Source organism: Pseudomonas sp. BAV 4579 (assembly GCF_009765395.1).
GTDB lineage: Bacteria > Pseudomonadota > Gammaproteobacteria > Pseudomonadales > Pseudomonadaceae > Chryseomonas > Chryseomonas aestiva.
Map to the genome: position 1 here is coordinate 1 of NZ_WHOV01000009.1, position 56,450 is coordinate 56,450.

Genomic DNA, 56,450 nt, shown 5'->3' on the forward strand with positions numbered 1-56,450 from the left:
AGGGCGAACGCCAGTGTCGTGGAGTGGGTCGAGCCGCATGGATGCGGCGAGAGGTCCAGTGGGCCATGGACGGCCCATCTGGACCGACCCCGGAACGGCGCTGGTGTGAGCGAAACGTAGCGTAGCGGAGTAGCAGCCGCAGGCTGGCCCGAAGGGCGAGCAACGCGAGTCACCCGCAGCGCAGCGGAGGGCCGGATGGTCGGGGCAAGCGGTTTTGGTTACTTTTGCCGCGACTGGCAAAAGTGACTCGCTCGGGAGAGCGAAACAAGAAGTGCCAGCAAGACTTGGTAACCGGCTAGGGCACCAATAGCCCAACGCGCTGGGCTTCGCTGACGCTCAGTCCAACCTACGAAAAATCCCCTCAGCGCACGCTCAACCTGTACCCGACCCGCTCCAGCCACTGCGCCTCCTGCTCGAAGTCGGCCTGGGTCAGGGGGTTCTCCGCCAGCCAGCCATCCGGGAATTGCACGTCCAGACTGCGCTCGCCGGCGCTGAGGTGGACGTCCGGAATGCTCTTGTGGCGGATGTGGTGGAAGAGGATGGCGTAGCGCAGCAGCAGCGTCAGGCGCAGCAGCGGCTCGCCTTCCGCGCCCAGCTCCTGCAGGCGCTCCACGGGAATGTTGCGGCGATGGCCGCGTACCAGCAGCGCCAGGGCCTGCTGGTCGCGGCGGGAGAAACCGGGCAGGTCCGAGTGCTCGATCAGGTAGGCGCCATGCTTGTGGTACTGGTAGTGGGCGATGTCCAGGCCGACGCCGTGCAGGCGCGCCGCCCAGCGCAGCAGTTCGGCATGATTCTCGTCGGTCAGGGCCCAGGCCTCGGCGACCTGTGCCAGGGACTTCAGGGCGCGCTTTTCCACCCGTTCGGCATGGCGCTGATCGACGTGGTAGCGCTCGGCCAGGGCGTTGAGGGTACGCTCGCGGACGTCCTCGTGGCGGTGCCGGCCGATCATGTCGTAGAGCACCCCTTCGCGCAGGGCGCCTTCGGAGAGGTGCATCTCCTGCAGCTCCAGGGCTTTGAACAGGGCTTCGAGGATGGCCAGGCCGCCCGGCAGGATGGCGCGTCGATCCGGCTTCACGCCGTCGATGTTGAGCAGGTTGATGTCGCCCTGCTTGAGCAGCTTGCGCTTGAGCCACTCGATGCCATCCGGGGTGATCTCGCCATTGCCGCGGCCGGCGGCCTGGATCGCCAGGGCCACCGCGCGGATGGTGCCGGAAGCGCCAAGGGCCTGGTGCCAGCCCATCTCGCGCAGGCCCTGGTCGATGTTCATCAACTCCAGGCGGGCAGCGGTGTAGGCGCGCGCGTACTGGGCGGCGGTGATCTTGCCGTCGGCGAAGAATCGCTTGGTGAAGCTGACGCAACCCATCTGCAGGCTCTCGCGCTGCAGGGTCTCGAAGCGCTGGCCGATGATGAATTCGGTGCTGCCCCCGCCGATGTCGGTCACCAGGCGGCGTCCGGGTACATCGGGCATGGAGTGGGACACGCCCAGATAGATGAGGCGGGCCTCTTCGCGACCGGAGATGACCTCGACCGCATGGCCGAGCACGGCTTCGGCGCGCTGGATGAATTCGCCGCGGTTGCGCGCTTCGCGCAGGGCGTTGGTGCCCACCACCCGCACGGCGCCGCGCGGCATGCCGGCGATCAGCTGGGCGAAGCGGCGCAGGCAGTCCAGGCCGCGCTGGATGGCCTCTTCGCTGAGTAGACGCGACTCGTCCAGGCCGGCGGCCAGCTGGATCTTTTCGCCCAGTCGCTCAAGGATGCGGATCTCCCCGTGGGAATGGCGCGCCCGGACGATGTGAAAGCTGTTCGAGCCCAGGTCGATGGCGGCGATCAGTTCGTGGGGTTCGGCTGGCGAAGGCTGCATCTGGAGGCTCTCGGCGATAAACCGCGCCATCGTGCCAGCTAGCCGGTGACGGCTTCAAGCGCACAGCGGTTACGGTTGCGCAAAGTGGCAGAAAAAATAGGGTTTTTCCGCCTCAGGATGCCACCTGGCCGATGAACTGGGCCAGTTCCGGTGTCTGCGGGTGGGCGAACAGCTCCTGGGGAGGACCGCTTTCGTGGACCTTGCCCTGGTGCATGAACACCAGTTTGTCGCCGACCTCGCGGGCGAATCTCATCTCGTGGGTGACCATGATCAGGGTCATGCCCTCGCGGGCCAGCTGCTTGACCACCGCCAGCACCTCGTTGACCAGTTCCGGATCCAGCGCCGAGGTGATTTCGTCGCAGAGCAGCACCTTGGGTGACATGGCCAGGGCGCGGGCGATGGCTACCCGCTGCTGCTGACCACCGGAGAGGCGGTCCGGATAGCTGTCGAATTTCTCCGCCAGCCCGACCCGATCGAGCATCTGCCGTGCCAGGGTGCGGGCCTCGTCCTTGCTGGTCTTCTTGACCACCTGGGGCGCCAGCATCACGTTTTCGCCCACGGTCAGGTGCGGGAAGAGGTTGAACTGCTGGAAGACCATGCCGACCTTCTGCCGCAGCGAGCGGAGATTGACCCGGGCGGCGTCCAGGTATTCGCCATCCACCTCGATGACGCCGTCGTTGATGGATTCCAGGCCGTTCAGGGTGCGCAGCAGGGTGCTCTTGCCCGAACCGCTCTTGCCGATGATGGCCACTACCTGGCCTTCCTCGACGGTCAGGTCGATGCCCTTGAGCACATGGTGGTTGCCATAGTGTTTGTGCAGGGCGGTCACTCTAAGCAGCGGCATGCAGTCTCCTTTCCAGCCAGCGTGCGGCCAGCGACAGCGGGTAACAGAGGATGAAATAGCCCAGGGCGGCGAGGCCGTAGACGGTGAATGGCTGGAAGGTGGCATTGGCGAGCATGCCGCCGATCTTGGTCAGCTCGGTGAAGCCGATGATGGAGGTCACCGCGGTGCCCTTGACCACCTGCACCGAGAAACCCACGGTGGGCGCCACGGCGATGCGCAGGGCCTGCGGCAGGATCACGTGGCGCAACTGTTCGAAGCGGGTCAGCGCCAGGCTTTCCGAGGCTTCCCACTGACCGTGGGGAATGGCTTCGACGCAGCCCCGCCAGATCTCGGCGAGATAGGCACTGGTGAACAGGGTCAGGGCCAGGCCGGCGGCCAGCCAGGCGGGGACTTCCAGCCCCAGCAGCGACAGCCCGAAGAAGGTCAGGAACAGCTGCATCAGCAGCGGGGTGCCCTGGAACAGCTCGATGTAGCCGCGCGCCAGCAGGCGTAGCGGCCGGAGCGTCGAGTTGCGCGCCAGCAGGACCAGGGCGCTGGCCAGGCCGCCGAAGAGGAAGGCCGCCAGCGACAGCACCAGGGTCAGGCCGAGGCCGCTGGCCAGGCTGCGCAGGATGTCGGCGAGAGTGAAGTCCATCAACGCCTCCTGACGATGAAGAAGACGCCCAGCCAGTGCAGCGCCTGACGCACGCCAATGGCCATGAGCAGATAGATGAGGGTGGTCAGCAGATAGGTTTCGAAGGCGCGGAAGTTGCGCGACTGGATGAAGTTGGCGGCAAAGGTCAGCTCCTCGGTGGAAATCTGCGAGCACACCGCCGAGCCCAGCATCACGATCACCAGCTGGCTCGACAGCGCCGGCCAGACCTTGGCCAGGGCCGGACGCAGGATCACGTAGCGCAGGGTTTCGAAGCGGGTCATGGCCAGGGCCGCCGCCGCTTCCAGCTGGCCCCGCGGTATCGCCTGGATGCCGGCGCGGATGATCTCGGTGGAATAGGCGCCGAGGTTGATGACCATGGCCAGCACCGCCGCCTGGCCGGCTTCGATCCGCACGCCGATGGAGGGCAGGCCGAAGAAGATGAAGAACAGCTGGATCAGGAAGGGCGTATTGCGGATCAGCTCGACGTAGACCCCGAAGGCCTGGGCGAAGGGTTTCAGGCGCCAGGCGCGGCAGGTGGCGCCGACGATGCCGATGAGGATGCCGAAGAAGCCACCGATCACCGTCAGCTCAAGGGTGTAGAGCGCCCCCTTGAGCAGCAGGTCGCTCTGCGCGAGCACGGGCTGGAAGTCGAACTGATACGCCATGGCGCGTCGATCCTCAGAGAGCGGCCGGCAGGGGATCGCCCAGCCATTTTTCGGAGTTCTTGCTCAGGGTGCCGTCGGCGCGGGCCGCATCGATAATGGCATCGACCTTGTCCTTGAGCGCCGGCTCGTTCTTGTTGATGCCCACGTACACCGGCGAATCCTTGAGCTTGACCTTGAGCACCGGTTCCTTGGCCGGGTTGCGGGCGCCGATCACCTTCATCACCACGCTGCCGCTGGCGATCAGCCCGGACTGCCCGGCCAGGTAGGCGGCGATGGTGGAGTTGTTGTCCTCGAAGCGCTTGATCACGCTGTCCTTCGGTGCCACGTCGGTGAGCGCCAGGTCTTCGATGGAGCCGCGGGTGACCGAGATCACCTTGCCGGCCAGCTGCTCGGGTGTGCTGATGGCGGCATCCTTGGGACCGAAGACGCCGAGATAGAAGGGTGCATAGGGCTTGCTGAAATCGATGACCTTTTCCCGGTCGGGATTCTTGCCCAGGCTGGAGATGACCAGGTCCACCTTGCCGGTGGTCAGGAAGGGAATGCGGTTGGTGCTGTTGACCGGGGTGACTTCCAGCTTCACGTTCAGCTTGTCCGCCATCAGTTGCGCGGTGTCGATATCCAGGCCGCGCGGTTTGAGATCGGGTCCGATCGAACCGAAGGGCGGGAAGTCCTGTGGCACGGCGACCTTGAGCACGCCGCGCTGCTGGATATCGGCCAGTTGGTCGGCCTGGGCGGAGGTGTGCAGGGCGGTCAGGTCCAGGGCGAGCAGGGAGAGGGCGGTCCAGCGCTTGAGCATGACGAGACTCCGGAAGCAGGTTGGGATGGCTCTGCCCAGTGCATTTCATGTGCCAGCCGCCTGCCAGAGGGGCGCAAGGGCCGTCAGGCTTGAGGATTGGTCTTACTGGTCTGAACAGTTGAATCAGGACGGTCGCCTGCGCTGGCGCCTGTCGTGAGCCGCTTTGGTGCGCGGTTATAGCGGCGTGCTCCGCCTTGGGGCCGCACTTGAAGTCCCTGGAAATTGGGCATAAAAGGCAAGCTTCCGGACTGACTGGCCTGACCACGCCATGCCCCTCGCTGCCACCCGCGCCGTACCCCAATATGCCGTCGACGCCATTCGCCGACTGATCGAGACCGAAGGCTATGCCCCTGGTGCGGCCCTGCCCGCGCAGCGTGAGCTGGCCGAACGGCTGGGGGTGAGTCGTGCCTCCCTGCGCGAGGCGCTGTCCACCCTGAGCGCCCTGGGCCTGGTCAGCGTCCAGCCCGGGCGCGGCGTCTATGTGCAGGCGGCGACGGGTACGCTGGACGGACACTGGCCCTTCGCCGACGAGGTGACGGCCGCCCATGTCTTCCAGCTGAGATTCGCCCTGGAAGGCTTCGCCGCCGGGCTGGCCGCCGTCACCCTGGGGCCTGCCGACCTGGATCGCCTGGAGGTCAATCTGGCCGCCCTGCACCGGGCGCTGCGGGCCAACGAGCTGGAAGAGGCGGCCGTGCTGGACTTCGACTTCCATCGCCAGCTGCTGCTGGCCGCGGACAACCCGGCCATGCTGGCGGTGATCACCAGCAGCCCCGAACGCTTCCACGAGAGCCAGAAGCTGCCCTTCGTGCGCCCCGAGCGGGCCCTGGAAACCTGGCAGGAACACCGGCGCATCCTCAGGGCCCTGAGCCGCCGCTCGCCCGCGGCGGCGCAAAAGGCCATGCGCGAACATATCCGCAATGCGGCCCTGCGCAGTGGAACCCCCTTCACGGTTCCTGCTGTCTAAACAGCGATCCACGATCGGTGGAACGGTGATCGACCAGGGTTGCAAAGGCTGCGGAAATGCAGCTCGACTCCGCTTTCTCAGGCCTTGGCGTCCGTTTGCCGGATCGTGAACCACCTCTGCCATCAATGCCGGTCATAGCCACCATCAATGTTCGAATGCTTTCGAAGTGACGGCGGCAGGGCTATCATGGCTGTACTTCAAGTCGCACCCGAATTCGGAGAGAGTCAATGAGCGAATACATCACCAACGTCAGCGACGCCAGCTTCGAGCAGGACGTGCTGAAGGCCGACAGCCCCGTGCTGGTCGACTACTGGGCCGAATGGTGCGGTCCGTGCAAGATGATTGCGCCGGTTCTGGACGAGATCGCCAAGGACTACCAGGGCAAGCTCAAGGTCTGCAAGCTGAACATCGACGAAAACCAGGACACCCCGCCGAAGTACGGTGTGCGTGGCATCCCGACCCTGATGCTGTTCAAGAACGGCGCGGTCGAGGCCACCAAGGTCGGCGCCCTGTCCAAGTCGCAACTGGCCGCCTTCCTCGACGCCAACGTCTGAGGCAGCCAGTCGAAAGCCCCGCCATGCGGGGCTTTTTTATGCCCGGACGGCTGGACGAGTACCCATGCAGGTGCTAGATTCCAGCCACGACCCCATCAGCGGGCCGTCTTCTCATCTGCTGTAGCCGTCAGTTCTCCTCTTCAGAACGCATCCCGCGAAGCTAATCTCGCATCCGGCCGCTCAGCTCGAATCCCTCCTTCGCCTCTTCTCACGTCAACATACGTCTATGAATCTGACCGAACTCAAGCAAAAGCCCATCACGGAACTGTTGGAAATGGCGGATGCCGCGGGCTTGGAAAACATGGCCCGGTCCCGCAAGCAGGACATCATCTTTGCGCTGCTTAAAAAGCACGCCAAGGGTGGCGACGAGATTTCCGGGGATGGCGTGCTGGAGATCCTGCAGGACGGCTTCGGCTTCCTGCGTAGCGCCGACTCCTCCTACCTGGCCGGTCCCGACGACATCTATGTCTCTCCCAGCCAGATCCGCCGCTTCAACCTGCGTACCGGCGACACCATCATCGGCAAGATTCGTCCGCCGAAAGAGGGCGAGCGCTACTTCGCGCTGCTCAAGGTCGACACCATCAACTTCGACCGTCCGGAAAACGCCAAGAACAAGGTGCTGTTCGAGAACCTCACGCCCCTGTTCCCCACCAAGCGCCTGACCATGGAAGCCGGCAACGGCTCCACCGAAGACCTCACCGGTCGGGTCATCGACCTCTGCGCCCCCATCGGCAAGGGTCAGCGCGGGCTGATCGTCGCGCCGCCCAAGGCCGGCAAGACCATAATGCTGCAGAACATCGCGGCCAACATCACCCGCAACAATCCCGAGTGCTACCTCATCGTGCTGCTCATCGACGAGCGTCCCGAGGAAGTGACCGAGATGCAGCGCACCGTGCGCGGTGAAGTGGTGGCCTCCACCTTCGACGAGCCGCCGACCCGCCACGTGCAGGTCGCCGACATGGTGATCGAGAAGGCCAAGCGCCTGGTCGAGCACAAGAAGGACGTGGTCATCCTGCTGGATTCCATCACCCGTCTGGCGCGGGCCTTCAACACCGTGATCCCCAGCTCCGGCAAGGTGCTCACCGGTGGTGTCGACGCCCATGCCCTGGAGAAGCCCAAGCGCTTCTTCGGCGCCGCCCGTAACATCGAGGAAGGCGGCAGCCTGACCATCATCGCCACCGCGCTGGTGGAAACCGGCTCGAAGATGGACGAGGTGATCTACGAGGAATTCAAGGGCACCGGCAACATGGAGCTGCCCCTGGAGCGTCGGATCGCCGAGAAGCGCGTCTTCCCGGCCATCAACATCAACAAGTCCGGCACCCGCCGTGAAGAGTTGCTCACCGACGAGGAAGAGCTGTCGCGCATGTGGATCCTGCGCAAGATCCTGCATCCGATGGACGAGATCGCCGGCATCGAATTCCTCCTCGACAAGTTGCGTCAGACCAAGACCAACAGCGAGTTCTTCGATTCGATGAGGCGCAGCAAGTAAGGCGCAGTCGCATGCAAAGGCCGGGAAATCCCGGCCTTTGGCGTTTCTGGGCCAGTGCTTTCTCGATGCGCGACTCAGGCGGTAGACTGCCAGACTTTCCCCAGCGCCAAGAGGCCGCATGCAATACCGAGATCTGCGTGACTTCATCCGCAGCCTGGAGCAGCGTGGTGAACTGAAGCGCGTGACCGCCCCGGTCTCGCCGATCCTCGAGATGACCGAAATCTGCGACCGGACCCTGCGCAAGCAGGGTCCGGCGTTGCTGTTCGAGAATCCCGTGGGCTTCTCCATGCCCGTGCTGGGCAACCTGTTCGGTACGCCCCAGCGTGTGGCGCTGGGCATGGGCGCCGAGGACGTCGGCGCCTTGCGCGAGATCGGCAAGCTGCTGGCCTTTCTCAAGGAGCCCGAGCCGCCCAAGGGCCTCAAGGACGCCTGGTCGAAGCTGCCGATCTACAAGAAGGTCATCAGCATGGCGCCCAAGGTGCTCAAGGATGCGCCCTGCCAGGAGGTGATCGAAGAGGGCGAGGCGGTCGATCTGGGCAAGTTGCCGATCCAGCACTGCTGGCCGGGCGACGTGGCGCCGCTGATCACCTGGGGCCTGACGGTCACCCGCGGGCCCAACAAGGAACGCCAGAACCTCGGCATCTATCGCCAGCAGGTCATCGGCCGCAACAAGCTGATCATGCGCTGGTTGAGTCACCGGGGCGGTGCCCTGGACTTCCGCGAGTGGTGCCAGAAGCATCCTGGCCAGCCCTACCCGGTGGCCGTGGCCCTGGGCGCCGATCCGGCCACCATCCTCGGCGCGGTCACCCCGGTACCCGACACCCTGTCCGAATACGCCTTCGCCGGCCTGCTGCGCGGCAGTCGCAGCGAACTGATCAAGTGCGTGGGCAACGACCTGCAGGTGCCGGCCAGTGCCGAGATCGTGCTGGAAGGGGTCATCCATCCGGGCGAGACCGCGCCGGAAGGGCCCTATGGCGATCACACCGGCTACTACAACGAGGTCGATACCTTCCCGGTCTTTACCGTGGAGCGCATCACCCGGCGCCGCGATCCCATCTATCACAGCACCTACACCGGGCGTCCGCCGGACGAGCCGGCCATCCTCGGCGTGGCGCTCAACGAAGTCTTCGTGCCCATCCTGCAAAAGCAGTTCCCGGAGATCGTCGACTTCTACCTGCCGCCGGAAGGCTGCTCCTACCGCATGGCGGTGGTGACCATCAAGAAGCAGTACCCCGGCCACGCCAAGCGGGTGATGCTGGGCGTCTGGTCGTTCCTGCGACAGTTCATGTACACCAAGTTCGTGATCGTCACCGACGACGACATCAACGCCCGCGACTGGAACGACGTCATCTGGGCCGTGACCACGCGCATGGATCCCAAGCGCGACACCGTGATGATCGACAACACCCCCATCGACTACCTGGACTTCGCTTCGCCGATCTCCGGCCTGGGCTCGAAGATGGGCCTGGATGCCACCCACAAGTGGCCGGGTGAGACCACCCGCGAGTGGGGACGGGCGATCGTCAAGGACGAAACGGTGGTCAAACGGGTGGACGAGATGTGGTCCAGTCTCGGGATCGACTAACGGAGACGACGATGAAGGTCACCCTGCAGCCCTCGGGTGCGGTACTGCAAACCCAGCCCGGCGAAGCCATCCTGGCCGCCGCGCAGCGCCTCGGCTACAGCGGGCCGCACAGCTGCCGCAACGGCAATTGCCAGCTGTGCGCCGCGCTGCTGGTGGAGGGCCAGGTCAGCCAGCACGGCCAGACCGTCGATCATGGCGAGATCTATGTCTGCGTGGCCGTACCCCTGAGCGACTGCCTGCTGCAGTGGGATGGCGTCCTGGCGCCCGGCGAATTGCCGGTGCGCCAACTGGCCTGCCAGGTGGTGGCCCTGGATGACGTGGGTGGCGATGTCCGTCGGGTGCGCCTGCGTGCTCCCGCCGGGCGGCCGCCGCGCTATCACGCCGGTCAGTACCTGCTGATCCAGCGCGACGACGGCAAGCAGTCGGCCTTTTCCCTGGCCTCGGCGCCCCATCAGGGGCGTGAGCTGGAATTGCACGTGCTGGCGCGCGAGGCCAGCAGCCAGGCGCTGCTGGCGCAGCTGGAAAGCCAGGGCATGGCCCAGGTCGAGTTGCCCTATGGCGACGCCCACCTGGCCGAACTGCCCGAAGGTCCCCTGGTACTGATCGCCGCCGGGACCGGCATGGCCCAGATGCACAGCCTGATCGAAGACGCCCGCACCCGCGGCTTCGCCCATCCGGTGCACCTCTACTGGGGCGTGCGCACGCCGGACGACTTCTATGCCATCGAGGCCTGGGACGCCTGGGCGGAACTGCCCAATCTCACCCTGAACCGGGTGGTGAGCGATGCCTGTGGCTGGGCAGGGCGCTGTGGCCTGCTGCACGAGGTGGTGCGTGCGGATTTCGCCGACCTGAGCGGCCTGCACGTCTATGCCAGCGGCTCGCCGGCGATGGTCTATGCCACCCTGGACGCCCTGGTGGAAGCCGGCATGGACGCACACCAGATGCGCGCCGACGTCTTCGCCTACGCGCCGCGGGGGTGAGCCTATCGCGGCCGTGCCGGTGCGCCGTAGCGACCGCTCCTACGGGTAAGCTCTACCTGTAGGAGCGGCCCATGGCCGCGATTGATCGAAAAGCACAAAGCGTTTTCGACCAGGACCCAGAGTGGATGAGGCTGTGCCGTCATCCATCCTGGGCAATCGGCGCTACCGCGCCGACTTGGCCACCATGCCGGTGTGTCTCAGGGTCATCGCCAGAAAGACGATGGCCAGGACACAGGAGCCGATCAGCAGCATGAAGCCGCCATCCCAGCCGAAGTGGTCCACGGTGTAGCCGACCAGGGCGTTGGCCGCGACCGAGCCACCCAGGTAGCCGAACAGCCCGGTGAAGCCCGCGGCGGTGCCGGCGGCCTTCTTGGGTACCAGTTCCAGCGCCTGTAGGCCGATCAGCATCACCGGCCCGTAGATCAGGAAGCCGATGGATACCAGGGCCGCCAGATCGATGCCGGGATTGCCTTCCGGATTGAGCCAGTAGACCAGGGTGGCGACCAGGACGCCGAGCATGAACACCACGCCGGTGGCGCCGCGGTTGCCACGGAACAGCTTGTCCGAGAGCCAGCCGCAGAGCAGGGTGCCGGGGATGCCGGCCCATTCGTAGAAGAAGTAGGCCCAGGAGGTCTTGTCCACCGAGAAGTGCTTGGCTTCCTTGAGGTAGGTGGGGGCCCAGTCCAGCACGCCATAGCGCAGCAGATAGACGAAGACGTTGGCCAGGGCGATGTACCAGAGCAGGCGATTCTTCAGCACGTACTCGACGAAGATCTCCTTGGTGGAGAATTCGCGTTCGTGACCTTCGCTGTAGCCCTCGGGGAAGTCCTGTTTCCAGTGTTCCACCGATGGCAGGCCGCAGGACTGCGGGGTGTCGCGCATGGCGATGAAGGCGAAGACCGCCACCGCCAGGGCCACCACGGCCGGGACATAGAAGGCGGCGTGCCAGTCGTTGAACCAGGCCAGGCCAAGCAGGAACAGCGGGCCGATCAGGCCGCCGCCGACGTTGTGGGCGACGTTCCACACCGAGACCACCCCGCCACGCTCCTTCTGCGACCACCAGTGCACCATGGTGCGACCGCTGGGCGGCCAGCCCATGCCCTGGAACCAGCCGTTGAGGAACAGCAGGACGAACATGATGCTGACACTGGAGGTAGCCCAGGGTGCGAATCCGAACAGCAGCATCACCAGCGCCGACATCACCAGCCCGAAGGGCAGGAAGTAGCGCGGATTGGAGCGGTCCGAGACCAGGCCCATGAGGAACTTGGACAGGCCGTAGGCGATGGCCACCGCGGACAGCGCCACGCCCAGTTCACCCCGGCTGTAGCCTTGCTCCACCAGGTAGGGCATGGCCAGCGAGAAGTTCTTGCGGAGCAGGTAGTAGCCGGCATAGCCGATAAAGATCCCGGCGAAGATCTGCCAGCGGAGACGGCGGTAGACGGGATCGATGCGATCGGCGGGCAGCGGCGTGCGATGGGCCGCGGGGGCGAAGATTCCAAGCATGGGAGCCTCGGTATTGTTATAGGTATTAATCGAAAACGAACATTCCAGGTTCGTTTTCGAATATTACAATGATATTACAGCCTGCATAGGCTTTTCCGCCCTGTGGCAGCGGGCGCCAGGATTCCCCCTTGATCTGCGGGGGTTGCGCGCCTAGGGTGGCGCGTCTTTGCTGCCGTTTTCACGAGTCGTCATGCCTGCCTGGAAAGTCCTGTCCTCCCGCGCCCTGAACCTGGCCACCGCCCTGTTCGAACGCTATCCGCGGCTGATCGCCCTGGCCGGCTTCATTTCGGGGATCTGCAGTTTCCTGCTGGTGGACCGGCAGAAGGGCTTCGCCCCGGTGATGGCGGTGATCATGCTGGCGAGCTGGGTCTGGCTGATGCTGGAAAACGTGCTGCGGGGCTGGGTCAGTCGCCGCTTCGGCTGGGAGTTGCCGCCGCCGCTGCTGCGCTACGCTACCCAGTTGATCCACCAGGAAAGCCTGTTCTTCTGCCTGCCGTTCTTTGCCATCACCACGGCCTGGAACAGCGGCCAGGCGCTGTTCACCGGGCTGATCGGCGCGGCCGCGCTGGTGTCCATCATCGATCCGCTCTACTACAAGGCCCTGGCGCCGCGGCGCTGGGTGTTCCTCAGCTACCACACCCTGACGCTGTTCGCGGTGCTGCTCACCGCCCTGCCGATCATCCTGCACCTGACCACCACCCAGAGCTACGAACTGGCCCTGGGCGTCGCCGTGCTGCTGTCCTTTCCCAGTCTGGCGGTGGCCTTCCGGGTACGCCTGGGCTGGCGCTGGCTGGGATTGCTGGGTCTGTGCCTGGCCATCGGCGCCTTCGGCTGGCTGGGCCGCGCCTGGGTGCCGCCGGCCACCCTGTGGCTGACCGACATGGGCATGAGCACCAACTTCGACAGCCTCAAGCGCCAGCCCGGCGATGCGGTGAAGAGCCTGAGCAGTGCCCAGCTGCGCGCCCAGGGACTCTATGCCTTCACCGCCATCAATGCGCCGCGCGGTCTGAACGAGCGCATCTACCATGTCTGGCGGCATGCCGGTCAGGAGGTGGATCGGATTCCGCTGGATATCAGCGGCGGTCGCGAGGCCGGTTATCGCGCCTGGACCCACAAGCAGAACTTCCCCGGCGACGTGACTGGCCGTTGGCAGGTGCAAGTGGTGACGGACGTCGGCCAGGTGATCGGAACCCTCAGGTTCGAGGTGACCCCTTGAATCCCCGTGGCTATGCTGCAGCCATTCACCTCCAGAGGATTCGCCGTGAAAGCCGTCGCTGCCGTTTTGCTGTCCTTCTGCCTGGCCTTCAGTGCCTGGGCGAACGAAGAGAAGAAGGAAGGGGAGGCCCCCAAGACCGAATTCTACAACCTGACCCCAGCGCTGGTCGGCAACTATGGCAGCGGTCCCAAGCTCAAGTACTACAAGGCCGACATCGCCCTGATGATGACCGGCAAGGAAGCCAAGGATAGGGTGGAGTTCCACGAGCCGCTGATCCGCAATCAGCTGGTGATGCTCTTCGCCCAGCAGACCGACGAAACCCTGGCCGGCGTGGAAGCCCGCGAGAAACTGCGCCAGGAGGCGCTCAAGCAGGTGCAGAGCGTGCTCACCCAGGAAGAGGGCAGGCCCCTGGTGGAAGACCTGCTGTTCAACAACCTGATCATCCAGCCCTGAGGCCGGCGGTCAGCCGCGCGCGGCGGCGACGATCGCCGTCCACTCCGCCGGGCTGACCGGCATCACCGAGAGGCGGTTGCCCTTGCGCAGCAGGGCGAAGTCGGCGAGCGCCGGCAACTGGCGCAGGCGCGGCAGGGTCAGCACCTGCGGAAAGGCCTCGACGAAGGCGACCTGGCGCGCCGTCCAGGGGTTGTCCTCGGCGCTGGCCTTGGGCGCATGGTAGGGGCTTTCGGGATCCAGGGCGGTAGGGTCCGCGAAGGCCGCGCCGACGATGCGGCCGATGCCGGCGATGCCCGGTTCGGCGCAACTCGAATGATGAAAGAAGAACAGTTCGTCGGATGCCATGGCGCGCAGGAAGTTACGCGCCTGGCAATTGCGCACCCCGTCCCAGCGCGCCTGGCCCAGGCGTTCCAGGTCGGTTAGCGAGAACTCATCGGGCTCGGATTTCAACAGCCAGCAGGCCACGGTTCGTCTCCTGACGAATGGAGGCTCGGGAGCTTCCAGGAAAGGGTCTGGTCGATTGCAAGGGGCGACCGCTTGTCGCAGAATGCCGCCCATTCCGGATGTAGTCTGATCGTACGCGCTGAGCATAACAGGGCGACGTCCTGTCCTGCCCAAAGGTGCCAGCAAGGGGGTGGCCCAGCTCGATGAAACGCAAACCTGATCTGTTATGGGTGCTGGTCCTGATCTTTACCCTGGGCGTGGTCACCACCGGGTACACCCAGAGTTTCTGGGAACAGCACCAGAGCCAGCAGCAGTACGCCCGCTATGCCGGCGACGTTCAGCCGACGCGGGACGTCTCTCCCATCCGCTGAGCGTACCAGTCGCCATCGCTCACCACGGCCGCCATGGGTACGTCCCAGGCTGCCAGTGCCAGTCGCTCCACCTTCTGACATTCATGGGCGCAGCCGATCAGCTGCGGACTGTGCCATTGCCGCCGGCGCGCCAGGTAGGCCAGGTTGCGGTCATAGAAGCCCTTGCCCATGCCCAGGCGTCCGCCCTGGGGATCAAAGCCCACCAGCGGCATCAGGATCAGCTCCAGGGCCCAGGTCGGCCGACCCAGGCGCCGATCCGGGCGCGGCTCGGCGATGCCGAAGCGATTGCGCACCCAGGATTCGCCGCGACCGACCCGTTGAAAGATCATCGCCGTCCGCGGCCAGCGCGAGAGCACTGGCAGATAGGTGGCCTTGCCGCGGCGCTGGGCTTCTTCGAGCAGTGGACGCGGATCGATCTCGCCATCGCTGGGCAGATAGAAGGCGATATGTCGGGCACGGCGAAACAGCGGATGCTGGGCGAGTTGCCGATAGAGCTGGCGGGCGGCCTGGCGTTGCTGGACGGGGGTAAGGGCGCGACGTCGCTGGCGGAGAAGCTTGCGCAGCGCGGGCCTGCTGAGATCGGGAGGAGGCGGGATGGTCATGGAAAAAAATGAGCTCTCCGGAATGCCGCTGCCGGTGTAGCCCTTGAACCCTTGGTTCAAGGTGGGAGAAGTCGTAGACCTTTAGGCTTTCCGCCGTAGCGGACATGCACACCAGCCTTACGAGCAACCCCCGGGGTGTTGCTTATCGGCTCGGGGACATGACCGACTGGCGCACACACCAGAGAGTGACCTCCAGTATACGCCCCTGAGCCGGGATGCAAACCCCCCTGCCGATCCTCGGCTGGCGGTCAGGCAGTGGTGTCGTGTTCGGTGATCAGCGCCCGGTCGACACGATCCAGCAGGTCGCGGACCCGTTCGCGGGTGCTGCTGACTTCCAGGCTGACGTCGTCCTGGCGGTGCAGCAGTTCGTGGGTGATGTTGAGGGCGGCCATCACCGCCACGCGGTCGGCGCCGATGACCTTGCCGCTGGCGCGGATCTCGCGCATCTTGCCGTCCAGGTAGCGAGCGGTGCTCTCCAGGTTGGCGCGCTCGTCAGCCGGGCAGCTGATGCGATATTCCTTTTCCATTATCTGGACGGTCACGGTCTCGATGCTCATGAGTCCTGCTCCAAAGCTTTCAGGCGTAAAATCATCGCTTCGACCTTCGATCTGGCCAATTCGTTCTTTTCGATCAACTCGGCGCGCTCCTGGCGCCAGTTGCGCTCGCCCTGGCGCAGTTGTCGATTCTGCCGCTGCAATTCCTCAAGACGCAGGAGCAGGCGCTCCACACGGTCACCGAGGGCTTCCAGATCGGCGTCGAGGGGCGTGTCGCGAGACTCGCGCATGAGGGCTACAGCTCCAGAAGGGTGCAACGAGATTGGCCGCCGGCGGGGTCAGCGCGTAGGATAAGGCTTCATTCTAGCCAGCGCCTCCCCTCGACGCCATGTCCAGCTCAGCATCCGCCTACGCCGCCTTCGCCACCCTGCTCGCCGAGGCCGCTTTGCCGGTCTCGCCCGCCGAACTCCACGGTCACCTGCTCGGGCGGGTCTGTGGGGGCGCGGGCTTCGACGAGAACGACTGGCTGGCTGCGGCCAGCGAGCTGCTCGGTGGCGCGCCGGGCGAGCGTCTGCAGGCGGCACTGTCGGGGCTGCTGGGCATGGTGCAGCAGGAATTCGCCGGCCAGCAGGTGGCCCTGGTGCTGATGCTGCCGCCGGACGAGGTGCCGCTCGCCGAGCGCACCGCTGCCCTGGGCCAGTGGTGCCAGGGCTTTCTGGCCGGTTTCGGGCTTTCCGGGCGCACCGGCGAGGTCTCCGGCGAGGCCCGCGAGGTACTCGAAGACCTGGCGGCCATCGCGCAGATCCAGGAGCCCGCTGAAGAAGGCGAAGAGGGCGAGAACGACTTCATGGAAGTCACCGAATACCTGCGCGTCGCTCCGCTCCTGCTGTACGGGGAATACGGGCGCGGCCCCATCCCCGAACCTGCGCCCGTGGTGCACTGAGCGGCCATGCCGCGGATCCACAAGGCCGAATTCGCCCGTCGCCGCCGCGCCCTGATGGCCGAGATCGGCCACGGCGGCATCGCCCTGCTGCCCGCCGCGCCGGTGTGCCTGCGCAATCGCGACATCGAGCAGCCCTATCGCCAGGACAGCGATTTCCAGTACCTCACCGGCTTTCCCGAACCCGAGGCCCTGGCCGTGCTGATTCCCGGGCGTGCCCATGGCGAGTATCTGCTGTTCTGCCGCGAGCGGGACGCGGAGCTGGAGCGCTGGGAGGGCCGGCGCGCCGGTCAGGAGGGAGCACTGGCGGACTATGGCGCGGACGATGCCTTTCCCATCGGCGATCTGGACGACATCCTGCCCGGACTGCTGGAAGGGCGCGAGCGGGTCTACTACGCCATGGGCGCCCATCCGGAATTCGAGCGGCAACTGCTCAACTGGATCGAGCTGATCCGCGCCAAGGCCGACCAGGGCGCCTCGCCGCCGCGGGAGCTGCTGGCGCTGGATACCCTGCTGCACGACAGCCGGCTGTACAAGTCGGCCGCCGAGGTGCGCCTGCTCAAGGCCGCCGCCGAATTGACCTGTGCGGCCCACCTGCGTGCCATCCAGGCCTGCCGGCCGGGGCTGCGCGAGTATCACCTGGAGGCCGAGCTGGACTACTGCTTCCGCCAGGGGGGCGCGCGACTGGCGGCCTATGGCTCCATCGTCGCCGCCGGGGCCAATGCCTGCGTCATGCACTACCAGGCCAACGACGCGCCCCTGCGCGACGGCGACCTGGTACTGATCGATGCCGGGTGCGAGCTGGAGTGCTATGCCAGCGACGTGACCCGTACCTTTCCGGTCAATGGCCGTTTCTCGCCGGAGCAGCGGCAGCTCTACGACATCGTGCTGGCCGCCAACCAGGCCGCCATCGCCTGCGTGGCGCCCGGACGGCACTGGAACGAACCCCACGAAGCCACGGTCAGGGTGATCACCGAGGGGCTGCTGGCCCTGGGTCTGCTCCAGGGCGAACTGGACGACCTGATCGAGGAGGGCGCCTGTCGGCAGTTCTACATGCACCGCGCTGGTCACTGGCTGGGGCTGGATGTCCATGACGTCGGCGAATACCGCATCGGCGATCAGTGGCGGATGCTGGAGCCGGGCATGGCGCTGACCGTGGAGCCCGGACTGTACATCCCGGTGGAGGCCGAGGTGCCGCGCAAATGGCGCGGCCTGGGTATCCGCATCGAGGACGAGGTGCTGGTGACGCGCAGTGGTTGCGAGGTGCTGACGGCCGGCCTGCCCAAGGCGGCCGCGGAGATCGAAGGCTTGATGGCGGCCGCGCGCGACCGCCGGGAGAACGCTCATGCAACGTCCTGATATCGCCATCATCGGTGGCGGCCTGGTGGGTGCCAGTCTGGCCCTGGCCCTGCAGGCCGGCGCCAAGGCGCGCGGCTGGCGCATCCTGCTGGTGGAGCCCTTCGCCCCCGGCGACACCTATCAGCCCAGCTACGATGCCCGCTCCTCGGCGCTGTCCTACGGCTCGCGGCTGATCTACCAGCGCCTCGGCGTCTGGGACGCCCTGGCCGAACACGCCGAGGCGATCCGCGAGATCCAGGTTTCCGACCAAGGCCGCTTCGGCGTGACCCAGCTGCTCGCCCGCGAGGAGAATCTGCCGGCGCTTGGCTATGTGGTGGAGAACGCCTGGATCGGCCAGGTGCTCTGGCAGGCGCTGGATCGCGAGGTGGTCGACTGGCGCTGCCCGGCCGAGGTGCGCAGCCTCACGGCCGTCGCCGAGGGCTATCGCCTGGAGCTGGATGCTGGCGACATCCTCGAGTGCGGCCTGGCGGTGCTAGCCGACGGCGGGCGCTCGGCGCTGCGCGAATCCCTCGGTATCGAGGTGCGGCGAACCCTCTACGAGCAGACCGCGCTGATCGCCAACGTCTCGACCAATCTGGGCCATGGTGGTCGCGCCTTCGAACGCTTCACCCCCCACGGCCCCCTGGCGCTGCTGCCCCTGCCGGGTCAGCGCAGCGCCCTGGTCTGGACCCAGCCGGATGCCGAGGCGCTGCGCCTGCAGCAGGCGCCCGATGCCGTCTTTCTCGCCGAATTGCAGCAGGCGGTAGGCTATCGCCTGGGCAGCTTCATCCAGGTCGGCACCCGCCATGCCTATCCCCTGACCCTGCTGGAGGCCAGCGAACAGGTCCGCCCGCATCTGGTTGTCCTGGGCAATGCCGCCCACAGCCTGCACCCCATCGCCGGCCAAGGCTTCAACCTGTCCCTGCGCGATGTCGACAGCCTGGCCGAGTGCCTGCTGGAGAGCGCCGCGGCGCCCGGCGACTTCGCCACCCTGCAGGACTACCTGCAGCGCCAGCGCCTGGACCAGCAGCTGACCATCGGCTTTTCCGATCGCATCACCCGGCTGTTCTCCAACAGTCGGCCCTGGCTCAGTGCCGGACGCAACCTGGGCCTGGTCGGCCTGGAGCTGTGCCCGCCGGCCAAGAGTGCCTTCGCCCGCCAGGCCATGGGCCTGGGTACCCGTCCCTGACCTGCGAGGAGAAACGAGCATGCTGACCCATGCGAATCTGGTGATCGTCGGTGCCGGCATGGTCGGCAGCGCCCTGGCCCTGGCCCTGGCCGACAGCGGCCTGTCGGTGGTGCTGCTCGACCGCGGCCCGCTCACCCCTGGCGCGGTCGAAAGCGACCTGCCCTTCGAACCCCGGGTCAGCGCCCTGTCGCTGGCCAGTCAACGCATCCTGCAACGCCTCGGCGCCTGGGACGGCATCCTCGCGCGTCGCGTCAGTCCCTACCAGGCCATGCACGTCTGGGACGGCTCCGGCACCGGCGCCGTGCATTTCGATGCCGCCAGCGTGCATGCCGAGGTGCTCGGCCATATCGTCGAGAATCGCGTGGTGCAGGATGCCCTGCTCGAACGCCTGGCCGAGGCCAACGTCCTGCTCCTGCCCGAGGCGCGCCTGGAATTGCTGCGTCGCTCCGGCGACCAGTGGCTGGTGCAACTGGCCGGTGACCGCCAGATCCGCGCCCCACTGGTGGTGGCCGCCGATGGCGCCACCTCCGCCGTACGCCGCCTGGCCGGTCTGGAAACCCGCGAGTGGGACTATCTGCACCATGCCATCGTCACCAGCGTGCGCTGCGCCGAATCGCACCAGCGCACCGCCTGGCAGAGATTCACCGACGACGGCCCGCTGGCCTTCCTGCCGCTGGACCGCGGTGGCGATACCCGCTGGTGCTCCATCGTCTGGTCCTGCACGCCCAAGCAGGGCGAGCGGCTGATGGCCCTGGACGACGCGGCCTTCTGCCAGGCCCTGGGCGAGGCTTTCGAGCAGCGCCTGGGCAAGGTGGAATGCAGCGACACGCGGCTGTGCATCCCGCTACGCCAGCGCCATGCCAAGCGCTATGTGGAACCTGGCCTGGCGCTGATCGGCGATGCCGCCCATGTCATCCATCCGCTGGCCGGGCAGGGCGTCAACCTGGGCTTTCTGGATGCCGCGGTACTGGCCGAGGAATTGCGCCATGCCCAGGCACGCGGTGAATCCATCGCCGAACAGCGGGTGCTGGAACGCTACGAGCGCCGGCGCATGCCGCACAACCTGGCGATGATGGCGGCGATGGAAGGCTTCCAGCGCCTGTTCCAGGACGACCGCCTGCCGCTGCGCTGGCTGCGCAACGCCGCGCTCAAGCAGGTCGATCGCCACTTCGAAGCCAAGGCCCTGTTCGTCCGCCGCGCCCTGGGCCTGTCCGGCGATGTGCCGGAACTGGCCAAGGTCGTGGCCTGACGGTTCAGGCGTCGCCCAACGACCCGGCCAGCTCCATCACCTGCTGCCGCCAGGCGGCCTCGCGGGGCAGGGCGAGGAAGTGCGGGTTGAGGAAGGACTCGCGCATCTCGTAGGTGAGCGGCTGGCCGTCCAGGGTCACGACCTCGCCGCCGGCGCCTTCCAGCACGCCCTGGGCGGCGGCGGTATCCCACTGGGAGGTGGGGGCGAGTCGGGGATAGAAGTCGGCCAGGCCTTCGGCCAGCAGGCAGAACTTGAGCGAGCTGCCGACGCTTACCCGTTTGGGTTCGCCTACCAAGGTATGCAGTCCGTCCAGCAGGCGTTCCTGCGCCGGACTGCCGTGGCGGCGGCTAGCGACCACGGTGAAGGCGTCTTCCGGCTGGACGCGCACGCCGATCTCGATGCCGTCTTCGCCCTGGATGCGGAAGGCGCCCAGTTCGCGGCCGCCGCTGAAGCAGACGTCCCGGGTGGGGATGCCGACCACGCCGAAGATCACCTGGCCGCGTTCGACCAGGGCCACGTTGACGGTGAATTCCTCGCTGCCATCGATGAATTCCTTGGTGCCGTCCAGGGGATCGACCACCCACCAGACGTCCCAGGCGCTGCGCGCCGCGAAGGGGATGTCACAAGCTTCTTCCGACAACACCGGCACGTCCGGGGTCAGCCGGGCGAGGCCGTCCGCCAGCACCCGGTGGGCGGCGAGGTCGGCGGCGGTCACCGGCGAGTCGTCGCTCTTCTGCCGCACCGCCACGCCCTGGCGCCAGTGGGGCAGGATGGCCGCGCCGGCCTGGCGCACCAGGTCGATGACGTTGAGTACCAGCGGAGCGGTAATGGAAACGGGCGCCATCATGCCGGCAGTTCTCCGCGTTGGGTGAGCAGGTCGCGCACCAGGTAGAGGGCGGCCAGGGCGCGGCCTTCGGAAAAGCGCGGATTCTGCACCAGCTGCGACAGCTCGCGCAGGTCGACGCTGCTGACTTCGAGGGGCTCGGGTTCGTCGCCCGGCAGGCGCTCCGGATAGAGGTCGCGGGCCAGCACCACATGGATGCGCTGACTCATGTAGCCCGGGCTCAGCGATAGCGCGGTGAGGTATTCCAGCTGGTGGGCGCCGAAACCGGCCTCTTCCTTGAGTTCGCGATTGGCGGCGTCGAGGATCTCTTCGCCCGGCTCCACCAGGCCCTTGGGCAGCGACAATTCGTAGTCTTCCACGCCGCCGCAGTATTCCTCGATGAGCAGGGCGCGGGTGGCGTCCTGCAGGGCCACCACCATCACCGCACCGTGACCGGTGCCCTTGTTGGCCAGGCGCTCATAGGTGCGTTCCTCGCCGTTGGCGAAGCGCAACTGCATCTCCTCGACGGTGAACAGGCGGCTCTTGGCCACGATCTGTCGGGCGAGAACAGTGGGTTTCTGGCGCATGGACGGCTCCTGGGCTGGGCGGACGGGTATGATAACCCGCCTGTTACATGATCCGGAGTCACCATGACCCCTCTCGACTGGAGCCGTATCGATACCGTGTTGCTGGACATGGACGGCACCCTGCTCGATCTGCATTTCGACAACCATTTCTGGCTGGAGTACCTGCCGCAGCGCTATGCCGAGCGCCACGGCCAGTCCCTGGCGTTGGCCAAGGCCGAGCTGGAGCCGCTGTTTTTCAGCCACCAGGGCAGGCTGACCTGGTATTGCCTGGACTTCTGGAGCGCCGAGCTGGGTTTTTCCATGCGCGAACTCAAGGAGGAGATCGCCCACCTGATCGCCCTGCGTCCGGATGCCGATACCTTCCTGGCCGCCCTGCAGCGCGCCGGCAAGCGGGTGGCGCTGATCACCAACGCCCATCGCGATTCCCTGTCGCTGAAGCTGGAGCGCATCGAGCTGGCACCCTATTTCGACCGGCTGATCAGCTCCCACGACTATGGCTTTCCCAAGGAAGAACAGCAGTTCTGGCACGCCCTGCAGGCCGACTTCGCCTTCGATCCGGCGCGCACCCTGTTCATCGACGACAACCTGCCGATCCTGCGCAGCGCCCGCGACTACGGGGTCGCCCACCTGCTGGCGATCCACGAGCCGGACAGCCGGCGCGGACCCAAGGACAGCGAGGAGTTCGAGGCGGTGCGGGACTATCGGGAGTTGCTGCCAGCCTGAACAAAAGACCCTCACCCCAACCCTCTGCCAGGGGGAGAGGGGGCCAAGCAGGCCAGATCGCGGAGTAGACCGGTGGACATCAAGCAACTGCGCTTTCTCATCGCCCTGGACGAGACGCGGCACTTCGGCCAGGCCGCGGCGCGCTGTCACGTCACCCAGCCGACCCTGTCGATGCGCCTGCGCGGCCTGGAAGACGAGCTGGGGGTGGAGCTGGTGCGCCGCGGGCAGCGCTTCGAGGGCTTCACCGAGGCCGGTCAGCGCATCCTCGCCTGGGCGCGCACCCTGATGGCCGCCCATGACGGGCTCTATGCCGAGGCCCAGGCTTTCCAGGGGCAACTGGTGGGCACCCTGCGGGTCGGCCTGGTGCCGCTGGCCAGCTTCGATCCCATGCCGCTGCTGCAGCACCTGCGCCTGCTGCACCCCAAGCTGCACTTCCAGCTGCAGGTGCTGAGCACCGAGCGCATCCTCGAAGCCGTGGCCAGCAATCGCCTGGAGCTGGGCATCTCCTACCTGGAACACCTGGATCCGGCGCGCTTCGACAGCCTGACCCTGACCGAGACGCGCATGGGCCTGCTCTATGACGAGCGGCATTTCAGCTTCGACCAGGTCGCGCTGGATTGGCAGGCGGTGGCCGGATTGCCACTTGGCCTGCTGACCGGCGCCATGCATTTTCGCCAGTCGGTGGACCACGGCTTTCGCAGCCTGGGCCTGACGCCGCAACCGGTGCTGGAGACCGATGCGGTCTATCTGCTCCTGCAGGCGGTCAATGCCGGACTCTGCTGCGCCGTGGTGCCCCTGGCCGGCGGCTTCGATCGCCTTACTCCCCATGCCCGGCTGATTCCCATCGACACGGCCCGCACCCTGACGCCCCTGGGACTGCTCATTCGTCGGACCGAACCCCGACTGGCGGTCGCCGATGCCTGTTTCCAAGCGGTCAAGGCGCTCTACGCCGAGAGTGATAGATAGCGTTTATCAAGGCATCGGTCATAGCGATTAGACGCCCCAGGATGTGCTGGTTAATCTTTGATCTGTGTCAAACCGCCGCAGGTCGTTTTCGCCCATGTCCCAGCAATCGCCAGACCTTGTTGCCGCGCCCCCCGCCGGCTATGCCTTCGCCGAGCTGGAGCAACCTGCCGTAGGGGGCGAACAGCCGCTGGCCGAAGAGGTGGCGCTGGCCATCGCCTACAACGGCATCAGCCATGCGGTGATGATGGCGACCCCGGCCGATGTGGAAGACTACGTGGTCGGTTTCAGCCTCAGCGCCGGCATCGTCGATGCCATCGACGACATCTATGGCATCCAGGTGCGGCGTGTGGGCGAGGCGCTCAATGTCGACGTCGAGATCAGCAGCCGCACCTTCTGGGCGCTCAAGCAGCAGCGCCGCCAGCTGGCGGGGACCAGTGGTTGCGGCCTGTGCGGGGTCGAGGCCCTGGAACAGGCGCTGCCGCAGCTGGATCGACTGCGCAAGGTGCGGCTGCCCCCGGCCGCTCATCTGCATGACCTGCGCCAGCGGATCGATGCCGCCCAGGATCTCGGGCAACGCAGCGGGGCGGTGCATGCCGCGCTGTTCATCGACGCTCAGGGTGAACTGACCCTGTGCCGCGAAGACATCGGCCGCCACAACGCCCTGGACAAGCTGATCGGCGCCCTGCTGCGCCAGCGCCAGCCGGTGCGCGAGGGCTGCGTGGTGGTCACCAGTCGCTGCAGTCTCGAACTCATCCACAAGGCGGTGCGTGCCGGGCTCGCCACCCTCATCACCCTGTCGGCGCCCACCGGGCTCGCCGTGGAATGGGCGCGCCGCCATCGTCTCAATCTGATCCACCTGCCGCACCGGTCGCCACCGCGGGTCTATGCCCCGGCGCCGGTAGCCCCTTGATCCCACGGGAATCGCCATGAACAAACCTCAGCAGTCCTTCAAACCCTATCAAGGCCCCGCCGCCGGCTGGGGCGCCCTGAAGAGCGTGGTGCACTTCTGGCTCGACAGCGGCAACGCCTTCAAGAATCTGCGGACGCTGCTCAAGACCAACCAGGACCACGGCTTCGACTGCCCGGGCTGTGCCTGGGGCGAGGCGCCGGAAAACGGCCTGGTGAAGTTCTGCGAGAACGGCGCCAAGGCGGTCAACTGGGAAGCCACCAAGCGCCGTGTCGATGCGGCCTTCTTCGCTCGCCACAGCGTGACCTCGCTGCAGGAGCAGAGCGACTACTGGCTCGAATACCAGGGCCGCCTGACCGAGCCGCTGCGCTATGACGCCGCCACCGATCGCTATGTGCCCATCGCCTGGGACGCCGCCTTCGCGCTGATCGCCAAGGAGCTCAAGGCCCTGGCCAGCCCCGACGAAGCCGAGTTCTACACCTCGGGTCGCGCCAGCAACGAGGCGGCCTTCCTCTACCAGCTGTTCGTGCGCGCCTATGGCACCAACAATTTCCCCGACTGCTCGAACATGTGCCACGAGGCCAGCGGCGTCGGCCTGGGCCGCAGCATCGGCGTCGGCAAGGGCACCGTGACCTATCACGACCTGGACGAGGCCGATGCCATCTTCGTCATCGGCCAGAATCCCGGCACCAACCACCCGCGCATGATCGAGACCCTGCGCAACGCGGTGAAGCGCGGTGCCCAGGTGGTCTGCTTCAACCCGCTCAAGGAGCGTGGCCTGGAGCGCTTCCAGCATCCGCAGAATCCGCTGGAGATGCTCACCAACGACTCGCGGCCGACCAACACCGCCTATTTCCGTCCGGCTCTCGGCGGTGACATGGCGGCGCTGCGCGGCATCGCCAAGTATCTCTTGCAGTGGGAGCGCGAAGCCGCCGCCAAGGGTGGCAAGCGCGTCTTCGACCATGAATTCATCGCCGCCCATACCCTCGGCATGGACGACTACCTGGCCCAGGTCGACGTCACCTCCTGGGAGCTGATCGAGCGCCAGTCGGGGCTGTCGCTGCACGAGATCGAGCAGGCCGCGCGCATGTATGCCCGCGCCGAGAAGGTCATCATCTGCTGGGCCATGGGCATCACCCAGCACCGCCATTCGGTGGCCACGGTGCAAGAGATCGCCAACCTGCAGCTGCTCTGCGGCCACATCGGCCGACCCGGCGCCGGTCTCTGCCCGGTGCGCGGCCACAGCAACGTCCAGGGCGACCGCACCATGGGCATCGACGAGAAGGCCCCGGCCTGGCTCAGCGACGCCCTGGCCAAGCGCTTCGCCTTCGAGCCGCCGCGCAACCGTGGTCACAACACCGTGGAGGCCATCGCCGCCATGGAGCAGGGTCAGGCCAAGGTGTTCATCGCCCTGGGCGGCAACTTCGCCCAGGCCACCCCGGACACCCCGCGCACCCACAAGGCGCTGCGCAAGTGCCGGCTGACCGTGCACATCGCCACCAAGCTCAACCGCAGCCACCTGGTGACCGGTCAGCAGGCGCTGATCCTGCCGTGCCTGGGGCGCACCGAGACGGACGTGCAGAAGGGCGGCAAGCAGGCCATCACCGTGGAAGACAGCTTCAGCATGGTGCATGCCTCGGCCGGCATCCTGCGGCCGCTGTCGACGCAGATGAAGTCCGAGCCGGCCATCGTCGCCGGGCTGGCCAAGGTCGTGCTGGGCAACCACCCGGTGGACTGGGACTGGCTGATCGAGGACTACGACCGCATCCGCGACCTGATCGCCGACGTCATCCCCGGTTTCCAGGACTTCAATGCCCGGCTGGCCGCGCCCGGTGGCTTCTACCTGGGCAACAAGGCCGGGCGCCGGGAGTGGAACACCGCCACCGGCAAGGCCAATTTCGCCGCCAATGCGCTGCTGCATGACCTGCTGCCGGACGCGGTCCGCCGCCAGGGCATCAAGCCGGATCTGATCCTGCAGACGATGAGATCCCACGACCAGTACAACACCACCATCTACAGCCTCGACGACCGCTATCGCGGTGTGAAGGGCCAGCGCGACGTGGTCTTCGTCAACCAGGCCGATCTGGATCGGCTGGGCGTGGCCGCCGGCGAAAAGGTGGATCTGGTCGCCCTGTGGGACGACGGCATCGAGCGCCGGGTCCGCGGCTTCACCGCGCTGCCGTTCGACATCCCGGTCGGCCAGGCCGCCGGCTACTACCCGGAGACCAATCCGCTGGTGCCCCTGGAGAGCTACGGCGAGGGCAGCTTCACCCCGACCTCCAAGTTCGTCGCCATCAAGGTCGAGAAGGCCAGCGCCGGCAACCGCATCGCCTCGGTGGCCTGAGGCCTTCCCGGAAATGAAAAAAGCCGTCGCGAGACGGCTTTTTTCATGGTGCGCCTATCACTGCAGGGTGAAGAGGACCTTCACCTTGTCGGTGACCGCGGCCTTGTCCACGTAGCCGATGGCGTCGGCTTCGCCGGCTACCTGGGCGACCACGGCGGCGTCGCCGGCCACGCTGGGCAGCGGCTGGCCCTTGCCGGTGAACACCAGGCCTGACCAGTAGGACTTCAGCTGGGCTTCGTTCTTGTTGGCGACCTTGGCATAGAAGGTCTCCTTGGTGGCCGACCAGTCCTTCTGGTCGACGCCCTTCAGCGACTTGTCCTTGCCGAGGAAGATGTTGGCCACTTCATCCTGGCCGGGTGTCTTGGCCGCGGCCGGATTGACGATCACGGCGACTTCGGCGTGGACCAGACCGACGCTGAACAGCAGGGCGGCGCCGGTGAGCAGGCGGAGAGAACTCATGGGCGGATTCCTTAGAAGATGAAGTCGAGGCCGATGCTGACGATGTCGCCGTCGAAGTTGCGCGCCGGCGCACCGAAGCGACCGCCGCTGCGGTCGTAGACGGCATTGGCGATGCTCTCGCTGTCGGTTTTGACGAAGGTGCCGTTGTAGCCGCCGGTGGTGTCGACGCGCTTGTATTCGCTCTTGAGCACCAGGCTGGGGGTGATGTTGTAGTTCAGGCCATAGGTCCAGGAGCTCTGGCGACCGGCGCGTTCTTCGTCCAGCTGGGCGTAGGTCACGTGGGCCAGGAAGTCACCGAAGCGGCGACCGGCCATCAGGTAGAAGGCGTTGCTGCTGCCCTGGTTGTCGCCCTCGATGACGCGACGGGTCCATTCGTTGCTGGTCAGCCAGGTGCCGTTGTCGTACTGGTAGCCGAGCGAGGTGAACTTGCCCTTCTGGTCGTCCAGGGTCAGCAACGGGTAGTGCAGGTCGATGCTCGATTCGGTGTAGGCCAGGCGCACGGTGCCGTATTCGTTGGTCGCCAGGCTGACGTTGGCGGCGGCGATGCGCTTGTAGTCGATGTCATAGAGATCATCGTTGACGAAGTAGTTGCGATTGACCGCCTGGCCCCCGCTCACCTGGACGTTCAGGGTGCCGAAGGCGACCGGCAGACTCCAGAGGGCGTCGGCGCCTTCGTAGTTGGAAACCTGCACCTGGCTGTAGACCTCGTCGGGCAGGCGCAGCCAGGGGTAGGTGATGCCCACGTCCAGGGTCTCGGAATACATGAACACCGGCGTGCGCAGGCGGCCGGCGCGGAAGGTCAGGTTGTCGGTGGCGTGGAAGGCCAGATAGGCCCATTCCAGGTTGGCCTTCCACTGGTCCTGCTCGGCCTTGGCGGTGACCTGCACCGTGGCGTCCAGCTTGTCGGTCAGGCCGTACTGGAACTGGCCGCCCAGCTTGCTCAGCTGATCGCCACGCCAGTGATCGTTGGTCTGGCCGTTGATGCCGAAGCTGCGGCCGTCGTCTTCCCCGCCCAGGTGGGTGATGCCGGCGGTGCCGAAGCCGTTGAAGCGATAGTCACCCTGATCGAGGGCGAGCGCGGATCCCGCGCAGGTGAGGGCCGCGCCGAAGGCGAGCAGACGTGCAAAAGCCATGGAAATGCTCCTAGAGGTTTCTCGGTATAGGGAAAGTCGGTATAGGTCTAGCTAGATGCGGAAGCGCGAGGTCGCCTGCCGGAGATCGGTGTCGACCACCACCAGCTGCTCGCCCATGCGGGCGGTGGCGGTGGTGCTGTCCGCACTGGACTGGGTATCGGTCTGCAGGCGGCGGGTGTCGCTGCTGATCGAATCGGAAAGACTCAACTGTTCGCCGGTGAGCAGGGCGATCTGAGCGTTGTAGTCGTTGATGCGCGCCACGGCCTGGGCGATGCCTTCGAGCATCGCGGTGGCGGCCTGGGAGCTGCTGGCGCTGACCTGCGCCTGGGTATGGCTGCCCTGCATGGCCTGCAGCACGCGCTGGGCGTTGCCCTGCAGGCGTTCGATGATCTGCTGGATCTCGGCGGTGGAGCGCGCGGTCTTCTGCGCCAGATTGCGTACCTCGTCGGCCACCACGGCAAAGCCGCGGCCCTGTTCGCCGGCTCGCGCGGCCTCGATGGCGGCGTTGAGCGCCAGCAGATTGGTCTGCTCGGCGATGGACTTGATCACGTCCAGCACCAGGCCGACCCGGCGGGTTTCCTGTTCCAGCTGCTGCATGGACTCGGCCGACTGGCGCACGCTGTCGTCCAGTTCGCCCATGTTGCGCGACAGCTGGCCGATGCTGGTGCGGGCGGCGGCGGACTGCTCGGCCGCGGCGGAGGCCTGGTCGGCGGCCTCGCGCGAGCGGTCGGCCACCTCGTGCAGGTTGGTGTTCATGGTCTGGATGTCACGGCCGATGGACTCGGTGTGACCCTGCTGGGAACGGGCGTTGTTCTCCACCGTCTGGGTGAGTCTGTAGAGCTCGCCGGACACCTGGCCCAGCGGGTGGGCAGCATCGACGATGGCCTTGATGGTGCCCTGCAGCTGATCGAGAAAGACGTTGAACAGTGCGGTCATCTGGCCGATCTCGTCCCGCGAGCCGACCTGCAGGCGACGGGTGAGGTCGCCGTCGCCCTCGGCGATGGCGCGCAGCGAGGTGATCACCTCGCGCACGCTGCCGAGCACGCTGCGGATGGTCAGCACGGCGGCGCCGGCCAGGATCACCACCAGCAGCAGACTCAGCCAGATGCCGACCCGGGTGGTGTCGGCATTCTGGTCGCGGGCCTGGGCCAGGGTCTGCTGGAAGTCGGTATAGGCATGGCTGCGCAGGGTGGTGCCCAACTGCTGGGCCGCGGCGAGATCCGTGGCCATGCGGTCCAGATTGGGCCGCAGGGAATCGAAGGAACCGCTGCCCTTGATCAGCTGTTCGGACGCGCTCAGGGCGTTGTCCGCATAGCGATGGATGCCCTGGCGCCAACCGGAGATCTCGTCGTTGCGCGCCGAGGTCTGGCGGGTGAGGTCGGCCATTTCCTGCAGGCGGCTGTCGATGTCGTCGACCACCTTGCGCGCCTCGCCCAGGGTTTCCAGTTCACTGGCGGTCACAGCGCTATTGAACAGTCCGGGCAGGCGGGAAAACTGGAAGAGCACCGCGTCGGCCTTTTCCAGCAGTGGATAGCTGTGGTTTTCCAGCTGGTCGAGACGTTGATCGTTGCCAGCCAGCTGGGCGGAGGTATAGGCCACGTAGAGCAGCAGGCCCAGCAGAGCGGCAGCCGGCAGCAGCGACAGCTTGAGCGTCAGCGACAGGTTACGAAACATCTACACCTCGGGAAGCATGGGCAGTAGCAAGCAGCGAGGTGCGGCACCCTCTTTTCGAGCGAGGGCTTGCCAAGGGTCATGTCCTGACCGATCACCACGTCCTGTTGGCCTCGCAAACGTGATTAAGCGAAGCCGTCACATTTTCGACATCTGCTGGTAAAACTTAAGACGACCAAACGTTATTGCGATTATTGGCGATGGGCGTTGCGAAAGGCGGTGCAGGCGGTCATCTTCGGGATTTTTAGACTGATCAGTCCTGCCATGACCCCCATGTTCTCCCAGATCGAATCCTGGTTGAAGGCCGATGCCGAGCGTCTGCGCCTGCTGCGCGTCCTCGCCGACCTGCAACTGCCAGACGCCTGGCTGGCTGCAGGCTTCGTGCGCAACCTGGTCTGGGATCGACGGCATGGCCATGCCGAATCGACGCCGCTGGCGGACCTGGATGTCATCCATTTCGACGCGACCGACTGTCGACCCGAGCGGGACAGGGAAATCGAGATGACGCTGGCGGAGCGGGCGCCGGGTTGGCCCTGGTCGGTGAAGAATCAGGCGCGGATGCATCTGCGCAATGACGATCGCCCTTATCGCGACTGCCGGGATGCCATGGCCCATTGGCCCGAGGTGGAAACGGCCCTGGCCGCGCGCCTGACCGCCGAAGGTGAGCTCGAAGTCGTCAGTCCCTTCGCCCAGGAAGGGCTCCTGGCCCTGCATCTCACGCCCAATCCCTGGCGGCCCCGGCCGGAAGCCTTTCGCCTGCGGCTCGCGACCAAGGGCTGGCTGGAGCGCTGGCCGCGATTGCAGGTACGAATGGATCGCCTGAACGACGATCCGGGTTGAACAGCAGCGGCGCTGGGAAGGCGTTCATTGCCAGGAACTTGGCAACACGCCGGGTCTTGCCGCTGTAGTGACAGGGAAAGGCCTGTGCAGGAACTCACGAGCGGTTCGGTGACAAACACCCTGGCTCCAGGTGGAACTATCTGTTGAGATAAGAGATATCGTTCAACCGATAACAAAAAGAACATGGATCCTGGAGTCTTTGTTTCAAGTTTATGACTATTGAAGATTTTCTTCGCCCAGACGCTGATGAACTTCGCTCGGCGTGAGGAGTTTATTGCCCACTTAACTTCGCAATGGATCTTTCACCCAATAACAGGAACTCTTCCGCTCCGGGTTTGTGCCTGGTTGGAAGGTCGCCGAAGTGCAGGGGGAAGACGCCCTTGGACGTCATGCCTGGATAAGCCCCCGGTCATAGACGTCCGGGGGTTCTGTCCGTGACAAGGGCAGGCCAGGCCCTCAGCGGAACGGGAGCCGAACAGGCCTCAGACCCTGAAGCGCGACGTCAGCTCTTGCAGCTGCAGGCTCAGGTTGGCCAGCTCGGTGCTGGAACCGGCGGTTTTCTCGGTGGCGGCGGCGGTCTGGTCGGCGACTTCGTGGACCTTGACCACGCTGCGGCTGATGTTTTCACCGGCCGCGCTCTGCTGCTCGACCGCGGTGGCGATCTGCTCGTTCATGGCCTCGATCTCGCTCACCGCACTGCTGACGCTGCCCAGGACCACGCCCGCCTGGCGGGTCAGGTCGACGCTGTCGCCGGTCAGCTGGATATTGCGATCCAGGGCGGCGCTCATCTTGTCGGTGCTGCCGTGCAGCCGGGTGATGAGGCTGGCGATCTCGTCGGTGGAGGAGCGCGTACGCTGCGCCAGGCCGCGCACCTCGTCGGCGACCACGGCGAAGCCACGGCCCGCTTCACCCGCGCGAGCGGCTTCGATGGCGGCGTTGAGCGCCAGCAGGTTGGTCTGCTCGGCGACCGCCTTGATCACGTCCAGCACGCCGCCGATGCGGTCGGCGTCCTGCCTGAGCAACTCCATGGTGGTCTGGGTGCTGTCCACTTCCTGGGCCAGGGTCTGGATCTGGGTGGCGACCTGGTTGACCATCTCGTCACCCTCGCGGGTCTTGAGGGTGGCCTCGCGGGCGGTCGTCGACGCCTGTTCGGCATTGCGCGCCACCTCATTGATGGTGGCGCTCATCTGCTGCATGGCGGTGGCGATCTGCTCGGTCTCCATCTTCTGTGCCGAGGCGCCAGCGCGGGTCTGCTCGGTGATGGCGGAGAGTTCCTCGGCGGCACTGGCGACCTGGATGACGCCATCCTTCTGCTCGCGGATCAGATCGCTCAGATTGACGATCATGAGCTGCATGGCCGCCTGCAACTGGCCGATCTCGTCCTTGCGCGCTGCCTCGATCTGCACGGTCAGGTCGCCGGCAGCGAGCTGCTCCACGGTCGCCAGGGTCTGGCGCAGCGGCGTCACGATGGAGCGGGTAATGATCCAGGCCGCGACCAGGCTGAGCAGTATCGCCAGCAGCAGCCCGCCGAAGAGCATCAGCTTGGCCTCGCGGATATCGTCGAGGCGGAACTGGCTCTGTATCTGTTTCATTTCGTCGGAGGTCTTGAGCAGCACCTGGATATGCTGGTAGAGGCCCTGATTAACCTCCTGGTACGCCTTCTGGATACTGAACAGCTGTTGGACCTGGCGCTGATACTCGTCAAGGAGCCCTGGCAGCTGCTGCAATTCCGGGGTCGAAGGCAGGGTCTTGAGTACCTCGCCGACCCTGTCCAGGGACGCTTGCAAGGCTTCCTGTTGCGGGCCGGCTGACTTGAGTACATAGAGGTGCAGGTGAATCCGCAGCTGCTGCAGCGCCGCCAGCAGGGAAGGCAACTGAGCGCTGGCCTGATCGCCTGCGCGGTTCAGGGCGCCGGACGCCTCCTGCAACCGCTTGTCCAGCATATCGCCCGTGTTGCGCACGTCCTGCAGGGTGGTGGTGCGGTCCTGGGTCACCTTCAGCGTCTGCCGATAGAGGTCACGGTATTCCCTGAGGGTCTGTTCGGTGCGGGCCAGCAGCGCTTTGCTCTGCGGGCGTTTGAACAGCGGACGGGCATCCTGCAAGTGCTGTTCGAGGGCATCGATGCCGCTTTTCCAGCGACTGGCCTGGTCCGCTTCCGGCAGGATCGCAAAGTCCTTGCGCGCATTGCGCATGTCGCGGGCAAGGAGCCCGATCTGGTTGAACTGTTCGATCAGGTTGCCGCGTCGGCCCAGGGCCTGGATGCCGTTCCAGCCGGCATAGGCGATAGCCAGGGTCAGGATGATCAGGACGGTAAAGCCGGAAAACAGCTTCGTACGAACACTCATGTTGCTCATTTTCATGGGGCTATTTCCCAACGTTCGGCGGAAAGTTCCGGGGTTCGAGGAGTGCTGAGGGCGTCGGATTCTAGCCGAGGGTCTTGGGGAAAAGTTTGGTATTTACAACATTTAAATAATGGTAAGTCTAATCTTTATATAGAGGCTTAAAGAGGGATTCCGCTGTTTGCTGGTCTCCAGTATCGGGACTATTGAAGAAGTAGATTCCTGGCCACGAAGTTCAGGTGGAACGAGGGGTGCCGTTTTAATGGGCTGTTTTTTATTAGTCATGCTTTAGTGATACAGCCAAAGGGTGGGGATCGAGAGGTCCTGGCCTGGATCCGGCAGGGAAGGGTGGCGGGAGGCCTCGTCGCCAGCAGATGCGGCCTTGGTGCAGAAGAGCGACGCCTCGCGCCCTCATCGGTTATCCGGCGAACCCTGGAATGCCGCTAGACTCCATAGAAAGGTCATCCGCTTTCCCTCTCCGGCAAGGAACCCCATGTCCACCACGGAGCGTCGCCGCGCCTTTCTGCAGCATCCGGGCTTTTCGCGACTGTTCGCGCCGGGTCGTCTGACCCTGGGTTTTCTGCTGCCGCTGGAAGGCTATCCCGACGATCCCATGCCGACCCTGCGCGACCATGCCCGCCTGGCGCGGCTGGCCGACCAGCTGGGCTTCGCGGCGCTCTGGGCGCGCGACGTGCCCTTCTACGATCCCGGCTTCAACGACGCCGGCCAGGTGTTCGAGCCTTTCACCTATCTTGGCTACCTGGCGGGCATCACCCAGCACCTGACCCTGGCCACCGGCAGCGCCGTCATCACCCTGCGCCATCCGCTGCACCTGGCCAAGATGGCGGCCTCGGTCGACCAGTTGAGCGATGGTCGGCTGGTGCTGGGGGTGGCCTCCGGCGATCGTCCGGTGGAGTACCCGGCCTTTGGCCTGGAGAGCGAATTCGAGCGGCGAGGCGAGCGCTTCCGCGATGCCTTCGAGATGTTCCGGCTGGCCGGCGAGACCAATTTTCCCCGGGGTGAATTTCGTCGTTTCGGCGATCTGCAGGGATTGGCCGATCTGGTGCCCAAACCGGTGCACGGCCGCATCCCGGCGCTAGTGACCGGGCGCAGTCGGCAGACGGTGGACTGGATCGCCGCCAAGGCCGATGGCTGGTTCTACTATTTCGTGCCCGCCGAGCACGTCCCGGCCCTGACGCGGGTCTGGCGCGAGGCGCTGGACGAGATCGGCGGGCGCGAGCTGTTCAAGCCGTTCGCCCAGGGGCTGTTCTTCGAGCTGGCCAGCGATCCGGCCCAGCCGCCACGGCCCATCCATGCCGGACTGTCCTGCGGGCGGCGCGCGCTGGTGGACTACCTTGCCCAGTTGCAGGAGGCAGGGGTCAATCACCTAGCCCTCAACCTGCGGCCCTCGCGGCGTCCGGCCGGCGAGGTGGTCCAGGAACTGGGCGAATTCGTCCTGCCGCATTTCCCTTCCCTGGCCTGAAGCCGGCACCCTGGTGTGAAGCCAGGTAACACTTGCCAGGCTAACGATCGCTCTTCGTCGGGCAGGCCCCCTCTGCCAGGGGTTCAACCTGGTCGCACCTCTTGGCCTGATCTCTGCATAGCCTTGCGATCTGTTACCGCCTGCTGGTGCAACCAGATCGACGGTAGAACTTCATGGGTTGCACTTGGTTGCACTTTTATTTCGAGCAGCGCTAAGCTGCGCCGAATTTCGACGCCTTCTTGCTTGAGGACCTGCGCATGGCCACTACCACCACTCTGGGCGTAAAGCTCGACGAAGCCACCCGCGATCGCCTCAAGGAAGCGGCGCGCCGCATTGATCGGACGCCCCATTGGCTGATCAAGCAGGCCATCTATACCTATCTGGAGACCCTGGAAAGCGGCGCGACCCTGGCCGATCTGCAGGGTATTGCCCAGCGTCTGGCCGAGGGCGACAACGAAGCCGTCGAGGCCCTGGCCGATCCGGTCTACCAGCCGTTCCTGGAATTCGCCGAAAGCATCCTGCCGCAGTCCGTGCTGCGCTCGGCCATCACCGCCGCCTATCGCCGGCCGGAAGAAGAGCTGCTGCCGCTGCTGCTGGAGCAGGCGCGCCTGCCCGCAGCCCAGGCCAAGGCCACCCACGAGCTGGCCCATCGCATCGCCGAGAAGCTACGCAACGCCAAGGGTGCAACCGGGCGCTCCGGAATGGTGCAGAGTCTGCTCCGCGAGTTCTCGCTGTCGTCCCAGGAAGGCGTGGCGCTGATGTGCCTGGCCGAAGCCCTGCTGCGCATTCCGGACAAGGGCACCCGTGATGCCCTGATCCGCGACAAGATCAGCACCGGCAACTGGCAGCCGCACCTGGGCAACAGCCCGTCGCTGTTCGTCAATGCCGCCACCTGGGGGCTGCTGCTGACCGGTCGCCTGGTGTCGACCCACAACGAAGCCGGCCTCACCAGCTCGCTCAATCGCCTCATCGGCAAGAGCGGCGAGCCGGTGATCCGCAAGGGCGTGGACATGGCCATGCGCCTAATGGGCGAGCAGTTCGTCACCGGCGAGACCATCGCCGAGGCCCTGGCCAACGCCAGCAAGTTCGAGGCGAAGGGCTTCCGCTACAGCTACGACATGCTGGGCGAGGCCGCCCTGACCGAGGCCGACGCGCGCCGCTACCTGGCCTCCTACGAGCAGGCCATCCATTCCATCGGCAAGGCCTCCCACGGTCGCGGCATCTACGAAGGCCCGGGCATCTCCATCAAGCTCTCGGCGCTGCATCCGCGCTACAGCCGCGCCCAGTACGACCGGGTGATGAGCGAACTCTACCCGCGCCTGCTGGAACTGACCCTGCTGGCCAAGCGCTACGACATCGGCCTGAACATCGACGCCGAGGAAGCCGATCGCCTGGAGATCTCCCTGGATCTGCTGGAGCGCCTGTCCTTCGAGCCGCAACTGGCCGGCTGGAACGGCATCGGCTTCGTCATCCAAGCCTACCAGAAGCGCTGCCCGCTGGTGATCGACTACCTGATCGACCTGGCCCGGCGCAGCCGTCGCCGCCTGATGATCCGCCTGGTCAAGGGCGCCTACTGGGACAGCGAGATCAAGCGCGCTCAGGTGGAAGGCCTGGAGGGCTATCCGGTCTATACCCGCAAGGTCTACACCGACGTGGCCTACCTGGCCTGCGCCCGCAAGCTGCTGGCCGCGCCGGAAGCCATCTACCCGCAATTCGCCACCCACAACGCCCACACCCTGGCCGCCATCTACCAGCTCGGCGGGCAGAACTACTATCCCGGCCAGTACGAATTCCAGTGCCTGCACGGCATGGGCGAGCCGCTGTACGAGCAGGTGGTGGGCAGCGTCAAGGACGGCAAGCTGGCGCGGCCGTGCCGCATCTATGCCCCGGTGGGCACCCACGAGACGCTGCTGGCCTACTTGGTCCGCCGCCTCCTGGAAAACGGCGCCAACACCTCCTTCGTCAACCGCATCGCCGACCACTCCATCTCCCTCGACGAGCTGGTGGCCGATCCGGTGGTGCAGATCGAGCAGCAGTCCACTAGTGAAGGCGCCATCGGCCTGCCGCATCCGCGCATTCCCCACCCGAGCGCCCTGTACGGCGCCGAGCGTTGCAATTCCAGCGGTCTGGACCTGTCCAGCGAGCACCGCCTGGGGTCGCTGTCGGCCGCGCTGCTGGCCAGTGGCAACACCGCCTGGGAAGCCCGTCCGCTGCTGGGTCGCGCCAGCGAGCCGTCGATTCCGCAACCGGTGCTCAATCCGGCCGATCGCCGCGATCGTGTCGGCCAGGTCAGCAACGCCACCCGCGCCGATGTCGACATCGCCCTGGAAGAGGCCCTGGCCGCCGCGCCCATCTGGCAATCCACCCCGCCCGAGCAGCGCGCCGCGGCCCTGGATCGCGCCGCCGAATTGATGGAGGCGCAGCTGCAGCCATTGATGGGCCTCTTGGTGCGCGAAGCTGGCAAGACCTACGCCAACGCCATCGCCGAGGTACGCGAGGCGGTGGATTTCCTGCGCTACTACGCCGCCTTGGTGCGCCGTGACTTCGCCAACGACAGCCACCGCCCCCTGGGTCCGGTGGTCTGCATCAGCCCCTGGAACTTCCCCCTGGCCATCTTCAGCGGCCAGATCGCCGCGGCCCTGGCCGCCGGCAATACCGTGTTGGCCAAGCCGGCCGAGCAGACTCCGCTGATCGCCGCCCAGGCCGTGCGTCTGTTGCTGGAAGCCGGCATCCCCGAGGGCGTGCTGCAACTGCTGCCGGGCGAGGGCTCCACCATCGGCGCCGCCCTGGTCAACGATGTACGGGTCAAGGGTGTGATGTTCACCGGCTCCACCGAGGTGGCCCAGATCCTGGCGCGCAACATCGCCGGACGCCTGGATGCCCAGGGCCGGCCGATTCCGCTGATCGCCGAGACCGGCGGCCAGAACGCCATGATCGTCGACTCCTCGGCGCTGGCCGAGCAGGTGGTAGCCGACGTGGTGGCCTCCGCCTTCGACAGCGCCGGTCAGCGCTGCTCGGCCCTGCGCGTGCTCTGCGTACAGGAGGACGTGGCCGATCGCGTGCTGGAGATGCTCAAGGGCGCCATGGCCGAATGCCGCCTGGGTAACCCGGAAAACCTGGCCATCGACATCGGCCCGGTGATCGACGGCGAGGCCAAGGCCACCATCGACAAGCACATCCAGACCCTGAGAGGCAAAGGCCGCCGGGTCCATCAGGGCGGTCGTGTCGAAGGCGACGCCATCCACCGCGGCACCTTCGTCATGCCCACCCTGATCGAGCTGGAGAGCTTGGCCGAACTGGGTCGCGAGGTCTTCGGGCCGGTGCTGCACGTGGTGCGCTATGGCCGCAAGGACCTGGATAAGGTGATCGACCAGATCAATGCCACCGGCTACGGCCTGACCTTTGGCGTCCACACCCGCATCGACGAGACCATCGCCAAGGTGATCGAGCGCGCCCATGCCGGCAACCTCTACGTCAATCGCAACATGGTCGGCGCGGTAGTCGGGGTGCAGCCCTTCGGCGGCGAAGGCCTCTCGGGCACCGGTCCCAAGGCGGGCGGTCCGCTCTACCTCTATCGCCTGCTCAGCACCCGTCCCGATGGCGATCCCGCCGTGGCCCTGGCCAAGGGCAGCACCGGCGAGACCGAATGGCAGGTGCGCGATGCCCTGCGCCAGCAGGCCGGCAATCCGCTGGGCGCCCTGCACGATTGGGCCAGGCAGCAAGGCCTGGGCGAGCTGGAGCAGGCCTGCCTGAGATTCGCCGAAGAGTCCCTGAGCGGCCTGACCCGCCTGCTGCCCGGTCCGACCGGTGAGCGCAACAGCTACAGCCTGCTGCCACGCAGCCGGGTGCTGTGCCTGGCGGCGGACGACAGCGATCTGCTGCTGCAACTGGCAGCGGTCATGGCGGTGGGCAGCACAGCGCTGATCGAGGAGGCCCATAAGGCCACGCTGAATCGCCTGCCGCAGGCTGTACGCTCGCGGGTGCAGGTAGCGGCCGACTGGCGCAAGGACGAGGTCGCCTTCGAAGCGGTCCTGCACCACGGCGATTCCGATCAGCTGCGCCAGGTCTGCCAGCAGGTGGCCAAGCGCAGTGGCCCCATCTTTGGTGTCCAGGGCCTGGCCCGTGGCGAGACTGCCATTCCGCTGGAACGCCTGCTTATCGAGCGCGCCCTGAGCGTGAACACGGCAGCGGCGGGGGGCAATGCGAGTCTGATGACCATCGGCTGAGGGAAGGTCGGGCGGAGCTGAATGCGGCGAAGTCCGACATTCGTGCAACCCTTGGGCTTCGACGATGGAGCTGTCTCAGCCCAACCTACGAAAGCTCATCGTAGGTTGGGCTGAGCGCAGCGAAGCCCAACAGCAGGCCATGGTCTCGTTCAGGTGAGACTCCAGCAGGACCTAATACTGCGCCCCATAGCCCTCCGGCTCCACTGGAAAGCCGCCGTCGTTCGCCGCGATCAGCTTGTTCAGACGTACCGGAATGGCCTTGGCCGCCGGTACCTTGCTGCCTTCGGCATGGTGCCAGAGCGGGATCAGGGCATTGCATTCAGGGTAGTAGCCGCCACAGGCGCCTTCCGGGATGTTGTAGGGCGTGACCCGCAGCGGTCCCACTTCGCGGCGTACGCCATCGTCGGCCACCGTCGACACCTGCACCTTGTCGCCTTCGGCCAGACCCAGGCGTTCGATGTCGTTGCGATTCATGAAGAGCACCGCCCGGGTGCCCTTCACGCCGCGGAAACGATCGTGATAGCCGTAGATGGTGGTGTTGAACTGGTCGTTGCTGCGCAGCGTCATCAGGGTCAGGACGTCCCGCCCACTCGCGGGCATGTCCGGATCCTCTTCCAGGCTGCGTGGCACGATGAGATTGGCCTTGCCGGTTTCGGTCTTCCATTCGCGCTTGGCTGCGGGCAGCGGGCGATGGAAGCCGCCTACCTCCCACATCCGCGCATTGAAGCCGTGGAAGATCTCCGGGAAGGAGAGGGCGATCTCGTCGCGGATCAGGGCATAGTCGGCCACCCAGGCATCCCAGGTGACCCTGGGGTTGTCCGGCAGGGTAGCCTTGGCCAGCCCGGCGACGATGGCTGGCTCGGACAGCAACTCGCCCTCGGGCGGCTCGGCCGCGCCGCGCCAGCCGTGGATGCAGCCGGTGCTGTCCTCGGTGCTATGGGCCTGTTCCACCTCGTTCTGGCGATCGATCTCGGTCCGCCCCAGGCAGGGCAGCAGATAGGCTTTGTCCGCCGGCACCAGATGATTGCGATTGAGCTTGGTGGCGATCTGTACCGACAGGCGCAGGGTGCGCCAGGCCGGTTCCATCAGGCTGGTCTCGGGAATGGCGCGCAGGAAGTTGCCACCCAGACCGATGAAGGCCTTTACCGAGCCGTCAAGGATGCCCTCGCAGGCTTCCACGGTGTTGCGGCCCTTGTCTTGCGGCGGGGCAAAGCCGAAACGCTCGCCCAGCTGCTTCAGCGGCGCCAGTTCCGGTTTCTCGGTGATACCCACGGTGCGCTGGCCCTGGACATTGGAATGCCCCCTGACCGGACAGATACCGGCACCAGGCTTGCCGAGGTTACCGCGCAGCAGCAGCAGGTTGGCCAGCATCTGGATGGTTTCCACCCCGTAGCGATGCTGGGTCAGCCCCATGCCATAGATACCGATGACCTTCTGGCAGCGGGCATAGACGGCGGCGGCCGCTTCCAGCGCGCTGCGGGTAAGACCCGACTGGCGCTCCAGCTGCGGCCACTCCTGGCGTTGCAGCCATTCACAGAAGTCGGCGAAGCCATGGCAGTGCTCGGCGATGAAGGCATGGTCGAGCACCGCGGCCTGGCCCTGTTCACGGGCCTGGTCATCGGCGGTCAGCAGCGCCTTGCACATGCCGGTAAGGGCCGCGAGGTCGCCACCCGGCTTGAGCTGATGGTACTGGGTGCTGATCTGGGTGGGATGGTCGGTCAGCATCTCCACCGGCGATTGCGGATTGACGAAGGTTTCCAGGCCGCGTTCGCGCAGGGGGTTGAAGGTGATGATGGGCGCGCCGCGTTTGCGTGCTTCCTGCAGGTCATGCAGCATCCGCGGGCTGTTGCTGCCCGGATTCTGACCAAAGAACAGCAGGCAGTCGGTCTGATCGAAGTCGTCGAGGGTCACGGTGCCCACGGTCACGCCGATGCTCTTGGGCAGGGCCACCGAGGTGCTCTCGTGGCACATGTTGGAACTGTCCGGCAGGTTGTTGGTGCCGTACAGGCGGGCATAGAGCTGATAGAGGTAGGAGGTCTCCAGCGCGGCGCGACCCGAGGCGTAGAAGATCACCGAGTCCGGATCCAGTGCCTTGAGCTCGGCACCGATGTCGGCGAAGGCCTCGGCCCAGCTCACCGGCCGATAACGGTCGCTGGCAGCGTCGTAGCGCAGGGGGTGGGTCAGGCGTCCGACCTCTTCCAGGTCATAGTCGCGCCAGCCGCGCAGTTCGGTGAGGGAATGGCCGGCAAAGAATTCCGGTCCGCATCTCTTGCTGGTGACCTCCCAGGCGGTGGCCTTGGCGCCGTTCTCGCAGAATTCCAGCGGATGAGGCTTGCCGGGCTTGGCCCAGGCGCAACTCACGCAGGCGAAGCCGCCGTGCTTGTTCTGCCTGGCCAGCAGGGCGCCGGACTTGAGCGGCACCCGTTCACGCAGGACGATCTCGGTCACCGAGCGCGCCGAGCCCCAGCCACCGGAGGGCGCATCGTAGCGTTCAACCTTGGGTTTGCCGATCTTGCTCATGGTGCGCCTCGTGTGACGGTCTGGCGATGTGCCTGTAGGTCATGGGACGGCGCGTCTGGCGGGAAGGTTCTGGCAGTCAGCCCGGCGGTGCGGCGAAGCCTAGTTGCCGCCAGCCTTCGTAGACCGCCACGGCCACGGTGTTGGACAGATTAAGGCTGCGGCGATTGGGCAGCATGGGCAGGCGCAGCCGCTGTTCGGGCGGCAGGGACTCCAGCACCTCGGCCGGCAGGCCGCGACTTTCCGGGCCGAACAGCAGGGCGTCGCCCGGCGCATAGGTGATCTCGGTGAAGGGATGGCTGGCCTTGGTGGTGAAGGCCAGCAGTCGGGGTGGCTGCAAATCTGCTATACAGGCCGCGAGGCTGGCATGGGTCCGCACGCTGGACCACTCGTGGTAGTCCAAGCCGGCGCGGCGCAATTTCTTGTCGTCCAGCGCGAAGCCCAGCGGCTCGATCAGATGCAGGCGGCAGCCGGTGATAGCGCACAGGCGAATGACGTTGCCGGTATTGGGCGGAATTTCCGGTTGGTAGAGGATGATGTCGAACATGAAGGGCAGGGCGCCTGGCAAAGCGCCTATGGTACTGCGCCGCCGTCGCGCCGTCGCGAGCGGGGTAGGGCGATGAACCTCTGGCGCCGGCTGGTCGACTGGCTGTTGCGCGAACAGCGCGCCCGCCGGGACGAGCTGGCGCGGGTGGAGGATCCCGACCTGCTCAAGGCCGAATGGCGGGGTCAGCGCCAGCGCCTGACCCTCTGGCTGGCCTCGGCGGCCCTGGGCGCCGGGCTGTTCGGCATGATCATTGGCCAACTGGTGTACCAGCGTACTCATCCCGATCCCTGGTCGTCCGAGGCTCGCCGCCCGGTCATCCTGGGGGTGGACAGTCGCCAGGAAGCCGGCCGCTTCGAATTGCTGATCACCGCCGATCGCTCGCTGTTCTACGAACGCTATCGCCCCGACGGCGCCCTCAGCCTGCGCCTGCCCCGCGCCCGCTGGGATGGTGGCGACCGCCAGGGCCGGGTGGTGCGACCGGGTGGCAGCTTTTCCTGGGCGGTGCGCCAGGACGGACAGGACCTGAAGATTTTGCTGGTAGGCGTCGGCGGCGCCCTGCAGGCCAGTGATCGTATCGTCGAGGAAGGCGAGGACTGGGTGCTCCACGTCGAGGTCCCGCTGACCCCCTGAAATGCCCCGTTATCAGGCAAAGGGCCGCTGGTTTGCACCAGGGCGGAACGGGATGTGGCGCTGGGTTGCCTTGGTGCTTCGTCTGCCACGGCCAAGCCCACGGCCAAGCCCATGGGCTTGGCCGTGGGGTGAAAAGCGCTCTAGCCTGGAGGTTTCAGCTTTTCGCAGACGAAAAAAAGAGGCCATCACACTGAGTGATGGCCTCGGGAAGAAAAGAGGGGATTCCCCAGCCTGCCTGTACCGAGGTCCCCAAAAGGGTAGTTACCTAGGATATTGCAGGAGGTGTGCCAAGTTTTGGTTTGGGTGTTTTAGGGGGCTTTGTTACCTGGGTTGAGCGTTAGCGAAGCCCAAACGTCTCGGGTTCGGGCTTAAGGCTGCCTCAGCTGATTATCGCAGTTTGCTGATCGTTTTATTTTCGCCCCCTCGGGCGAGTCACTTTTGCCAGTCGCGACTGAAAAAAGTGAGTCGCCCGGGTGGGCGAAACAAGAGGTACCAGCAGAGCACGATAACCAGCTGGGGCAGCCGGGTGTTGGGCTTCGCTATCGCTCAGCCCAACCTACAACGACTAGTCCTCCCCCTCCTCATCCGGCCCGTCCACCTTCATGCCCAGCTCCTTGATCTTGCGGGTCAGGGTGTTGCGACCCCAGCCCAGCAGGACGGCGGCATCGCGGCGGCGGCCGGCGGTGTGCTTGAGGGCGGTCTCGATCATGATGCGCTCGAAGGCCGGCACGGCGTTGTCCAGCAGGCTGGACTGACCGCGGGTGAGGGCCTGGTCGGCCCACTGGCGCAGCGCCTGCTCCCAGTTGGCGGCGGGGGCGGCGTCCTGGGGCTGGTTGAGCAGCTCCGGCGGCAGGTCGTCGATCAGCACCTCGCGGCTGGAGGCCATCACCGTGATCCAGCGGCAGGTGTTCTCCAGCTGGCGCACGTTGCCCTGCCAGGGCAGGCCCTTCATGTACTCCTCGGTCTCGCCGCGCAGGGTCTTGGGCTCCACGGCCAGCTCCTGAGCGGCGCGGGCGAGGAAGTGGCGGGCGAGGGCGGGGATGTCCTCGCGGCGATCGGCCAGGCGCGGGATATGGATGCGGATGACATTGAGGCGATGGAACAGGTCTTCGCGGAACTTGCCCTCGCGCACCAGGCCTTCGAGGTTCTGGTGGGTGGCGGCGATGATGCGCACGTCCACCTTGACCGGAGTATGGCCGCCGACGCGATAGAACTCGCCATCGGCCAGTACGCGCAGCAGGCGGGTCTGGGTGTCGGCCGGCATGTCGCCGATCTCGTCGAGGAACAGGGTGCCGCCGTCGGCCTGCTCGAAGCGGCCGCGACGCTGGGCGGCGGCGCCGGTGAAGGCGCCTTTCTCGTGGCCGAACAGCTCGGACTCCATCAGGTCCTTGGGGATGGCGGCCATGTTCAGGGCGATGAAGGGTGCCGCGGCGCGCGGACTGTGGCGGTGCAGGGCGTGGGCGACCAGCTCCTTGCCGGTACCGGATTCGCCGTTGATCAGCACCGTGATGTTGGAGTGCGAGAGGCGACCGATGGCGCGGAACACCTCCTGCATCGCCGGCGCCTCGCCGATGATCTCGGGGGTGCGGGTTAGGTGCGCCGGTTCAGCGAAGCCCTGCTGCTCCTGGGCGTGCTGCCCGGCGCGCTTGACCAGGGCCACGGCCTCGTCGACGTCGAAGGGCTTGGGCAGGTATTCGAAGGCGCCGCCCTGGTAGGAGGCCACGGCACTGTCCAGGTCGGAATGGGCGGTCATGATGATGACCGGCAGGCGTGGGTGCATCTCGCGGATGCGCGACAGCAGGTCCAGGCCACTGGTCCCCGGCATGCGGATGTCCGAGATCACCACGTCCGGCTGCTGGCGGCCGAGACGGGTCATGACGCTGTCGGCGCTGTCGAAGGCAACGGTGGTCATGCCCTCCTGTTGCAGGGCTTTTTCCAGGACCCAGCGGATGGAACGGTCGTCGTCGACGATCCAGACGGTCTCCTGACGGCTCATGCGTACTCCTCGTTATTCCAACGGCAGGAAGATGCTGAAGGCGGTGTGGCCAGGATGGCTTTCACACTCAATCAGCCCCTGGTGCTGGGTGATGATGTTCTGGGTGATGGCGAGCCCGAGGCCGGTGCCGTCGGGGCGACCGCTGACCATGGGATAGAAGATGGTTTCCTGCAGATCCTGGGGGATGCCCGGACCGTTGTCGGTGATCTCCACCTTGCACACCAGGCGATGGCGGTGGTGGCCGATGGTGAACTGGCGCAGGGTGCGGGTTCTCAGGGTCACCCGGCCCAGGCGCAGTTCGTTCTGCTGGGAGATGGCCTGCATGGCGTTGCGCACGATGTTGAGCACCGCCTGGATCATCTGCTCGCGGTCGATCAGCAGGTCGGGAATGCTCGGATCGTAGTCGCGCACCAGGTTGATCAGGCCCTGACTTTCCGCTTCCACCAGGCTGCAGACCCGTTCGAGCACCTCGTGGACGTTGGTGATGGCGAGCTTCGGCAGCTTGTTGGAGCCGAGCATGCGATCGACCAGATTTCGCAGCCGGTCGGCTTCCTCGATGATGACGTTGGTGTAGTCCTTGAGCGCCTCTTCCGGCAACTCGCGCGCCAGCAGCTGGGCCGCGCCGCGGATGCCGCCGAGGGGATTCTTGATCTCGTGGGCCAGGCCGCGCACCAGCAGCTTGGTGGTCTCCTGCTTGGAGATCTGCGCCTCTTCCTTGGTGATGCGCAGCAGGCGGTCGCGCGGATGGACTTCCAGCAGCAGCAGGGTGTTGTGGCGATCCAGGATCGGGGTCACCGCATAGTCCACCGTGAGGCTGTTGCCCGAGGTGGAGATCAGCAGCGCCTCGCGCTTGGTGAAGGGGTGGGCATGGTCCACCGCCTGACGCAGTGCCTGCAGGGCTTCGGGCGATTCGGTGAACAGCTCGCTGATGAACTGGCCATGGCTGCGCTGGCCGCTGATGGCCAGTAGCATCTCGGCCGCCGGATTCATGTACTCCAGGCGCAACTCCGCATCGAGCAGGATGACCGCGGTGGTGAGGTTGTCGAGCAGGAGTCGGTGGATGACGTCGGTAGGCATGAGGGGCCACAGCGCTATAGGGACGATAGGAAAATGCAAGAAGCAAACCAAGACGCCCCGAGTTAGGGCAGATGGCTGTAACGTGCACTAACAGCCGCCGCGCGACGGGCGGAACGAAACCATATTTGTATCAAGATGGTGCACAATGAAAAAGCGCACCAAATAGGTGCGCTAGAGGAAGGGTAGTCAGGATTTCCTGGGTTCGGGTGGTTTCAGGTCCAGTGGGCATTCCGGGCGCTTGCCCCAATCCTTGTCGCCGCAGGGATGGGCCAGGCGCTTCTGCTCCAGGGAGGGGCGGCGCAGGTGGAAGGGCTGCGCTGGCGTCCGCTCCAGCACCTTGCCATCGGCGGCGAGGATCTCCGCCACCAGGCTGTGGGTGCCGCGATCCAGGTTGCCCAGGGGAAATATCGGACTGTGCCCGGCACCGGCTTCCTTGTCGTCCAGCAGCAGCCGGTAGCTGTGCCCCGGCTGCAACGCCGGCTCGCTGACCAGGCTGACGATGAGCTGCCCTTCCTGATCGATCACCGTGGCATCGGGCTCGGGTACCAGGATGCGCAGCATCTGGTAGCGGAAGGGCGCTGTCTTGGCGGGCCTGGCCACCGGGGCGGCGGGTGTCGGACTCAGCTTGCGGGTCGGCTGGCCTTGCTGGTTGAGGTTGTTGGGCACCGTGAGCGGCACCTGGGTCGCCTTGACGCCCTTGGGGGGCTGGTCGGTGTAGACCCGATTGCCTTCCTTGTCGACATAGCTGTAGACCGCCGCCTGGACAGGCGGCAGCAGGCAGAGCAGCAGCAGGATCAGCAGCGGACGCATCAGCGGGCCGGGCTGTTGACGCTGATGCGCTGCACGGTCACGGTCTTCTCGGCACTGGTCTGGATCACCTCGCCGTTGCCGGAGAGCACCTGAGCCGCGAAGCGGTGCTCGCCGCGCTCCAGATTGGCCACGCCGAAGCGGGTGCTCTGGCCGGGGCTGCCATAGGGCGCACCGTCCACCAGCAATTGCAGCGACTGCCCCGGGCCCAGGGCCGGTTCCACGGCTACCCCCACCGAGAAGGTGCCGTTGTTGGCGCGGATGGCCTCATCGTCAGGCACATTGACTTCCAGACGGCTGAAGGCCGGGCCGGCAGGGGTCGCCGCCGCAGGCGCACTGGGGATGGGCGGCGCCGGTCGTGGATTGTCCACGGTGTTGGTGGGCGCCACCTGCACCGGCTTGGCATTGGCCGAGGGCTGGTCGCTGAATACCGTGTTGCCTTCGGCATCCACCGACTTGTAGATCGCGGCCTGGGCGGAGCAGGCGAGGCAGAGCAGACAGCAGGCAAGCAGGCGAGGCATGGCGGAATCTCGGCCGGGCGATGGAGATCAAGGGTAGCAGGCGCGTCGCCTGGGCAGGTAGGCAGCTCGGCCGCTCCGCGCTGGCGTCGGTCGCGGCGAATTTCCCAGGGCAAAAGAAAAGGCCTCCCGAAGGAGGCCTCTTTCAATTACCGCAGCGGGATCAGACGCTGTAGTACAGGTCGTATTCCAGCGGGTGCACGAAGGTACGCACCTTGATCTCTTCCTCGGACTTCAGCTCGATGTAGGCATCGATGAACTCGTCGGTGAAGACGCCGCCCTTGGTCAGGAACGCGCGACCGGCGTCCAGGGCTTCCAGGGCTTCCTTCAGGCTGCCGCAGACCTGCGGGATCTTCTTGCCTTCTTCCGGCGGCAGATCGTACAGGTTCTTGTCGGCGGCATCGCCGGGGTGGATCTTGTTCTGGATACCGTCCAGGCCGGCCATCAGCAGGGCGGCGAAGCACAGGTAGGGGTTGGCAGCCGGATCCGGGAAGCGGGCTTCGATGCGGCGGGCTTTCGGGCTCGACACATAGGGGATACGGATGGAGGCGGAGCGGTTACGGGCCGAGTAGGCCAGCATGACCGGAGCTTCGAAGCCGGGCACCAGACGCTTGTAGCTGTTGGTGGACGGGTTGGTGAAGCCGTTCAGCGCCTTGCCGTGCTTGATGATGCCGCCGATGAAGTACAGGGCGGTATCGGACAGGCCGGCATAGCCTTCGCCAGCGAAGGTGTTCTTGCCATCCTTGGAGATGGACATGTGCACGTGCATGCCGGAGCCGTTGTCGCCGTACAGGGGCTTGGGCATGAAGGTGGCGGTCTTGCCGTAGGCATCGGCCACGTTGTGCACGACGTACTTCAGGGTCTGGGTCTCGTCAGCCTTCTTGACCAGGGTGTTGAACTGCACACCGATCTCGTTCTGGCCAGCGGTCGCCACTTCGTGGTGGTGGACTTCCACGACCAGGCCCATCTCTTCCAGGGCGTTGCACATGGCGGTACGGATTTCGTGGTCGTGATCGACCGGCGGAACCGGGAAGTAGCCGCCCTTGACGCCCGGACGGTGGCCCTTGTTGCCGGACTCGAAGTCGGCATCGGTGTTCCAGGAGGCCTGCTCGGAGAAGATCTTGAACATGGAGCCGGAGATGTCCGACTTGAACTTCACTTCGTCGAAGATGAAGAACTCGGGCTCCGGGCCGACGAACACGGTGTCGCCGATGCCGGTGGACTTCAAGTATTCCTCGGCAGCGCGGGCGATACCACGGGGGTCGCGCTCATAGGGCTGCATGGTGGAGGGTTCGATGATGTCGCAGACCAGGATCAGGGTCGGCTCTTCGGTGAAGGGATCCAGAACGGCAGTGCTGTCGTCGGGCAGCAGGATCATGTCGGAGGCTTCGATGCCTTTCCAGCCGGCGATGGAGGAGCCGTCGAACATCTTGCCGTGGGCGAAGAAGTCTTCGTCCAGCGCGTCACGCGCCGGCATGGTGACGTGTTGCTGCTTGCCTTTGGTGTCGGTGAAGCGCAGGTCTACCCACTTCACGTCGTTTTCTTTGATCAGTTGAACAGCCTTCGACATGGTTTCCTCCAGAGGAATTTCGGCCGGGAGCGGTTGGCGGTACTCCCGGTATCAGCTGTGCCCTTGAGGGGCGCTTCCGTACTGCCTGGTCAGCGACCGGCGTTCCACGAAAAGCGCCCTATGCTGGCCCAGGGGCGGCTGCCTCACAAGAGAGCAAGTTGTATGCCAGTGCCCTCAAATGGGCTGGAGGCCCTTCCTGACGCCAGTCGTGCCGTTTTCAGGCCAATTAGTGACGTATCTACGCACCAAGTTGGTGCTTAAAAATTCATCACTGCACTCAAATGGCGCCTGAGGTGATTTTGTCGGCTGAATTCGAGTGCGTGATGGTTTTCAGGTATGATATTCGCCCTTTTCTTTCGCGTTACCCGCCCCCCGTTTCCCGCTCATGAAGCTCATTATCAAGGTCTTTCCGGAAATCACCATCAAGAGTCGCCCGGTGCGCAAGAATTTCATTCGCCAGCTGGTGAAGAACATTCGTGTCGTGCTGCGCGATCTGGATCCGGATGTCCGCGTGGAAGGGGTCTGGGACAACATCACCCTGGAGACCGCGCTCGCCGAGCCGCGGCTGCTGGCGGAGCTGAAGCAGCGGCTGGCCTGCACCCCTGGCATCGGCCAGTTCCTCGAGGTGCACGAGTATCCGCTGGGCGATTTCGACGCGATTCTCGAGTTGTGCGTACGCCACTTCGGCGAGCGGGTGCACGGCAAAATGTTCTCGGTGCGCTGCAAGCGTGCCGGTCGCCATGACTTCTCCTCGATGGACGTCGAGCGCCATGTCGGCGGTGGCCTGCGCGAACGCTGCGGCGGCGCCGGCATCGCCCTGAAGAATCCCGAGGTGAACGTCCGCCTGGAGATCCGTGACCAGCGGCTGTTCATCATCGACGAGCACCATGAAGGGCTGGGCGGTTATCCGCTGGGCGCCCTAGAGCAGGTGCTGGTGCTGATGTCCGGTGGTTTCGACTCCACCGTGGCCGCCTACCAGATGATGAGGCGCGGGATGGTCAGCCATTTCTGCTTTTTCAATCTCGGCGGGCGCGCCCACGAACTGGGCGTGATGGAAGTGGCCCACTATCTCTGGGAGAAGTATGGCCGCTCCCAGCGCGTGCTGTTCATCAGCGTGCCCTTCGAGGAAGTGGTAGGGCAGATCCTCACCCAGTGCGACGACAGCCACATGGGCGTGATCCTCAAGCGCATGATGCTGCGCGCTGCCAGTCGCATCGCCGAGCAGCTGCAGATCGAGGCGCTGGTGACCGGCGAAGCCGTCTCCCAGGTCTCCAGCCAGACCCTGACCAACCTGGCGGTGATCGACAAGGCCACCGATACCCTGGTGCTGCGCCCGCTGCTGGCCAGCCACAAGCAGGACATCATCGACACCGCCCAGCGCATCGGCACTGCCGACTTCGCCAAGCACATGCCCGAGTACTGCGGCATCATCTCGGTGAATCCCACCACCAAGGCCAAGGCCCTGCGGGTGGAGCACGAGGAAGGCAAGTTCGACCCGGCGGTGCTCGACGCCGCCCTGGAACGCACGCGCTTCATCACCGTCGACAAGGTGATCGAGGAATTGGGCAAGGACGTGCAGGTGGAAGAGGTGGACCAGCCGCTGCCCGGGCAGGTCGTGGTGGACATTCGCCATCCCGACGCCCAGGAAGACCTGCCGCTGGAGCTGCCCGGCATCGAGGTGCAGACCCTGCCGTTCTTCGCGCTGAACAGCCGTTTCAAGGAACTGGACGAGAATCGCCAGTACCTTCTCTATTGCGACCGCGGGGTGATGAGCCGGCTGCACGCCCATCACCTGCTCACCGAAGGGCACGCCAATGTGCGCGTTTATCGTCCGGCCTAAGCAGCCGGGCCTGCTGGGTGGCAGTATCCGCCACCGCCCTCCCGACCCCTTCTAGCCCTCCGGCCACGTACCGGTCGGCCGCGTTTCGCGCCTTTGCAATCTCCGGCTGTCAGCCTGCTGGCTGAAGCTCCTTCATTTCTATACCGAGAACACCACTGTGATCGAGAATCTACGCAACATCGCCATCATCGCGCACGTCGACCATGGCAAGACCACCCTCGTCGACAAGCTGCTGCGCCTTTCCGGCACCCTGGACCGCAAAGAAGCGGAAAACGAGCGGGTGATGGACAGCAACGACCAGGAAAAGGAACGTGGCATCACCATCCTGGCCAAGAACACCGCGCTGAAGTGGGGCGACTACAACATCAACATCGTCGACACCCCCGGCCACGCCGACTTCGGTGGCGAGGTGGAGCGCGTGATGTCCATGGTCGACTCCGTGCTGCTGGTGGTCGACGCCCAGGACGGCCCCATGCCGCAGACCCGCTTCGTGACCCAGAAGGCCTTCAAGGCCGGCCTGCGTCCGATCGTGGTGGTCAACAAGATCGACCGTCCCGGCGCGCGTCCGGACTGGGTCATCGACCAGATCTTCGACCTGTTCGACAACCTCGGCGCCACCGATGAGCAGCTGGACTTCCCGATCGTCTACGCCAGCGCCCTGAACGGCATCGCCGGTCTGGACCACGAGAAGATGGACGACAACATGGATGCCCTGTTCCAGGCCATCGTCGACCACGTGCCGGCCCCCCAGGTCGACCTGGAAGGTCCCTTCCAGATGCAGATCTCCCAGCTGGACTACAACAGCTTCCTCGGCGTGATCGGCATCGGCCGCATCGCCCGTGGCCGCATCAAGGCCAACACCCCGGTCGTCGCCATCAGCGATGACGGCAGCAAGCGCAACGGTCGTATCCTCAAGATCATGGGCCATTCCGGCCTGCAGCGCGTGGAAGTGGCCGAAGCCGAAGCCGGCGACATCGTCTGCGTCTCGGGCATGGACGAGCTGTTCATCTCCGACACCCTGTGCGATCCGCAGAACGTCGAAGCCCGCCCGCCGCTGACCGTCGACCAGCCCACCGTGAGCATGACCTTCCAGGTCAACGACTCGCCGTTCGCCGGTCGTGAAGGCAAGTTCGTCACCAGCCGCAACATCAAGGACCGGCTGGAGAAGGAACTGCTGCACAACGTGGCCCTGCGCGTCGAGCCGGGCGAGTCGGCCGAGAAGTTCAAGGTCTCCGGCCGTGGTGAGCTGCACCTGTCGGTACTGATCGAGAACATGCGCCGCGAAGGCTTCGAGATGGCCGTGGGCCGTCCGGAAGTGGTGATCATCGAGAAGGACGGCGTGAAGCAGGAGCCCTACGAGAACGTCTCCATCGACATCGAAGAGCAGCACCAGGGCTCGGTGATGGAGCAGATGGGTCTGCGCAAGGGCGATCTGACCAACATGATCCCCGACGGCAAGGGCCGTATCCGCCTGGAATACACCATCCCGGCGCGTGGCCTGATCGGCTTCCGTAACAACTTCCTGACCCTGACCTCGGGCAGCGGCATCCTGACCTCGACCTTCAGCCACTACGGCCCGATCAAGGCCGGCGAAGTGACCAACCGTCAGAATGGCGTGCTGGTGTCCATGGCCACCGGTACCGCCCTGACCTACTCGCTGGAAACCCTGCAGAGCCGCGGCAAGCTGTTCCTGGCGCCGGGCGACGAGATCTACGAAGGCCAGCTGTGCGGCATCAACAGCCGTGACAACGACCTGGTGCTCAACCCCACCAAGGGCAAGAAGCTGGACAACATGCGCGCCTCGGGCAAGGACGAAGTCATCGCCCTGGTGCCGCCGATCAAGTTCACCCTCGAGCAGGCGCTGGAATTCATCGCCGACGACGAGCTGGTGGAAGTGACGCCGAAGTCCATCCGTCTGCGCAAGAAGTACCTGAACGAGAACGACCGCAAGCGCTTCGAGCGTTCCAAGGTCTGATCCCGCCCGGGTAGTACAGGAAAGCGCCTTCGGGCGCTTTTTTGTTGGCTGTTTTTCAGCGCGTGCGACGCGCGGAGCCAGTGGCTCTGCTAGGTTTGGTCTCATGGCTGCGCCACTCCGGACGGCCTCCTTGCAGGATGCTGCCATGCTCAAGACCACCCTCGTCGCCACCTTCACCCTGACCGGTATTTCGGTTTCGCCACGGCTCAGGCCGCCGGTTGCGGCACGCCGCGCAATGCCTTCGATACCGTCTATTGCGCCAGCAACCTGTTCGCCCAGAGCGACAAGTCGCTGAACCAGACCTATGGCGAGCTGCGCAAGCAGCTTCCGGCCGCTCAGCAGGCCGTGCTCAAGCAAAGCCAGCTGGCCTGGATCAAGCAGCGCGACAGCCAGTGCGCCCGCGAGGAGGCCGATGGCTACTTCGTCAATCTGGACTGCGCCGTCAGCCTGACCGACAGCCGCCTGGAGGTGCTCAAGGAACGCCTGCGCGAGTGCGCTAGCACCGGTTGCGAGGCGAGCAAGCTGGGGCAGTGAGGTAGCTGGCGGGACAGGGATCTCGCCGTTCCCTCACCCCAACCCTCTCCCAGAGGGTGAGGGGCTATCCGAGCGGGCGCTCAGCGTCGTCGCCCGGAGAAAATCGTAGCGTGGAAAACGGCCTTAGCCTTTTCCACTGGGGGTTCGCTGGCCAGGGACCCTCACCCCAACCCTCTCCCAGAGAGAGGGGGACTATTCGAGTGGGCGCTCAGCGTCGTCGCCCCCATGAGCGCTACCACTGGTTAGCAGCAGACTCGCCAGTCATGGCGGGCCGCCCTGGTCGAACTATCGACAGCCGTCTGGCGTGCCGTCCAGACGGCATGAACGTCTTGCAGGTTTTTGTTCACACCCAGATACAACGTCACAAAAACCGTCTAGCGTGGCGGCTACACGCCCTGACGCGTGCTCCGATAACAACAATCAAGGATGCAGGCATGACATCTTTTCTCCGGCAACGCCTGCCGCTGGCCATCGCCCTGGCCACGGCGCTCGCGGCAACCGCCCAGGCGGCTCCCAATCCCTACAGTGGCTTCACCGTGTTCGGCGACAGCCTGCTTGATGCCGGGCAGTTTCCCGACACCGGGGTCAATGGTGCCAGCCTCAGATTCACCAACCGTGTCGGGCCGGGCTACAGCCCGGCCAGCGGCGCGGTGACCGGACCGGTGTCCTCGATGCTGCTCGGCCAGCAACTGGGCTTCGATGTCCGTACCCTGGACGCCTCCACCTCGCTGATCAATCAGCGGATCGGCCTGAGCGATGGCGACAACTGGGCCACGGGTGGCTACACCACGGCGCAGATCCGCGACTCCATCACCGCTCGCAACGGCTCGGTGGTGGCGGTGGGTGGCCTGACCCTGCGCAGCCGGGACGGCTACCTGCCCGGACTTGCCAGCCAGGGTCTGAGTCTGGATCCCAATACCCTGTTCTACATCAGCGGCGGGGGTAACGACTTCCTCCAGGGATTGGTCACCTCGCCGGCCACCGCGGCAGCCGCGGCCAATCGCCTGGGTGACGGCGTCGCTGCCCTGCAGCAGGCCGGCGCCCGCTACATGGTGGTCTGGCTGCTGCCCGACATCGGCCAGACCCCGGCCCTGGCCGGTTCGCCGCAACAGGCGGCCAGCTCGGCCCTGAGCCGGGTCTACAACCAGGCGCTGGTGGCGCGCCTGGCCGGCATCGACGCCGAGATCATCGGCCTCAACGTGCCCCAGTTGCTGGCCGAGGTGGTGGCCGAGCCGGGGCGCTATGGCCTGGCCAGCGGGCAGAATCTGACCGGCACCTGCTTCAGCGGCGACAGCTGCACCCGCAATACCACCTATGGCCTGGGCGCGGCGGCGGCCGACCCCAGCCAGCTGCTGTTCAACGATCGCGTCCACCCGACCATCACCGGCCAGCGGCTGATCGCCGACTACGCCTATTCGCTACTGGCCGCACCCTGGGAGGTCACCCTGCTGCCGGAGATGGCCCAGTCCACCCTCAGGGCGCACCAGGACGGCCTGCACCAGCGCTGGCTGGGCGACTGGCATGCCTGGCAGCCGGTAGGGCGCTGGCAGGGCTATGTGGATACCAGTGCGCGGCGCCTGGACGTCGACGACCAGCGCAGCACCGCCGGCGGCGATGGCAACGGCTACAGCCTGGACCTGGGCGGTAGCTATCGACTCAGCGAGGAATGGCGCCTTGGTGTTGCCGCCGGGGTCGCGCGGCAACACCTGGAACCCGGTGCGGCCGATTCCGACTATCGTCTCAACAGCTATCTGCTCAGCGCCTTCGCCCAGTACCAGGGCGAGCGCCTCTGGGGCGATCTCACCGCCACCGGTGGGCGGCTGGACTATGACGACCTGAGCCGGCGCTTCGCCCTCGGCCCGACCACCCGCAGCGAGCAGGGCGATACCGACGGCGATCTGCGCGCCCTCTCGGCGCGCCTGGGCTATGACCTGGCAGCGGCCGGCAGTCCCTGGCACCTGAGTCCCTATCTCAGCGCCGACTATGCCCGTGTCCAGGTGGATGGCTACCGGGAGCGCGGCAACGACGCCACGGCACTGGAATTCGACGACCAGTCGAGCACCTCGCGGCGGCTGGGGCTGGGTCTGCAGGGGCGCTGGCAACTCGCACCGGCTACGGCGCTGTTCGCCGATCTGGGCCGCGAGCGGGAATTCGCCGACGGCACTCGCGATGTGACCATGCTCCTGAACAGCGTGCCAGGCCTGGACTACACCCTGGACGGCTATCAGCCCGACAGCGACCGCACCCGCCTGAGTCTGGGCGTGGTCCAGCGGCTGACGCCGGAGCTGACCCTGCGCGGCGGCTACAGCTATGCCGGTGCGGGCGATACCCACCAGCAGGGCGTGGGCCTGGGCCTGTCGCTGGACTTCTAAGCGCCGCGATCCGGGCAATGCTCACTGCGATGATGTCAGTGGGCAGTGCCGCTAGACTCGGCTGGGATCGCCCAGCCGCTGAATCTGCCAGTCGCGCAATTCGTCCAGCCGCCGCGGCGGGCACACCAGAAAGCCCTGCAGGAGATCGCACCCGGCCTGCTGCAGGCAGAGCTGCTTGAGTTCGGTGTCCACGCCCTCGGCAATGACCTGGGCATCGCGGGCATGGCAGAAGGCGATGAGCGCAACCAGGCTGGCCTGGTTGCCGGGTTGGCTGAGACGCTCGACGATGAGCCGGTCGAACTTGATGGTGTCGGCCGGATAGTCGGTGACCTGCTGAATGGAGGTGTAGCCCACGCCGAAATCGTCGATGGCCACGCGAAAGCCCTCGGCGCGCAATTCGTGCAGCAGCCCCAGGGTGCGCTCGTTCAACTCGGCAGCGAAGGTCTCGGTGAATTCCAGTTCCAGGTGGGCCGGATCGACGCCGTGGTGGCGCACCCGCTCGCGCAGGTAGGGCACGATGTCGGCCTGATCCAGTTGCGCGGACGACAGGTTGACGGACAGCACCAGGTCGGTGCCCAGCACCTCTTGCAGCGCGGGATACTCGCGGCAGGCTTGGTCCACGACCCAGCGGTCGATCCAGCGGAAGTGCCCCTGGCGTTCGGCGATGGGGATGAATTCCGCCGGTGACACCGGGCCGAGGCGCGGCGAATTCCAGCGCAGCAGGGTTTCGGCGGAGCGCACCTGGCCGTTGCTGTCCACCGCCGGCATGTAGACGAGGTGGAATTCCTCGTCCGGATTCATCCGCCGCAGGTGCTCGTCCAGCAGATCCTGGCGGCGCTGGCGCGCGGCCAGTTCCGGGGTGAAATGCACCAGGCGATTGCCGCCTTCGTTCTTCGCCCGCTCCAGGGCCAGGTCGGCCTGGGCCAGCAGGTCGGCCAGATCCAGCGGCGCCTCGGGAGTCGCCAGGCCGATGCTCAGGGTCACCGCATAGCGACGTTCGCCCACCAGGGTGCCGTTGTCATAGTTCTGCTGCAGCTGCTGGCCCAGGGCGAGGGCATCGGTCGCCGCTGCCGGGCCGCGCAGCAGGATGGCAAATTCATCGCCCGCCAGGCGGGTAAACACCAGCTCGTTGCCGGCCTGATAGGCCTCGAGCTGTTGCTGGGTCTGCCGGGCCACGGCCTGCAGCAGTTCATCGCCTACCTCGTGGCTGAATCTGTCGTTCACCGACTTGAAATGGTCCAGGCCGAAATAGAGCAGGGAGATACGGCGACCGTCCGGCTTGCCCGCCAGCCAGGATTCGCCCATGAGCTGGAAATAGCGGCGGTTGCCGATCTGGGTGAGGACGTCGGTGCGCAAGGCCGTGCGCAATTGCGCCAGGATGGCCAGGTTGTTGTC

Annotated in this window: 48 protein-coding genes, 1 other RNA gene and 1 pseudogene (1 of these 50 running past the window's edge); 24 read left to right on the forward strand and 26 right to left on the reverse strand. The window is 65.7% G+C overall.

Annotation, left to right across the window (positions count from 1 at the left end; all coding sequences use genetic code 11):
• Nucleotides 1-361: 361 nt before the first annotated feature.
• The 5 genes from ppx to GSQ95_RS03575 form a co-directional block, all read right to left on the reverse strand.
• Nucleotides 362-1,861, reverse strand: a complete 1,500-nt coding sequence (ppx, locus tag GSQ95_RS03555; RefSeq protein ID WP_158890211.1) for an exopolyphosphatase — start codon at nt 1,859-1,861, stop codon at nt 362-364.
• A 112-nt stretch (nt 1,862-1,973) separates the two neighbouring features.
• The gene (locus GSQ95_RS03560; RefSeq protein WP_158890209.1) at nt 1,974-2,705 is read right to left on the reverse strand and encodes an amino acid ABC transporter ATP-binding protein; all 732 of its coding nucleotides are present in this window, start codon (nt 2,703-2,705) and stop codon (nt 1,974-1,976) included.
• Complete coding sequence (locus GSQ95_RS03565; RefSeq protein ID WP_178118366.1) at nt 2,692-3,342, reverse strand: amino acid ABC transporter permease; 651 nt, start codon at nt 3,340-3,342, stop codon at nt 2,692-2,694. The genes GSQ95_RS03560 and GSQ95_RS03565 overlap by 14 nt, the downstream gene beginning before the upstream one ends.
• Complete coding sequence (locus tag GSQ95_RS03570) at nt 3,339-4,004, reverse strand: amino acid ABC transporter permease (RefSeq protein WP_133860466.1); 666 nt, start codon at nt 4,002-4,004, stop codon at nt 3,339-3,341. Before GSQ95_RS03570 ends, GSQ95_RS03565 begins: the two co-directional genes overlap by 4 nt.
• Before the next feature lie 13 nt (nt 4,005-4,017).
• On the reverse strand, nt 4,018-4,800 hold the full coding sequence (locus GSQ95_RS03575; RefSeq protein ID WP_158890205.1) for a transporter substrate-binding domain-containing protein: 783 nt from the start codon (nt 4,798-4,800) through the stop codon (nt 4,018-4,020).
• Nucleotides 4,801-5,068: 268 nt separating this feature from the next.
• Here GSQ95_RS03575 and GSQ95_RS03580 point away from each other — a divergent pair, with 268 nt between their 5' ends.
• From GSQ95_RS03580 to GSQ95_RS03600, 5 genes are all read left to right on the forward strand, one after another.
• Nucleotides 5,069-5,764, forward strand: a complete 696-nt coding sequence (locus GSQ95_RS03580; RefSeq protein ID WP_158890204.1) for a FadR/GntR family transcriptional regulator — start codon at nt 5,069-5,071, stop codon at nt 5,762-5,764.
• Nucleotides 5,765-5,991: 227 nt separating this feature from the next.
• The gene (trxA, locus tag GSQ95_RS03585; RefSeq protein WP_158890202.1) at nt 5,992-6,318 is read left to right on the forward strand and encodes a thioredoxin TrxA; all 327 of its coding nucleotides are present in this window, start codon (nt 5,992-5,994) and stop codon (nt 6,316-6,318) included.
• 226 nt (nt 6,319-6,544) lie between these two features.
• On the forward strand, nt 6,545-7,807 hold the full coding sequence (rho, locus tag GSQ95_RS03590) for a transcription termination factor Rho (RefSeq protein WP_133860469.1): 1,263 nt from the start codon (nt 6,545-6,547) through the stop codon (nt 7,805-7,807).
• 118 nt (nt 7,808-7,925) lie between these two features.
• On the forward strand, nt 7,926-9,392 hold the full coding sequence (ubiD, locus tag GSQ95_RS03595; RefSeq protein WP_158890200.1) for a 4-hydroxy-3-polyprenylbenzoate decarboxylase: 1,467 nt from the start codon (nt 7,926-7,928) through the stop codon (nt 9,390-9,392).
• Between the two features lie 11 nt (nt 9,393-9,403).
• Entirely contained in the window at nt 9,404-10,372 is a 969-nt protein-coding gene (locus tag GSQ95_RS03600) for a CDP-6-deoxy-delta-3,4-glucoseen reductase (protein ID WP_158890198.1), read from the forward strand.
• A gap of 162 nt (nt 10,373-10,534) precedes the next feature.
• On the opposite strand, the gene glpT is transcribed toward GSQ95_RS03600, so the two are convergent.
• Nucleotides 10,535-11,875, reverse strand: a complete 1,341-nt coding sequence (gene glpT / locus GSQ95_RS03605; protein WP_158890196.1) for a glycerol-3-phosphate transporter — start codon at nt 11,873-11,875, stop codon at nt 10,535-10,537.
• Nucleotides 11,876-12,065: 190 nt separating this feature from the next.
• Here glpT and GSQ95_RS03610 point away from each other — a divergent pair, with 190 nt between their 5' ends.
• Nucleotides 12,066-13,091 (forward strand): DUF5924 family protein, encoded by a 1,026-nt coding sequence (locus tag GSQ95_RS03610; RefSeq protein WP_133860473.1) that lies wholly within the window; start codon nt 12,066-12,068, stop codon nt 13,089-13,091.
• A gap of 45 nt (nt 13,092-13,136) precedes the next feature.
• Nucleotides 13,137-13,544, forward strand: a complete 408-nt coding sequence (locus GSQ95_RS03615) for a flagellar basal body-associated protein FliL (RefSeq protein WP_158890194.1) — start codon at nt 13,137-13,139, stop codon at nt 13,542-13,544.
• 9 nt (nt 13,545-13,553) lie between these two features.
• Here GSQ95_RS03615 and GSQ95_RS03620 read toward each other — a convergent pair whose 3' ends face one another.
• Nucleotides 13,554-14,009, reverse strand: coding sequence for an EVE domain-containing protein (locus GSQ95_RS03620; RefSeq protein ID WP_158890192.1), 456 nt, complete (start codon nt 14,007-14,009; stop codon nt 13,554-13,556).
• Nucleotides 14,010-14,191: 182 nt separating this feature from the next.
• Here GSQ95_RS03620 and GSQ95_RS26090 point away from each other — a divergent pair, with 182 nt between their 5' ends.
• Nucleotides 14,192-14,359, forward strand: coding sequence for a hypothetical protein (locus tag GSQ95_RS26090; RefSeq protein WP_178118365.1), 168 nt, complete (start codon nt 14,192-14,194; stop codon nt 14,357-14,359).
• On the opposite strand, the gene GSQ95_RS03625 is transcribed toward GSQ95_RS26090, so the two are convergent.
• The 4 genes from GSQ95_RS03625 to GSQ95_RS03640 form a co-directional block, all read right to left on the reverse strand.
• Nucleotides 14,326-14,961, reverse strand: a complete 636-nt coding sequence (locus GSQ95_RS03625; protein ID WP_158890190.1) for a 5-formyltetrahydrofolate cyclo-ligase — start codon at nt 14,959-14,961, stop codon at nt 14,326-14,328. The two genes, GSQ95_RS26090 and GSQ95_RS03625, sit on opposite strands and share 34 nt — an antisense overlap.
• 10 nt (nt 14,962-14,971) lie before the next feature.
• Nucleotides 14,972-15,149, reverse strand: a non-coding RNA gene (gene ssrS / locus GSQ95_RS03630) — 6S RNA.
• Between the two features lie 60 nt (nt 15,150-15,209).
• Complete coding sequence (locus tag GSQ95_RS03635; protein ID WP_017639427.1) at nt 15,210-15,518, reverse strand: cell division protein ZapA; 309 nt, start codon at nt 15,516-15,518, stop codon at nt 15,210-15,212.
• A complete protein-coding gene (locus GSQ95_RS03640; RefSeq protein ID WP_007161334.1) occupies nt 15,515-15,745 on the reverse strand; it encodes a TIGR02449 family protein in 231 nt (76 codons plus the stop codon). Before GSQ95_RS03640 ends, GSQ95_RS03635 begins: the two co-directional genes overlap by 4 nt.
• A 98-nt stretch (nt 15,746-15,843) precedes the next feature.
• Here GSQ95_RS03640 and GSQ95_RS03645 point away from each other — a divergent pair, with 98 nt between their 5' ends.
• Genes GSQ95_RS03645 through GSQ95_RS03660 form a run of 4 tightly spaced genes read left to right on the forward strand, consistent with a single transcriptional unit; the run spans nt 15,844 to nt 20,171 of the window.
• Entirely contained in the window at nt 15,844-16,398 is a 555-nt protein-coding gene (locus GSQ95_RS03645; RefSeq protein ID WP_027598195.1) for a UPF0149 family protein, read from the forward strand.
• Between the two features lie 6 nt (nt 16,399-16,404).
• Entirely contained in the window at nt 16,405-17,754 is a 1,350-nt protein-coding gene (pepP, locus tag GSQ95_RS03650) for a Xaa-Pro aminopeptidase (RefSeq protein ID WP_158890188.1), read from the forward strand.
• Nucleotides 17,741-18,922 carry a 2-octaprenyl-6-methoxyphenyl hydroxylase gene (gene ubiH / locus GSQ95_RS03655; protein ID WP_158890186.1) on the forward strand — a complete coding sequence of 394 codons (1,182 nt, stop codon included), beginning with the start codon at nt 17,741-17,743 and terminating at the stop codon, nt 18,920-18,922. The genes pepP and ubiH overlap by 14 nt, the downstream gene beginning before the upstream one ends.
• A gap of 19 nt (nt 18,923-18,941) precedes the next feature.
• Entirely contained in the window at nt 18,942-20,171 is a 1,230-nt protein-coding gene (locus GSQ95_RS03660; protein ID WP_158890184.1) for a 2-octaprenyl-3-methyl-6-methoxy-1,4-benzoquinol hydroxylase, read from the forward strand.
• A 4-nt stretch (nt 20,172-20,175) separates the two neighbouring features.
• Here GSQ95_RS03660 and cysQ read toward each other — a convergent pair whose 3' ends face one another.
• Together cysQ and nudE are read right to left on the reverse strand one after the other, a co-directional pair.
• Entirely contained in the window at nt 20,176-21,018 is an 843-nt protein-coding gene (cysQ, locus tag GSQ95_RS03665) for a 3'(2'),5'-bisphosphate nucleotidase CysQ (RefSeq protein WP_158890182.1), read from the reverse strand.
• Complete coding sequence (gene nudE / locus GSQ95_RS03670) at nt 21,015-21,581, reverse strand: ADP compounds hydrolase NudE (protein ID WP_059316538.1); 567 nt, start codon at nt 21,579-21,581, stop codon at nt 21,015-21,017. The genes cysQ and nudE overlap by 4 nt, the downstream gene beginning before the upstream one ends.
• 63 nt (nt 21,582-21,644) lie before the next feature.
• On the opposite strand from nudE, the gene yrfG reads away from it, so the two are divergent.
• The 4 genes from yrfG (at nt 21,645) to GSQ95_RS03690 (ending at nt 26,521) form a co-directional block, all read left to right on the forward strand.
• Complete coding sequence (yrfG, locus tag GSQ95_RS03675; protein WP_158890180.1) at nt 21,645-22,304, forward strand: GMP/IMP nucleotidase; 660 nt, start codon at nt 21,645-21,647, stop codon at nt 22,302-22,304.
• A gap of 72 nt (nt 22,305-22,376) precedes the next feature.
• Nucleotides 22,377-23,270: a LysR family transcriptional regulator gene (locus GSQ95_RS03680; RefSeq protein ID WP_133860488.1), complete on the forward strand. Its 894-nt coding sequence runs from the start codon at nt 22,377-22,379 to the stop codon at nt 23,268-23,270.
• A 94-nt stretch (nt 23,271-23,364) separates the two neighbouring features.
• Nucleotides 23,365-24,180 (forward strand): formate dehydrogenase accessory sulfurtransferase FdhD, encoded by an 816-nt coding sequence (fdhD, locus tag GSQ95_RS03685; protein ID WP_158890178.1) that lies wholly within the window; start codon nt 23,365-23,367, stop codon nt 24,178-24,180.
• Between the two features lie 16 nt (nt 24,181-24,196).
• Nucleotides 24,197-26,521: an FdhF/YdeP family oxidoreductase gene (locus GSQ95_RS03690; RefSeq protein WP_158890176.1), complete on the forward strand. Its 2,325-nt coding sequence runs from the start codon at nt 24,197-24,199 to the stop codon at nt 26,519-26,521.
• A gap of 57 nt (nt 26,522-26,578) precedes the next feature.
• Here GSQ95_RS03690 and GSQ95_RS03695 read toward each other — a convergent pair whose 3' ends face one another.
• Genes GSQ95_RS03695 through GSQ95_RS03705 form a run of 3 tightly spaced genes read right to left on the reverse strand, consistent with a single transcriptional unit; the run spans nt 26,579 to nt 29,787 of the window.
• Nucleotides 26,579-26,980, reverse strand: a complete 402-nt coding sequence (locus tag GSQ95_RS03695; protein WP_133860491.1) for a phosphate ABC transporter substrate-binding protein — start codon at nt 26,978-26,980, stop codon at nt 26,579-26,581.
• A gap of 11 nt (nt 26,981-26,991) precedes the next feature.
• Nucleotides 26,992-28,113, reverse strand: a complete 1,122-nt coding sequence (locus GSQ95_RS03700; protein ID WP_133860492.1) for a hypothetical protein — start codon at nt 28,111-28,113, stop codon at nt 26,992-26,994.
• A 51-nt stretch (nt 28,114-28,164) separates the two neighbouring features.
• Nucleotides 28,165-29,787, reverse strand: coding sequence for a methyl-accepting chemotaxis protein (locus tag GSQ95_RS03705; RefSeq protein WP_158890174.1), 1,623 nt, complete (start codon nt 29,785-29,787; stop codon nt 28,165-28,167).
• 261 nt (nt 29,788-30,048) lie between these two features.
• On the opposite strand from GSQ95_RS03705, the gene GSQ95_RS03710 reads away from it, so the two are divergent.
• A complete protein-coding gene (locus tag GSQ95_RS03710; protein ID WP_158890172.1) occupies nt 30,049-30,624 on the forward strand; it encodes a nucleotidyltransferase family protein in 576 nt (191 codons plus the stop codon).
• Nucleotides 30,625-31,106: 482 nt separating this feature from the next.
• On the opposite strand, the gene GSQ95_RS27035 is transcribed toward GSQ95_RS03710, so the two are convergent.
• Together GSQ95_RS27035 and GSQ95_RS27040 are read right to left on the reverse strand one after the other, a co-directional pair.
• Nucleotides 31,107-31,979: a methyl-accepting chemotaxis protein gene (locus tag GSQ95_RS27035; protein ID WP_372241631.1), complete on the reverse strand. Its 873-nt coding sequence runs from the start codon at nt 31,977-31,979 to the stop codon at nt 31,107-31,109.
• Nucleotides 31,965-32,984, reverse strand: a pseudogene (locus GSQ95_RS27040) (methyl-accepting chemotaxis protein); the annotation flags it as partial. The gene GSQ95_RS27035 and the pseudogene GSQ95_RS27040, both read right to left, overlap by 15 nt.
• A 472-nt stretch (nt 32,985-33,456) precedes the next feature.
• On the opposite strand from GSQ95_RS27040, the gene GSQ95_RS03720 reads away from it, so the two are divergent.
• Entirely contained in the window at nt 33,457-34,446 is a 990-nt protein-coding gene (locus GSQ95_RS03720) for an LLM class oxidoreductase (RefSeq protein WP_158890167.1), read from the forward strand.
• A gap of 257 nt (nt 34,447-34,703) precedes the next feature.
• Nucleotides 34,704-38,672, forward strand: coding sequence for a trifunctional transcriptional regulator/proline dehydrogenase/L-glutamate gamma-semialdehyde dehydrogenase (putA, locus tag GSQ95_RS03725; protein WP_158890165.1), 3,969 nt, complete (start codon nt 34,704-34,706; stop codon nt 38,670-38,672).
• A 171-nt stretch (nt 38,673-38,843) separates the two neighbouring features.
• Here the strand turns inward: putA and GSQ95_RS03730 are convergent, their stop codons facing one another.
• Both GSQ95_RS03730 and GSQ95_RS03735 read right to left on the reverse strand, forming a co-directional pair.
• Nucleotides 38,844-41,192, reverse strand: coding sequence for an FdhF/YdeP family oxidoreductase (locus tag GSQ95_RS03730; RefSeq protein ID WP_256664469.1), 2,349 nt, complete (start codon nt 41,190-41,192; stop codon nt 38,844-38,846).
• A 76-nt stretch (nt 41,193-41,268) separates the two neighbouring features.
• A complete protein-coding gene (locus tag GSQ95_RS03735; RefSeq protein ID WP_158890163.1) occupies nt 41,269-41,736 on the reverse strand; it encodes a tRNA (cytidine(34)-2'-O)-methyltransferase in 468 nt (155 codons plus the stop codon).
• A gap of 72 nt (nt 41,737-41,808) precedes the next feature.
• Between GSQ95_RS03735 and GSQ95_RS03740 the strand changes: the two genes are divergently transcribed.
• Entirely contained in the window at nt 41,809-42,366 is a 558-nt protein-coding gene (locus GSQ95_RS03740) for a hypothetical protein (protein ID WP_158890161.1), read from the forward strand.
• 565 nt (nt 42,367-42,931) lie between these two features.
• Here the strand turns inward: GSQ95_RS03740 and ntrC are convergent.
• The 5 genes from ntrC to glnA all read right to left on the reverse strand — a co-directional run bounded on the left by ntrC (nt 42,932) and on the right by glnA (nt 48,334).
• Complete coding sequence (gene ntrC, locus GSQ95_RS03745; protein WP_007161316.1) at nt 42,932-44,362, reverse strand: nitrogen regulation protein NR(I); 1,431 nt, start codon at nt 44,360-44,362, stop codon at nt 42,932-42,934.
• Nucleotides 44,363-44,374: 12 nt separating this feature from the next.
• Nucleotides 44,375-45,439: a nitrogen regulation protein NR(II) gene (gene glnL / locus GSQ95_RS03750; protein ID WP_133860500.1), complete on the reverse strand. Its 1,065-nt coding sequence runs from the start codon at nt 45,437-45,439 to the stop codon at nt 44,375-44,377.
• 186 nt (nt 45,440-45,625) lie between these two features.
• Entirely contained in the window at nt 45,626-46,249 is a 624-nt protein-coding gene (locus GSQ95_RS03755) for a DUF4124 domain-containing protein (RefSeq protein ID WP_158890159.1), read from the reverse strand.
• Nucleotides 46,249-46,767, reverse strand: a complete 519-nt coding sequence (locus GSQ95_RS03760; RefSeq protein WP_158890157.1) for a DUF4124 domain-containing protein — start codon at nt 46,765-46,767, stop codon at nt 46,249-46,251. The genes GSQ95_RS03755 and GSQ95_RS03760 overlap by 1 nt, the downstream gene beginning before the upstream one ends.
• A gap of 160 nt (nt 46,768-46,927) precedes the next feature.
• Nucleotides 46,928-48,334, reverse strand: a complete 1,407-nt coding sequence (gene glnA, locus GSQ95_RS03765; protein WP_017639449.1) for a glutamate--ammonia ligase — start codon at nt 48,332-48,334, stop codon at nt 46,928-46,930.
• Between the two features lie 385 nt (nt 48,335-48,719).
• Here glnA and thiI point away from each other — a divergent pair, with 385 nt between their 5' ends.
• The 4 genes from thiI (at nt 48,720) to GSQ95_RS03785 (ending at nt 55,055) form a co-directional block, all read left to right on the forward strand.
• On the forward strand, nt 48,720-50,174 hold the full coding sequence (gene thiI / locus GSQ95_RS03770; protein WP_158890155.1) for a tRNA uracil 4-sulfurtransferase ThiI: 1,455 nt from the start codon (nt 48,720-48,722) through the stop codon (nt 50,172-50,174).
• 157 nt (nt 50,175-50,331) lie between these two features.
• Entirely contained in the window at nt 50,332-52,149 is a 1,818-nt protein-coding gene (gene typA / locus GSQ95_RS03775) for a translational GTPase TypA (protein WP_133860504.1), read from the forward strand.
• Nucleotides 52,150-52,440: 291 nt separating this feature from the next.
• A complete protein-coding gene (locus GSQ95_RS26390) occupies nt 52,441-52,683 on the forward strand; it encodes a lysozyme inhibitor LprI family protein (protein WP_256664470.1) in 243 nt (80 codons plus the stop codon).
• A gap of 434 nt (nt 52,684-53,117) precedes the next feature.
• A complete protein-coding gene (locus GSQ95_RS03785; protein WP_158890153.1) occupies nt 53,118-55,055 on the forward strand; it encodes an autotransporter domain-containing SGNH/GDSL hydrolase family protein in 1,938 nt (645 codons plus the stop codon).
• Between the two features lie 51 nt (nt 55,056-55,106).
• On the opposite strand, the gene GSQ95_RS03790 is transcribed toward GSQ95_RS03785, so the two are convergent.
• Nucleotides 55,107-56,450, reverse strand: the 3' portion of a protein-coding gene (locus GSQ95_RS03790; protein WP_158890151.1) for a bifunctional diguanylate cyclase/phosphodiesterase. Its footprint extends 981 nt past the window's final position; only the last 1,344 of its 2,325 coding nucleotides appear in the window; its start codon lies beyond the right edge, outside the window; the stop codon is at nt 55,107-55,109.

Bases quoted from the DNA above. Each gene is read 5' to 3' on its own strand.
- ppx (WP_158890211.1), bottom strand. From the start codon at position 1,861: ATGCAGCCTTCGCCAGCCGAACCCCACGAACTGATCGCCGCCATCGAC.
- GSQ95_RS03560 (WP_158890209.1), bottom strand. From the start codon at position 2,705: ATGCCGCTGCTTAGAGTGACCGCCCTGCACAAACACTATGGCAACCAC.
- GSQ95_RS03570 (WP_133860466.1), bottom strand. From the start codon at position 4,004: ATGGCGTATCAGTTCGACTTCCAGCCCGTGCTCGCGCAGAGCGACCTG.
- GSQ95_RS03575 (WP_158890205.1), bottom strand. From the start codon at position 4,800: ATGCTCAAGCGCTGGACCGCCCTCTCCCTGCTCGCCCTGGACCTGACC.
- GSQ95_RS03580 (WP_158890204.1), top strand. From the start codon at position 5,069: ATGCCCCTCGCTGCCACCCGCGCCGTACCCCAATATGCCGTCGACGCC.
- trxA (WP_158890202.1), top strand. From the start codon at position 5,992: ATGAGCGAATACATCACCAACGTCAGCGACGCCAGCTTCGAGCAGGAC.
- rho (WP_133860469.1), top strand. From the start codon at position 6,545: ATGAATCTGACCGAACTCAAGCAAAAGCCCATCACGGAACTGTTGGAA.
- ubiD (WP_158890200.1), top strand. From the start codon at position 7,926: ATGCAATACCGAGATCTGCGTGACTTCATCCGCAGCCTGGAGCAGCGT.
- GSQ95_RS03600 (WP_158890198.1), top strand. From the start codon at position 9,404: ATGAAGGTCACCCTGCAGCCCTCGGGTGCGGTACTGCAAACCCAGCCC.
- glpT (WP_158890196.1), bottom strand. From the start codon at position 11,875: ATGCTTGGAATCTTCGCCCCCGCGGCCCATCGCACGCCGCTGCCCGCC.
- GSQ95_RS03610 (WP_133860473.1), top strand. From the start codon at position 12,066: ATGCCTGCCTGGAAAGTCCTGTCCTCCCGCGCCCTGAACCTGGCCACC.
- GSQ95_RS26090 (WP_178118365.1), top strand. From the start codon at position 14,192: ATGAAACGCAAACCTGATCTGTTATGGGTGCTGGTCCTGATCTTTACC.
- GSQ95_RS03625 (WP_158890190.1), bottom strand. From the start codon at position 14,961: ATGACCATCCCGCCTCCTCCCGATCTCAGCAGGCCCGCGCTGCGCAAG.
- GSQ95_RS03635 (WP_017639427.1), bottom strand. From the start codon at position 15,518: ATGAGCATCGAGACCGTGACCGTCCAGATAATGGAAAAGGAATATCGC.
- GSQ95_RS03640 (WP_007161334.1), bottom strand. From the start codon at position 15,745: ATGCGCGAGTCTCGCGACACGCCCCTCGACGCCGATCTGGAAGCCCTC.
- GSQ95_RS03645 (WP_027598195.1), top strand. From the start codon at position 15,844: ATGTCCAGCTCAGCATCCGCCTACGCCGCCTTCGCCACCCTGCTCGCC.
- pepP (WP_158890188.1), top strand. From the start codon at position 16,405: ATGCCGCGGATCCACAAGGCCGAATTCGCCCGTCGCCGCCGCGCCCTG.
- ubiH (WP_158890186.1), top strand. From the start codon at position 17,741: ATGCAACGTCCTGATATCGCCATCATCGGTGGCGGCCTGGTGGGTGCC.
- GSQ95_RS03660 (WP_158890184.1), top strand. From the start codon at position 18,942: ATGCTGACCCATGCGAATCTGGTGATCGTCGGTGCCGGCATGGTCGGC.
- cysQ (WP_158890182.1), bottom strand. From the start codon at position 21,018: ATGATGGCGCCCGTTTCCATTACCGCTCCGCTGGTACTCAACGTCATC.
- nudE (WP_059316538.1), bottom strand. From the start codon at position 21,581: ATGCGCCAGAAACCCACTGTTCTCGCCCGACAGATCGTGGCCAAGAGC.
- yrfG (WP_158890180.1), top strand. From the start codon at position 21,645: ATGACCCCTCTCGACTGGAGCCGTATCGATACCGTGTTGCTGGACATG.
- fdhD (WP_158890178.1), top strand. From the start codon at position 23,365: ATGTCCCAGCAATCGCCAGACCTTGTTGCCGCGCCCCCCGCCGGCTAT.
- GSQ95_RS03690 (WP_158890176.1), top strand. From the start codon at position 24,197: ATGAACAAACCTCAGCAGTCCTTCAAACCCTATCAAGGCCCCGCCGCC.
- GSQ95_RS03695 (WP_133860491.1), bottom strand. From the start codon at position 26,980: ATGAGTTCTCTCCGCCTGCTCACCGGCGCCGCCCTGCTGTTCAGCGTC.
- GSQ95_RS03700 (WP_133860492.1), bottom strand. From the start codon at position 28,113: ATGGCTTTTGCACGTCTGCTCGCCTTCGGCGCGGCCCTCACCTGCGCG.
- GSQ95_RS03705 (WP_158890174.1), bottom strand. From the start codon at position 29,787: ATGTTTCGTAACCTGTCGCTGACGCTCAAGCTGTCGCTGCTGCCGGCT.
- GSQ95_RS03710 (WP_158890172.1), top strand. From the start codon at position 30,049: ATGACCCCCATGTTCTCCCAGATCGAATCCTGGTTGAAGGCCGATGCC.
- GSQ95_RS27035 (WP_372241631.1), bottom strand. From the start codon at position 31,979: ATGCAGCTCATGATCGTCAATCTGAGCGATCTGATCCGCGAGCAGAAG.
- GSQ95_RS03720 (WP_158890167.1), top strand. From the start codon at position 33,457: ATGTCCACCACGGAGCGTCGCCGCGCCTTTCTGCAGCATCCGGGCTTT.
- putA (WP_158890165.1), top strand. From the start codon at position 34,704: ATGGCCACTACCACCACTCTGGGCGTAAAGCTCGACGAAGCCACCCGC.
- GSQ95_RS03730 (WP_256664469.1), bottom strand. From the start codon at position 41,192: ATGAGCAAGATCGGCAAACCCAAGGTTGAACGCTACGATGCGCCCTCC.
- GSQ95_RS03735 (WP_158890163.1), bottom strand. From the start codon at position 41,736: ATGTTCGACATCATCCTCTACCAACCGGAAATTCCGCCCAATACCGGC.
- GSQ95_RS03740 (WP_158890161.1), top strand. From the start codon at position 41,809: ATGAACCTCTGGCGCCGGCTGGTCGACTGGCTGTTGCGCGAACAGCGC.
- ntrC (WP_007161316.1), bottom strand. From the start codon at position 44,362: ATGAGCCGTCAGGAGACCGTCTGGATCGTCGACGACGACCGTTCCATC.
- glnL (WP_133860500.1), bottom strand. From the start codon at position 45,439: ATGCCTACCGACGTCATCCACCGACTCCTGCTCGACAACCTCACCACC.
- GSQ95_RS03755 (WP_158890159.1), bottom strand. From the start codon at position 46,249: ATGCGTCCGCTGCTGATCCTGCTGCTGCTCTGCCTGCTGCCGCCTGTC.
- GSQ95_RS03760 (WP_158890157.1), bottom strand. From the start codon at position 46,767: ATGCCTCGCCTGCTTGCCTGCTGTCTGCTCTGCCTCGCCTGCTCCGCC.
- glnA (WP_017639449.1), bottom strand. From the start codon at position 48,334: ATGTCGAAGGCTGTTCAACTGATCAAAGAAAACGACGTGAAGTGGGTA.
- thiI (WP_158890155.1), top strand. From the start codon at position 48,720: ATGAAGCTCATTATCAAGGTCTTTCCGGAAATCACCATCAAGAGTCGC.
- GSQ95_RS03785 (WP_158890153.1), top strand. From the start codon at position 53,118: ATGACATCTTTTCTCCGGCAACGCCTGCCGCTGGCCATCGCCCTGGCC.